This window comes from Arthrobacter globiformis NBRC 12137 (assembly GCF_000238915.1).
In the GTDB taxonomy this organism is placed as follows: domain Bacteria; phylum Actinomycetota; class Actinomycetes; order Actinomycetales; family Micrococcaceae; genus Arthrobacter; species Arthrobacter globiformis.
This window is the reverse complement of sequence record NZ_BAEG01000064.1, coordinates 1-55,602: the sequence shown is the minus strand read 5'-3', so window position 1 is coordinate 55,602 and position 55,602 is coordinate 1. Positions and strand designations below refer to the sequence as shown.

Below are 55,602 nucleotides of genomic sequence, written 5' to 3'. Positions count from 1 at the left end.
ACAGGCGATGACCGGCGGCCGAGTCCCCAGGGGCTGCCGGACCAGTATGGCCGCTGCCATGAAACTGATCTCAGCCAGCACGGCATCGGCCGGCTCCGCCTCTATGGCCGCGGCCAGCGGCAGGTATTGGCCCCGGGCAGGGTCGATCACCAGCGCCCGCATTCCGTGACGGATCGCCTGCAGGCCGGTGGCGTCAGTGGACTTCGGCGGCTCCTCCGCGCCCGGGCCCAGCGGCAGGAACTCGGCCCCGATGGCCTTGACGGCTTTTTCGTAGCCAGGACCGGTGAGGAAGCGGACTCGGTGACCGCGGTCAATCAGTTGCCGGGCCACTCCGAGCATGGGCGAAACGTGGCCGTCGTGGGGGCCGCTGCAAACGATGACTGATGACATGCTCGGAGCTTATGGCCTGCGGGGGTCCGGGGATAGAGCGGGGTCCGTACTGCGACCGTTACAAGTGCTCCAGTACCGGCCGTTCGCCAAGTTCGGCACGAACGCCGTGGGCGTGGTTGGCATCGTAGTTTGTTGTGCCGGCGCGTTCCCCGGAATCCTGGAATCCGTCGCCACGGTCGCCGCCGCCGGGGAGCTGGGCCTGCCCGGACCGGACCAGTCAGACGTCCGCGAGACTGTGGCCCTCCCGTTCCTGCCCTTCGACTGGTCAGTACTGGCCATCGGCATTTTCCTCATCGTGATCGCCGGTGCTTTCCAGATGGGCGCCATCCAACTCGCCGCGCTCAATGCAGGCCCCCTCCGGTCCGGCACGCCGGGAACCGGTATTCCGCCGTCGAACGGTCACCCGCTGCGCTGAAGGTTTGCAGCCTTCGGAGGGGACTCGGGCGCTATCGTAAGTGACGAACGATCATCGAACGGAGTGCGTCCCTATGACATCGCGAGACACGTCCTCGATCGGTGTGCCGTGCCGGGTGGACACTTTCCAGCCGGATCCGCTGGCCGCCACGGAGTTTTACGGACCCCTTTTTGGCTGGAGGTTCGATGACCCAACCCCGATGCCGTCCGGCCTCGCGGGCGAGTACTTCGCCGCGCGCCACCACGGGCGGCTGGTGGCCGGGATCGGCCAGGCACCGCCGCAGTCACCGGCGGTCTGGAACACCTACGTTCGGGTCGACGACGTCGCGCAGACACTCGCCTTTGCCGAGCAAGCGGGCGGAACACTGCTGGCAGGTCCGTATGGGGGCGGCCCGGACGGACGCCTCGCCGTGCTCGCGGACGCCACCGGCGTCCCGTTCTGCCTGTGGCAGGCGGGCGAGAGCGACGGCGCCCGAGTCGCCAATGAGCCCGACTGCTGGGCAATGAGCTCGCTGCATACGACGGACGTAGACCGGGCTCAGGCGTTCTACGGCGGACTTTTCGACTGGGAACTCGGATCGATGCCCGGTGGTGCCTTCTCGCTGTGGCGACGCTCAGGCGAAGTCGTGGCGGCCGTGGCCGCGACCGGCGGAACCGCGGTCCCGCCGCACTGGAGCGTCAACTTTGCTGTCCGCGACGCGGACTCCACCGCCGAGCGCGCCGTGGCCCTGGGCGGCAGCGTCCTGATGGCACCGATGAGCACGCCAGGATTCCGCAACGCCGTCATTGGCGACCCGCAAGGGGGCGTCATCGCGGTCAGCGCAGTTGTTCCTGCCTGAGGCACCTGCCAAACCAAAAACCCGTCCGTGACAGCGCCGGGGCTGCCACTGTTAGTCCCCGGTGAGCTCCGTATAGAGCTTCTGGACCCGGGCCTCGATGTCGTCCCGGACCAGGCGCATGCGTTCCATGCCCTCGATACCGCGTTCGGAGGGTTCGTCCGTTTCCGAGAACTCGAAGCGGGTCCCTCCGCGCGGTTCGAGCTTCGCCTCGGTGCCAAGGACGACGACGGCGTCGACGGAGTCCAAGACCGCATCCGTCACCGGTTTGGGGTGTTCGCCGGTGATGTCGATGCCGAGTTCGGTCAGGGAGTCAACGGCCTGCGGGTTGAGGGACGTGCCGGGTTTGGTGCCGGCAGAGAAGACCTTTACGGCCCCAGCGGCCAGCTGGTTCATCAGGCCGGCGGCGAGCTGGGATTTGCCGCCGTTCTTGCTGCAGACGAACAGCACGGACGGGGTCTTGGGCGTGGCGTCCTGGGTCATGAGTGCGTTGTCTCCTTTGTGAGGTTGCCGCCGGAACGGTTGTGGGTCAGTCCGGTGGGGAAGCCGACCAGCACCGGTTCGGGGATGTCGCAGCTGGTGCCGGCGTCGGTGGAGCAGACGCCGGTTTCGGGGAGTGCCAGGTGCACGGTGTCCGCGGCTTCGCGGTCCCCGGCAAGGGCCGCGGCGACGGAGCGGACCTGCTCGTAGCCGGTGGCCAGCAGGAAGGTCGGTGCCCTGCCGTAGGACTTCATGCCGACAATGTAGAAGTCCTTCTCCGGGTGGGCGAGGAGTTTCGCGCCGTGCGGCGGGACGGTGCCGCAGGAGTGGAATTCGGGGTCGATCAGCGGGCCGAGGTCCACCGGCGCTTCAACGGCGGGGTCCAAGTTGAGCCGCAGTTCGCGCAGGATGTCCAGGTCCGGGCGGAAGCCGGTGCAGGGCACTACGATGTCGGCCTTCAGGGTGCGCCCGTCAACGGCTTCGACGGTCACAGCAGAGTCGAGGGTATTCAGGGCAGCGATACCGAACCGGGTGTGGAGTTCGATGGTGCCTGCCTCGACGAGGCGGCGCAGGCGCGCGCCGAGCTGGCCGCGGGCGGGCAGCCCGTCAGCGTCCCCGCCGCCGTAGACCTTGGCTGCGGAGTCGCCGCGGAGGGCCCACACGATGCGGGTGTCCGGGGCGTCTTTGGCTAGGTCGGCGAGGTTGATCAGGGTGTTGGCCGCGGAGTGTCCGGCGCCGACCACGAGCACACGGCGGCCGGCGAAGCGTGCGCGGTCCCTGCCGATGACGTCGGGCAGCGGAGATGAGATTCGGGCCGCGGCGGCGTCTTCGCCGATGGCTGGCAGGCCGGAGGTGCCCAGCGGGTTCCGGGTGGCCCAGGTGCCGGAGGCGTCGATGACCGCTGCCACGGTGTGGTCGCGGGTTTCGCCGTCCGTGTGTTCCACGCGGACCACAAAGGGGGTGGTGTCGCGGTTCCGGACGTGGGTTTTGTCCAGGCCTGCCCGGGTGACGGCGATGACGCGGGCGCCGGTCTGCAGCCGCGAACTGATGGCCGGGTGCGCGGCCAGGGGTGCGAGGTAGTTGTCGATGAGTTCGCCGCCGTAGGGCAGGGCCGTGGGGCGGGGTGATTCCCAGTCCGAGGCTTCGAGGAGGCGGACGGCGGCGGCGTCGATGTTGAACCGCCACGGTGAGAACAGCCGGATGTGGCGCCACTGCTCGATGGCGGCGCCCGCCGAGGTCCCGGCTTCGAGGATCAGCGGTTCGAGGCCGCGTTCGAGCAGGTGGGCCGCGGCGGCCAGGCCCACAGGGCCTGCACCGATCACGGCGACGGGAAGGTTCTTCGCTGACTCCATGGTGTCCTCTTTCAGCCGTAGTGGTGGTGCAGTTGTTTTCGGTGGGCCCTGCCGGCCGGGTGGGGCCGGCAGGGCCCGGCGCGGGTTAGCAGCAGTCCTGGTCGTCGTCGCAGCAACCGGAGTCGCCGCAGCATCCGTTCTTCATTCAGCTCACCCCCTCCCCTGCTGGGTTTGCTTATGCGGAGGCCGGAGTCAGGGAGGCGATCAGGGCCTCGACCCGGGTCTTGATTTCGTCGCGGATGGGCCGGACGGAGTCCACGCCCTTGCCGGCCGGATCCTCCAGGACCCAGTCCTCGTAGCGCTTGCCGGGGAAGTACGGGCACTCGTCGCCGCAGCCCATGGTGATGACGACGTCGGATTCCTTCACGGCTTCGGTGGTGAGGACCTTCGGAATCTCTGCTGACATGTCGATGCCCACCTCGGCCATGGCGTCTACGGCGGCCGGGTTAACCTTGTCCGCCGGCTGGGACCCGGCGGAGCGGACTTCGATTTCACCCCGGGACAGGGTGGTCAGGAACGCGGCGGCCATCTGGGAGCGGCCGGCGTTGTGGACACAGACGAACAGGACGGAGGGCTTCCCGGTCATGAGAGCACCTTTCGGTTGGCCGCTTCCGCGGCGGACATGGCAGTGGCGGGGACGAGCGTCGGGTAAAGAAGGCGGACGAGGACAAACCCTGCGGCGCCGCCGAGGAGCTGGGCCAGGATGAAGCCGGGTGCGGAGGCCGGCGCGATCCCGGCAAACGTGTCGGTGATGGTCCGGGCGACCGTCACGGCGGGATTGGCGAAGCTGGTGGAACTCGTGAACCAGTACGCGGCAGTGATGTAGCCGCCGACGGCGAACGCCACCCTGTCCGCCCTGCCGGAGCGGACCGTGCCGAACACCACGAGCAGCAGCCCTGCCGTGGCCACGATTTCACCCAGCCAGAGTCCGGCGCCGGCGCGTTCGTGGCCGGAGAAGGTGACGGGGCCGACGTCGAACATCAGGTTTGCCAGCACCGTCCCGGCCAGGCCGCCGAGGAACTGCGCCCCGATCAGGGCCAGGGCAGCCCTCGTGCCGATCATGCCCAGGGCACGCTCAGCCAGGGTCACCACCGGATTGAACGAGGCCGAAACCGGTTGCAGGGCCACGATCAGCGCCACCAGGGCGGCACCCGTGGCGAGGCTGTTCTGCAAAAGCTGCAGGCCGACGTCGTTCGGCGACAGCCGCGAAGCCATCACGCCGGAGCCGACAACGGCCATGACCAGGAACGCCGTGCCCGCGAACTCCGCACCGGCCCGCCTCATCAGTTTGGTCACTTCGCCTGCCCTCCGATCAGGGCAGCGAGGTTCGTCAGAGCCTCGGTGCGCGCCCGGTAATACACCCACACCCCCCGCTTTTCGCGGTCCAGCAGCCCCACCTCATGGAGCAGCTTCAGGTGGTGACTGATGGTCGGCTGCGACAGCTCAAACGCGTCATTCAGATCACAGACGCAGGCCTCGCCGCCCTCATGGGAAGCAACGAGGGACATCAGCCGCAGCCGCACCGGATCAGCCAGCGCTTTCAGCAGCGGAGCGATGCCTTCCGCTTCGGGTGCAGAGAGCGGTTCCCGGGTGAGCGGTGAACAGCACGCCACCGTCTGGACGGGGGTCAGTTCCAGAGACATAGACACATGTAAATATTCACACCTATCTATGTCATGGTCAAGAAGAACCACTGACGCCGGCGCCTTTTGCCCTAGCGCGGAAGCGCGGACATGATGATGGAGCAAACGACGGCGGCAGCAAGGGCAAGCAACGCTGCCGAGGTTGTCTTCATCAGGATTGCTGGAGGCGCCTGGGCGGAGCCTCGTAACTGGAGCGCGCGGCTGAGTATGCAGACTGTGAGCGCGACAGTGGCCAGGGAGGCCACGCCAGCTGCGATGCCAAGGCCTTCAGAGCGTGCCGCTGCTTCGCCCGGGGAAGCCGTCAGCCATGCCCGCCAGATGAGGACGTCCGTGATGATGAGGGTAAGGATGGTGCGCCGCCAGGAGAGGAGCGTCCGTTCCGGCTGCAGGCCGGGGTCCCTGCTTGCGCTCCCTGCCACGTTTCAGCCTGCCAGGAGGATAAGCACGGAGAAGACGGCGGCTGCTGATGCCACGGTGATGGTCATGCCGATGAGCAGCCAGGAATGTGGAAGCTCGCGCTCCTGGCGCATGGCCTGTTCCTGGGCCGACCACCGGGCGTAGGCCTGGCCGGCCAGCACCGCGCCTACGATGGCGAGCATGACACAGAGACCGATGCGCACCGGCGCCGGAGCGATGTCGGGCGTGAGCTGGTCTATTGCCACTGCCCCGGCGAGGATGGCCAGTGATGTCCGGATCCAGGCGAGGAATGTCCGCTCGTTGGCGAGCGAGAACCGGTAATCGGGGGCCGATCCCCGCTGCCGCCACTCCGGTTCCCTCATCGGTGGTGCCGTTCATGCGGGACCGCATCCGCCGCCGTCGGACTTTCCAGCGCCACGGTACGGAAACCAGTGTTTCCGCTGGAGGACTCGGGTGTGTTCGAACTCCGCGCGGCCACGCGGTAGCGGTTGCAGTACGAGTCATGGCAGAGGTAGGAACCTCCCCGCATGACCCGGCCTGAACCGATGGTGGGCCCCTGCGGGGAGCTCGCCGGGGAGTTGCGGTAGTACTTGGGCAGGAACCAGTCCGAGCACCACTCCCAGACATTTCCGCCGACCTCATAGAGGCCGTATCCGTTCGGGGGAAAGGACTTCACAGGCGCCGTCCCCAGGTGGCCGTCGTCCCGGGTGTTCGCCCGAGGGAACGTGCCTTGCCAGATGTTGCACAGGTGCTTACCGCCGTCACCCAGCAGTTCGTTGCCCCAGGGGTAGCGCTGCCCCGCAAGGCCGCCTCTCCCCGCGTATTCCCATTCAGCCTCCGTCGGGAGTCGGCGGCCCGCCCACCTGCAGTACGCCAGGGCATCGTTGTGGGAGACGTGGACGACGGGATGGTCGCTGGAGTCGGACCACCCTGACTTCGGACCTGCGGGGTGCGCCCAGTCAGCGCCGCGGACGTTCAGCCACCACGGAGTGCCCGCGGCCACGCCGAGCACATCTTTCTTGTCGGCCTGCGCCAAGAGGTGGAAGACTGCGGAGGACCCGAACAGTTCCGCTTCGGTGCGGTAGCCGGTCGAGTCAACAAACGCAGCGAACTGTTGATTGGTGACTGCGGTGGTGTCAATGCGAAACCCGCGGAGGGTCACCTGATGAACGGGGGTCTCGCCATCCGCCGGATAGCCCTCATCGAACGCATCTCCCATCAGGAACGTTCCGGCAGGGATAGCCGCTTCGGTCCGGGCCTGCGGGGCGTCGCTTATGCTGACAAGCCCAAGCTCTGGGCGTCCGGAAGCACTGCGGGCGGGAGTACAGCACCCTGCTGCTTCCTGCATCTGCCCTCCCGGAGTAGTTCGCCCCCCGCGTATGGTGGGGACCGAATCTGCGTGGTTTAGTTGAGTTAGATAACTAAACTATACCCACAAGCATTTCAGGAGTGTCCATGGCAAATCTCAAAAGGGCGACCCGTCCGGTCAAGGCGCAGGCGCCGGCGGCCGGCGGGGCGGACGCTCCGCCTAGTCTGGTCGACATCCGTCGCCATAACCTCTCCGCCACCCTGAAATCGGTGCGGGACCACGGGCGGGTAACCCGCGCGGACCTGATTGCGGAATCGGGACTGAACCGGGTGACCGTCCTCCACCTCGTCAGTGAGCTCCAGGAGATGGGCCTGATCCAGGAATCCGGCCTGGCCGCGACCGGAAAGTCCGGCCGGCCCGCCCGCGTCCTCGAGATGAGCGACGGCGGCCTCGCCGTCGGGGCGCTGGAGCTGAACGTGGACCATGTCGCCCTCAAGTGCACCTCCCTGCAGGGGAGGGTGGTGTTCACCGAGCGCCGGGACGTCTCCGCCGGCGACCACCCGCCGGAATACGTCCTGGACCTCGCCGCCGAACTGATCAGGCAGGCAGCGTCCGCCGCTGCAGCAGAGGCAATGCGCATCGTGCGGGTGAGCGTGGGATGCCCGGCCTTTGTGGACAACGCCGATGGGGTAGTTCTGAAATCCCTGAGCCTGGGCTGGGCGGACGTCCGAGTTGTCGACGAACTTGAAAGGCGCTCCGGCGGGGCGGTGGCGTTCACGCTGGACAAGCTGGCAGACCTGGCCATCCACGCGGAGCGGCAGAACGGCGGCTTCGCGGGCGAGGAAGGCATCCTGCTCCTCTACGGCGAAATGGGTGTGGGCGGCTCCTTCCAGAAGCACTCGGAAATTCTTCGGGGGGACGCGGGCATGGGCGGCCAGTTCGGTCACCTGACCGTCAACCACAATGGCCGCCCCTGCTACTGCGGCCGGACCGGGTGCCTGGAAACGTACGTCGGCGTCGCGCCACTGTCCCGCGCCCTTGAGAGCTCGACCGGCCACCACTCCTCCTCCGCCGCGGTCAGGGTCAGTGAAGCCTTGGCAGCCGTTCAGGAAGAGCGGGCCGTTGCCAAGCGGGAACTGGCCGAACAGGGAATGTGGCTTGCCCGCGCCGTGTCCACGCTCACCGCCATCTTCGATCCGAGGGTGATCATCCTGGGCGGCTACCTGACACAGCTGGCCCCGCTCCTGATGCCGGCATTCGAAAAAGAGCTGGGCCTCTACGGGGAGGGTGAATTCACCCACGGAACGGAAATAGTGGTCTCACAGCTCGGCACCGCCGCAGTGCTCGACGGCGGTATTGACACCGCTATCGGCGACCTGGTCCGTGAGCCCTGGACCCTCACGGCCTAGGAACTTTGTATTGACAATGTGATGCGCGTCTCTTACGCTCAATTTAGTTACATCACCTAACCAAACTCTTTTCCCTCCCTCCTGCGGAGGCCGTTCCCCGGAGAGCGATGATCCCCATGAATGACCAGGCCAAGCTTGAAACCAACCGCCGCCGATTCCTCCAGGTCCTGGGGCTCGGCGCCTCGGTGCCGCTCCTGGGCGGCGTCGCGGCATGCAGCCCTGGCGGCGGCGGTGCGCTCGGAGGCGGCGCCGGCGCGGGCGGGAAAGTCACCGAGCTGATCATGCCTACAGCCAAGACCCCCTGGCTTGACGCCTACCGCAAGATGGCGGCCAAGTACCAAGAACAGAGCGGCATCAAGATCACGCTGCGGGAGTTCCCCTACGACGGCCTGTTCACCCAGCAGACCAACGCCGTCCAGGGCAACAGCTTCCCCTTCGACATTTTCCAGATCGACGAATTCGGCGTGGGCCAGTTCTACTCCAACGGCTGGGCGCAGCCCTTTGACGCCATCGACCCAGGCTTCAAGATCGACTCAGAGGTTCTGACCTACGCGAACCTGCCTTACTGGGATGCGGCGAAGAAGAGCTCAGCAGACAGCGGCAAGGTCATGGGCTACCCCATCAACGGCAACATGGACCTCTTCGTCTACCGCAAGGACCTCTACGACGAACTGGGCCTCTCCGTTCCCAAGACATGGGCAGACGCGATCGAGAACGGACGCAAGGCCGTGGACGCCGGAAAGATCCGCTACGGTTACGTGCCGCGCGCCCAGGCTGCACAAAGCGGCCTCTCGGTCACCTATGAATTCATGCCCGTCTTCTACAGCCACGGCGCTTCCTGGTTCAAGGAAGAAGGCAAGGACTGGACGCCGACGATCAACTCCGAGGCCGGCATCGCCGCCGCCACCGCCTACCGCGAACTGGCCAAGATCGGACCGGACCAGCCGCAGACAGTGGGCCAGGCGGAGGTCATCTCCCTCATGCAGGGCGGGCAGGCACTCCAGACCCACGTCGTGGCCGCGGCAGCCAGTCAGTTCCTCAACAAAGACAAATCCCAGATCGCCGACGTGGTCGGCTTCGCCGAAGTCCCCGCAGGACCCGGCGGCATGCCGGCACCCACCAGCGGCACCTGGAGCCTCGCCATCCCCAAGGGGCTGCCCACGGAGCGGGCAAAAGCGGCCCTTGACTTCATCAAGTGGGTCCTCACCGACGAGGCCCAAACCGTCTTCATGAACGCCGGCGGCATCCCCACCCGCCGCAGCGCACTGGCCTCCGGAGCGGAATCCGGCGCGGGGGCGGCCTACCTGAAGCCCCTGCAGGAATCCGTGCAGCACATCAAACCGTCCATCCGGCAGCCCTTCGGCCCGGCCATGGCAGCCCAGACCGAGAAGTTCCTCACCCAGATCGCCTCGGGCCAGGTCAGCCCCGCCAAGGGAATGGACGCCCTGCAGGCCGCGGTGACAAAGGTGGTCAAGGATGCGGGGTACCTGAAGTGACAGCCACCACCACCCTGCCGCCACTGCGGGCGTCCGGCGGAACCGCCACCCGCAGGGGACGGAAGTCCTGGTCCAAATTCGGCCTCGTGGCCCTGACGCCGTTCGCGCTCTTCCTCCTCCTGTTCGGCGTGTACCCGGCCATCGAACTGTTCCGGATGGCCGCCTCCGAGGTCCGGGTGATCCAGGGCGGATTCCAGATGGAGTTTGCAGGGCTCAACAATTTCACCCGCATCCTGTCAGACCCCGACACCCTGCCCGTGCTCTTCGTGACCATCACCTTCATCGTCGGAGCCGTAGCGCTCACGGTCATCCTGGGGACCCTGCTGGCAGTGATGCTCGACCGGGCCCGGTTCATGAAAACCGTGGCGAAGCGGATCCTGATCTGGCCCACAGTGGTGGCTCCCGTCGTCGTGAGCGTTATCTGGCTGCTGCTCCTCAGCCCGACCATCGGCGCGATCAACAAGGTGCTGCTCGCCGCGGGCCTCCCGGAACAGGGCTGGCTGGGGGAACCGGTCGGGGCGATGCTGTCCATCATCGCGGTGGACGTCTGGCACTGGACGCCACTGGTCTTCCTGCTGGTGTACACGTCGCTGCAGTCGATTGACACCGAAGTCCTGGAAGCTGCCCGGGTGGACGGCGCCACCGAATGGCAGACGATCAAGATGGTGGTGCTGCCCATGGTGAAGCCCGTGATCATCACCGCCACGGTGATCCGCCTCATCATGTCGGTCAAGGCCTTCGACGAGATGTTCCTGCTGACCCACGGCGGACCGGGCAATTCCACGAACCTCATCAGCCTCCACATCCGCACCATCTTCTTCGACCGGCTCGAGCTGGGCTACGGCTCAGCACTGGGTGTGGCCATCATCCTCATCTTTGCGCTGCTGGGCGGACTCTACGTCCTTGCCAAGAAAGCAGTGACCGGAAGGCAGGCCACCAATGCCTAAAACCCAGTCCCGATCCAGCCTGGGTGTCATCGGCACCATCGCAGAGCTCGTCCTCGTCGCCGCCATCGCCGCCACGATCGTGCCGATTCTCTGGATGGTCGCACTCAGCTTTCAGCCGCTGAAAAATATCATCGGCGCAGACATCAACCTGGGGTTCTCCCTCAGCAACTACACCGACCTCCTCGCACCCGGCAACCCGCTGCTCGCGCAGCTGGGGAACAGTCTCATGATTGTGGTGGGAACCGTCCTGCTCTGCCTGGTCTTCGGCTCCCTCGCGGGCTACGCCCTGTCGCAGCTGGTCATCCCGCGGATGGTCCTCCTCCCGCTGCTGGCACTGACGGCCTTCATCCCGCTGATCCCCCCGATGGTGCTGGTGCCGGGCCTTTATGCCACCATGTCTTCCTTCGGCCTCATCGGCGGAACGCTCGGCCTGGTCATCCTCAACACTGTGTTCCAGCTCCCCTTCGCGGCCCTGTTGATGAAGGTCTACTTCGACGGGCTGCCCCCGGCCCTGCGCGAGGCAGCGTTGATCGACGGGGCCTCCGAGGCGACCGCCTTCCGGTCCGTGATGCTCCCGCTGGTAAAGCCAGGCCTGGCCTCCGTGGCAACATTCACCGGCATCATGGCCTGGAACGAATTCCTGTTCGGCCTGACAATGACCTCCGGCGGCGTCACGGCACCACTGACAGTAGGCATCGCCTCCCTCGTCCAGCCCTTCGAGGTGGCTTGGGGCCAGATGGCCGCCGCAGGAACGCTGGCAGCCATCCCCATCATCATCATCACGATTATCGCCAACCGCTACATTGTTGCCGGCCTGACCGCAGGCGCAGTGAAGGGCTAGGAACCACTCATGAATGACGTTGCTCTGACTCCGACGCGCCCAAACGTTGTACTCATCCTCGCCGACGACCTCGGGTACTCCGATCTCGGTTCCTATGGCGGGGAGATCGACACACCCAACCTCGACCAGCTTGCCTCCGGCGGCACCAGGCTCACCCAGTTCTACACCACCGCACGCTGCAGCCCCTCCCGTGCGTCGCTCCTGACCGGCCTGCACCCGCACCAGACCGGCATCGGCGTCCTCACCGGGGACGACTCACCCGTCGGGTACAAGGGGAACCTGAACCGCAACTGCGCCACCGCGGCCGAGATCTTCTCCGCCAACGGTTACGCCACCGGCATCACCGGCAAGTGGCACCTGGCCGCCGACGCACACAACCCCAACGACGCCTGGCCCACACGCCGCGGGTTCGATTACTTCTACGGAACCCTCACCGGCTGTGGCAGCTTCTACAACCCCGGAACACTGGTCCGCGGCGAAACAAACATCGAGCACGAAGCCCAGGACCCCGACTTCTACTACACCGACGCAATCACCGATGAAGCCGTCGGGTTCCTCGACCGGGCGACGGCGCAGAACAAACCCTTTTTCCTCTACGTCGCGTACACGGCGCCGCATTGGCCACTCCACGCCCCCGAGAGTGACATCGACAAATACGCGGGGCGCTTCGACGCCGGCTGGGACCACCTGCGGCAGGAACGCTTCGAGCGCCAGTACGAGCTCGGCATCGTGGAACCGGGCACCAGCCTCAGCCCCCGCGATCCCGAAGAACGGGCGTGGGACGACACACCTGATAAGGCCTGGCAGGCCAGGCGCATGCAAACCTACGCCGCCCAGGTGGACAGGATGGACCAAGGAATCGGCCGGATCATCGCCGAACTCAAGGACAGGAACCAGTTCGACAACACCATCATTGTCTTCCTCTCCGACAACGGTGCCTCACCTGAGGAGATCCCACACTTCGAGCGGGACACGTTCGTCAAGCGCACCGATATATACCGGCCCCACACCCGCGCCGGCGAACCCGTGCAACTGGGCAACGAACCACGGATCGTTCCCGGCCCGGAAAACACCTATTCGAGCTACGGCAGGGCCTGGGCCAACCTTTCCAACACCCCGTTCCGGATGTACAAGAAGTGGACCCACGAAGGTGGCATCGCCGCACCTTTCATCATTCACTGGCCTGCAGGTACGGTTCAGGAGGGGCGCCTGCTGCGTCATCCGCTGCAGCTGACCAGTGTCCTGCCCACCCTCCTGGAAGCGGCCGGCATCGACCCGCCAACCGAGATGAACGGGAATCCCGTTCCCGCTCCCGAAGGCACAAGCTTCCTGAACCTGCTGCGACAGGGCGAGGGGAAGGGAACCCGTCCCGCACGGCATGCCGTGGATGCCCAGACCGGCACGCTCTACTGGGAACATGCCGGCAACGGCGCGATCCGCCGCGGCGACTGGAAACTCGTCCGTACCTTCCCCGGACCCTGGGAGCTATACAACCTCTCCAAGGACTCCACGGAGCTGGACGACGTCGTCGCCAACAACCGGGACCTGGCCGAGTCTCTGCTCGCGGACTGGGCCCAATGGGCCGATCGCGTAGGCGTCCTGCCCTTTGGCCGGATCGTTGAGCTCTATGAGCTCAGGGGCCGTCCGGCCATCGAAGCCGCCGGGTAAGGTGATGAAACAGCTCGTTGCTCCGGTGATGGAAAGCGAAACCCGGCAGCGCATCATTTCACTGCTGTACTCGGCACCCCAAGGCCCGACTGAGATCGCATCCATGCTCGGCCTGTCCCAGCCATATATCTCAAACCATCTTGCTGCCCTCAAAAGCCACCACCTGGTGAAATGCCACCGGGAAGGCCGCAAGGCGGTGTACGAGCTCGAGGACGAGGCAAGGGTTGCCATGATGGCAGCCCTTGCCAGCTTCGAACGCAGCCCGTTGGACCCGTGAACCCGGTCCGAGCGCTTGACGGACATACCCCCTAGGGGTATATTTCTGGTGTTGTCAGTGAAGTGGTATGTCCAGGGGACTGCCTCCCCGTCACAGCCGTTCAACCCCAGCGCACCCATCCGTCTTTCGTGGAATGGAACTGACATGCGTGGACCAACCAAACACCATGAACTGCCGCTGACCGCCAATACTGCCGGGCCGCCGTCGGGCCATCTCCGGGCGGACACACACGGTCCGCACGCGGTCCATGACACCCGCGACGACCACGCGGTGCACAGCCACGGCCAGCACGCCGGGCACAGCACGGCGATGTTCAAGGACCGGTTCTGGCTGGCTTTGGCGCTGTCCGTTCCGGTGGTGTACTTCAGCCCGATGTTCGGGGACCTGCTCGGCTACATGCCGCCCGAGTTCCCGGGATCCGCGTGGATCCCGCCTGTCCTGGGTACCGTCATCTTTCTCTACGGCGGCCAGCCGTTCCTTCGGGGCGGCCTGAATGAACTCAGTGCACGCCGCCCGGGCATGATGCTGCTGATCGGCATGGCGATCAGCGTCGCCTTCATTGCCTCCTGGGTCACCACGCTGGGCATCGGCGGGTTCGACCTGGACTTCTGGTGGGAACTGGCGCTGCTGGTCGCGATCATGCTTCTTGGCCACTGGATCGAGATGCGCGCCCTCGGATCCGCACAGGGAGCCCTCGACGCCCTGGCCGCACTGCTGCCGGATGAGGCCGAGCGGATCACCGACGCCGGCACGGAAACCGTCAGCGTCTCCCTGCTCCGGGCCGGGGACCTGGTACTCGTCCGCTCCGGGGCCCGGATGCCCGCGGACGGCACCGTCACCGACGGGCAGGCCGAGTTCGACGAATCCATGACCACCGGCGAATCCAAGACCGTGCTCCGCTCCCCTGGCGACACGGTGGTGGCCGGCACCGTAGCCACAGACAACACGGTCCGCGTCCGGGTCACCGCCGTCGGGGACGACACGGCACTGGCCGGGATCCAGCGGCTGGTCGCCGAGGCCCAGGCTTCATCGACAAGGGCGCAGGCGCTTGCCGACCGGGCCGCGGCGTTCCTGTTCTACTTCGCCGCCGGTGCCGGCGTCATCACCTTCATCGCCTGGACCCTGCTGGGCAGCGTCCCGGAGGCGGTCACCCGCACGGTCACCGTTCTGGTGATCGCCTGCCCGCACGCCCTGGGCCTGGCCATCCCGCTGGTGATCGCCATCTCCACCGAGCAGGCAGCCCGCGCCGGCGTCCTGATCAAGAACCGGATGGCGCTGGAGCGCATGCGCACCGTCGGCGTCGTGCTGTTCGACAAGACCGGCACCCTCACCAAAGGCGAGCCCGAGGTACAGGACATTGCAGCGGCCGGCGGCGTGGGCCGGGAGGAGCTGCTGGCCCTGGCCGCGGCGGTGGAAGCGGACAGCGAGCATCCTGTTGCCCGGGCTATCGTCCGGGCGGCCAGGAACCAGGGCATTCCCGTTCCCCAGGCCACGGATTTCCGCTCCATGACGGGCCGGGGCGTGAGTGCCAGCGTGGACGGCCGGACGGTGCAGGTGGGCGGACCGGCGCTGCTGCGCGAACTCATGGCCACCGAACCCCCTGGGCTGGCCGCGGCCACCGGAGCCTGGATGGAGCGCGGCGCCGCTGTGCTCCACGTCCTGGCCGACGGCAAGGTGCTGGGCGCCATCAGCCTCGAGGACGCCATCCGGCCCGAATCCCTGCAGGCCGTCGCGGCGCTGCAGGACCGCGGCATCAAGGTGGCCATGATCACCGGCGACGCCCGGCAAGTTGCGCAGGCGGTCGCGGACAAGCTGCACATCGATGAGGTCTTCGCCGAGGTCCTGCCGGCCGACAAGGACAAGAAGGTCAGCGAACTGCAGAGCCGGGGCTTCAAGGTGGCGATGGTCGGGGACGGCGTCAACGACTCCCCCGCCCTGGCCCGGGCGGAAGTGGGCATCGCCATCGGTGCCGGAACCGACGTCGCCATGGAATCAGCGGGCGTGGTGCTGGCCGGGAACGACCCGCGGGCCGTGCTCTCCATGGTGGACCTGTCCCGCGCCAGCTACCGCAAGATGTGGCAGAACCTCGTCTGGGCGACGGGCTACAACATCATCTCCGTCCCGCTGGCAGCGGGGGTGCTGGCCTTCGCCGGCGTCATGCTCTCCCCCGCGGCCGGTGCCGTGCTCATGTCAGTGTCCACGATCGTCGTCGCCCTCAACGCCCAGCTGCTGCGCCGGGTCAAACTGAACCCGGCCCAGGTCCGCTGAACCTGGGCCAGTGTTGAACCTGGGCCACCGCTGAACTCGAGCCGGCGCCTGTGGCCCGGTAGCCTTAATACACACACTGATCCGGCACCGAAGGAGGAACCGTCATGCCTGCAGCCCGCAGCATTGCCTTGATGTTCCTGCGCCGTGCCGGACTGTTTTCACTGGTGCTCGCCCTCATCGCCGGCATTTTCGGCATGCACGTCATGAACGGCCACCACATCATGCACGGGCCGGCCAGTGCGCTGACGGTTGCTGGTCACTCGCACCCGGCAGGCGCGGCCGCCCATGGTGTCACTGCAGGTGCTGCCCACGGGCCCTCTGGCGAGCAAATTTCGGCTGGGCCCGGCTGCCCGGACGGGGACTGCAGCGGCACCCAGGCGATGACCGTCTCCTGCACTCCCTCCGGCAAGACAAGCACACTCACCGTGCCGGTCCCGGAAACGGCCGCGGTGGGAGCGTCGCCCGTCCGTGCCGGGCCGGCGGGACAGGTGAGCGGGCGCAGTGCCTACACGCCAGACACGCCATCACCATGTGAACTGTCCATCAGCCGGACGTAAAACAGGGCTGCCGGAACCATCCTGCATCAGCACAGCCGCGGCTATCGCCCGCGTCTTCGCGCGCCCGACTATGGCGCGCCATCCCCCTTTTCCGGCGCCCGGCGCCGATTGAACGTGTGAAGGACCTGATTTACATGAACAAGAAGTTTCTGACCCTTTCCACTGCCGCCATCGCCATGGCCATCGCGTTGGCCGGCTGCGGCAGCGGTCCCGGCAGCGGCACCACCACAACCGGCACGGACAGCGGCTCCGCGTCGGCCACCGCATCCGCGCCCTCCGGCAGCGCAACAGCGGCAGCCGAACACAACGCCGCCGACACGATGTTCGCGCAGATGATGATTCCGCACCACACCCAGGCTGTGGAGATGAGCGACATGATGCTCGCCAAGAAGGACATCCCGGCGAAGGTCACGGCCCTGGCCCAGAAGATCAAGGCCGCGCAGGCCCCGGAAATCGAAACGATGAGCGGCTGGCTCAGGAGCTGGAACGAACCCTCTGAAGCGGCCAGCGGCCACGACATGTCCACCCACGGGCCCGCAATGGGCGGCATGATGAGCGACGACGACATGAAGAAACTCGGCGCCGCCCAGGGCACCGAAGCTGCAAAGCTGTTCCTGACCCAGATGACCGCCCACCACCAGGGCGCCATCATGATGGCCAAGGGCGAGAAAACCGGCGGACAGAACGCCGACGCCGTTGCCCTGGCCAAGGCCATCGCCGCGGCACAGCAGAAGGAAATCCAGGAGATGAAGGACCTGCTGGCCACGCTCTAGCTGGCACCCCTTTCCGTACCCGCCCCGCCCGTGTGGCGGGGCGGTATCGTCCGTGGTACCTGAGCAGTCGCAAAGGACATGCGACTGAGCGTCGGTGAGGCTGAGTTAGGCTCACAATATGAAGCCTCGGGGGACACTCTTGCATGCCGGTTCACTTAGCCAACCTGTGGAGGCTTCCGGGCCGACGGCGGGCGTGACATTCAAGCAAGCCGCCTGGGCGCTTATGTTTGTAGCTCTGTATATTGCGGTTCTGGCAGCGGGAATTCTGGCAGCGGGGCTGTCAGGCCTCGTTGATTTCACTCCCGAGTCCGTCATTCTCCTGATCCTCTGCGGCGCAACTGTAGCGGCCATGCTGGCCCTGCACATCCACCTGATCCGGAGAAACGGCCTTAGTCTGGGCGGTCTCGGGTTCCGACGACTCAGGCCCAGGATGCTTCATCTGCTGTGGCAAATCCCGTCTGCCATTTGGTTTTGCTCACCTTTGCATACCTCTTCGCCCTGGGCATCGCGTTGGCGCTCGTCCGACGGTTCCATCAGAACCTATGGGCTCCGGTGCTACTCCACGCCGTGAACAATGCGCTGGTGGTGCTCATCGTGTTGGCTGCGGCGTGAGGTAGCGCAGCCCTTGATGGAGGCGCCGGCGGCTGGTGCCGGTGCCCTCAGTGGGGCAGGCTTTCCTGGTCGCGGTGGGCGGCGGGTTCAATCTGGAAGGTGGAGTGCTCAATACTGACGTCGAAGTGCTCGGCGACGCAGCGCTGCAGGTCCGCCAGGATGGTCGCGGAGTGGCCGTCCCGCATGCAGTGGTCCTTGACGGTGACGTGGGCGGAGAGGATCGGGGTTCCGGAGGCGACGAGCGAGGCGTGCAGGTCGTGGACGTCGATGACGTGCGGCAGGGCCAGGATGTGCTCGCGGACCTCGGCCAGGTCCAGGCCGCGCGGCACGTTTTCCATCAGCACGTCAGTGGTGTCACGCAGGAGTTTCAGGGTGCGGGGGATGATCAGCGCGCCGATCAGCAGGGACACGACGGCGTCGGCCCGGGTCCAGCCGGTGAGGGCGATGATGACGGCGGCCGCGATGACGGCAACCGAGCCGAGCGCGTCGTTGAGAACCTCGAGGAACGCAGCCTTCATGTTGAAGTTGTGGTGCCGGCCCGAGGCGAGCACCAGCAGGCCGATGGCGTTGCCGGCCAGGCCGATGATGCCGAACCACAGCATGGTGGATCCCACGACCTCAGGGGGTTCGAAGAGCCGGCGGATGCCTTCGATGATGACGAACCCGCCCACGCCCAGCAGCAGGGCCGCCTGTCCGGCGGCGGCGACGATTTCGGCGCGCTTGTATCCCCAGGTGCGCTTCAGTGTGGCCGGTTTCAGCGCCAGTGACGCGGCGATCAGCGCGATCAGCAGCCCGGCCGAGTCGGTGAACATGTGCCCGGCGTCCGCCAGCAGCGCCAGGCTGCCCGTGAGCACGGAGCCGACGATTTCGGCGACCATCACCATAAACGTGATGGCGAAAACGATGACGAGTTTGCCGCGGTTGCCGGCCGCGTCTTCGGCCCCGTGGGAATGGTCGTGTCCGTTGCCCATAGATCAGTCCTTCGGGCGGAGATTCAGTGAGAGGGCCTGCGGCTGGGCCTCTGGCGCGCACCCGGGGCAGGAGAGGGCGATGATCCGCAGTGTCAGGTGCTCGCGGCGTTCCGGGCTTGCGGCATGCAGCAGCGCGGTCATCCGAAGCACTCCCCGTCGGGTGCGCAGCAGGCAGGGTCCACCGCCAGGACAACGCCGATCAGGTCCTTGATCGCGTGACCCAGCCGGGCGTCGGCGAGTTCATACCGGGTCCGCCGCCCGTCGGGGACAGCGACCACCAGGCCGCAGCCGCGCAGGCAGGTCAGGTGGTTGGACATGCTCTGCCGGGACACCCCGATGGAGTCAGCCAGATCCGACGGATAGGACGGTGCGTCCGAGAGGGCGAGAAGGATCCGGGCTCGGGTGGGATCCGAGACCGCATAACCAAACCTGGCCAGCACTGGTGCTTGCGTCAGCGTCTCCATGCCATCAAAGTACATGCGCAGATGTACTCACGCAATTCTGTAGTTTGGCCGCTTACGACGCCGGCCGGCCGGCCGCCGTCGAACGGTCACCGTCCTACTGGCACGCCAGTTTGGTGTTGTTTCCGGTGAGCTGCAGCCCCAGGAGCTCCGCCGTTCCCGTCCCGCCGGTGTAGGTGGCACTGACGCGGAGGTCTACTTTGCCGTTCTTGGTGCTTCCCACACTTTCGGGAATGCCGTAGGTAGTTGCGCCGACAACGATGGTGGCCGATGTCGGCGAGACGGTGACGCTTGACCCGTAGGTCCCTCCGGATGTCCTCGACGCAATGGTCACCGCCGTTGGAGCGGGGATGTTCTGGATTGTCAGGGTCACCGAGTCGCCCGGACCGGCTGTGCAGTGGAGGCTCATGGCTGCCGCCGGCCAGTCGGCAGCGGCGGAGACCGCCAGGGTGGCAGTGGCCGATTGCTGCCACAGGGCGGCAGCGGAGGTGGCGCCGGCACCCAGCAGCACCGTCAGGACGAAGGCTACCAAGGCGGCCTTCGCGCCCGGGAGGTTCTGCTGGGCCTTCATGCGCTTTCCTCTCTGTTTGTTCTATGCCCGGATTCGGGTGCCTGCTCAGTCCCTGATCTGAAAGTGCGGCGTGCGGCCCCAGGCCGCACGCCGCACGCCGCACTTACCAGACTAGGACAGGCCGGACTGGGTGACCTGGTTCAGGGCGAAGGCGACGTTGCCGAAGTTGTAGGTCTTGGTCACGTCGGTACGGCCCGTGGTGGTGGACTTGAATTCGAAGGTGATCGTGGCCGTGACCGTGCCGCTGGTGGTCAGCGGGCCGCTGACCGGACTGCCGCCGATCGTCAGGACAGGGTCGGTGACAACCACATTCCCTGCGGTGAACCCGTCCACCGCACCGGTGCCCGTCGCGGTGATGTTGGCGGCCATCTTGTTGCCCGTCAGGGTGACGTTCAGGACCTGCGTGTAGGTCAGCTTGTCGCCGGGGACAACCCTGTAGGTGGAGATGGTGACCGGGTTGCCCGTCCGGTCCGTCCAGACGCCGGCCGCGGCCTGTACGTTCAGGTCACCGGCGATGACGGTGCCCGGTGCCCCAGTGTCAGAAGCGTTCCAGGAGGCCAGCGTGCCGCCGCCGCCCAGCAGCAGTGCAGCGCCAACGGCGATGGCGGCAGTTCCCTTGATCAGTGCGCTGTTCTTCATGATGAGACCCTTCAAATCTTGTGAGTGGATTTCCTGCTGAAAAGAACGATGCACGGGCAAACTCAGGACTCGATGTGGGAAATGGTCAAGAATCAGTCAAGAAAAAACTGCCGCTTTCGGGTGGTATCTTGAGTCACCGTCCCATTAGGGCGGTGACTTATTTTCTGGCGCCTGCCGCGTACTCCGACGTGCGCTGCCGGCTGCCCGTGCGACTGGAAGCTGGGGCTTGTATGCGCTTTTTGAAGAAATTGCGCGCCGGAAGCGGTGCGCTGGCCGTTGCGGCAACGCTGGCGGTGACGACGGCCGTTCCGGCCGGTGCGATTACCGGTGACTACGTCAAGGACAACGAGCATCCGTTCGTTGGGCTCATCGTCTTCTACGGTCCCGACGGCGGGTTCCACCACAGGTGCTCAGGCTCGCTGCTCACCCCGACGGTGTTCCTCACCGCCGGGCACTGCACCGCAGGCGTATCCTCGGCCCGGGTCTACTTCCAGCAGGACGCCGGCGCTGACTGGAGCCCGGATACCGGCACGGATCCGGACACCGGCTACCCCAGCGCCTGCGCGGACGGAACCCTGGGAACCCAGTGCGCCACGTCCCACGAGATCTACAACTACGGCTACACCGGCATGGACGCGGTTCCCGAAACCAAGGACGCCGGGCTGGTGATCCTGGACCAGCCGATCATGCTCGACGAGTACGCCCGGCTTGCCGCGCCGGGGACCCTGGACGCACTGGCCACCCAGCGCGGCCGGCAGGACACCACATTCACCTCCAGCGGCTACGGAATCTCCGCGGCCGGCCCCGCAGCGGGCGAGACCTCCTTCCGGGAACGGCTCATGGCCCAGTCCAAGCTGACCAATCTCACCAGCGCCAGCGCCGACGGCTACAACGTCCAGACCAACGGCAACGGCAAGGGCCTGGGCGGCACCTGCACCGCTGACTCCGGCGGACCGCTGTTCTACGGCGCCGCCGGGTCCAACACCATCGCCGGCATCACCTCGTTCAACCACAACCGCTACTGCAACGGGACGAACTTCTCGTACCGCACCGACCGGCAGGACGTGATCGACTGGATCCGAGCCACCACCGGAGGCGAGTTCTCAAACATCGCCTTTGCGCCCGCCGTCGGCTAGCCCTTCCCCGAAGCGGGGCGCGGTGCCAGGACGTGGTGGTGTCATTAACGGATGTCGGCCAGACCCGGGCACACGCAGACCACCCGCCGTCGTACTTTCCCTCACGAGACGCCCGGCGTACGGGCGCCTACGCCAGGAACTCAGCCACGGCCTTCACGGCCACGGTCCGTACGGCATAAACCGGGGCGAACACCGGCCGCTTCGGCAGCAGGGGCTCCGGGGCCGGATGGTCGTGGACGAGAGGCAGCGGAATACGCTGCGGCGCGATGCGCTGCCACGCCCACGGCAGGAAGTAATTCCGCGCCCAGGCGATGTCCCCGGCCCGGGCGTCGCGCCAGTTGCTGCGCGGCAGGGGCTTCGGCTCCAGCGGCTGCAGCGAGTGCGCTACCTGCAGGGCGTCCAGCACGTGCATGGCAATGGTGTGGTGGCCCAAGGGCGAGAAGTGCAGCCGGTCCGGGTCCCACATCTGCGGATCCCTGAGTCCGGGCAGCGTCCACAGGTCCACCAGCAGGCAGTTGTGCGCGGCGGCGACAATCCGGATGTTCTCGTTGAAGATGGCTATCCGTGAGCGGCTCCGCCCCAGGATAGGCGTGCGCCGCCAGTCCGGCCCGGCGAACAGCATGATGGTGGCACCGGTGGCACTGAGCCGTTCGACGCCGGCCTCCAGCCGGGCAGCCAGCTTGTCGGGGTCGGTCCGGTGGAACACCATGTCATTGCCGCCGGCCGACAGCGTTATCAGGTCCGGCTTCAGCTCCAGCGCCGGCTCCGTCTGCTGGTCAAGAATCTGGCCCAGGAGCAGGCCCCGGATCGCCAGGTTGGCGTAGGCAAAGTCCGTCCGCCCCGCGCTGAGCTCCTCTGCCACCCGGTCCGCCCAGCCCCGGAGCCCTCCGGCGCAGCGTTCCTCGGGGTCGCCGACACCCTCGGTAAACGAATCTCCCATTGCCACATACCGGCTCCAGGGGTGTGGGGCCGTTGCATCCGCAGCGGAGTTTCGGGGTCCAAATCGGCCGATGTTTTTCATCGCCTCGTCCTCTCCCTTACGCCCCCGGCGCGGTACGCCTGTGGCGTTATCCAAGAAACGTCCGAACCCTCCCGGAAATTCCTAAAAAGTTTCCCCGCCGTGAAAAATTTTCTGCACAACTGCAGTTAATCCATTCGGTGTATTATTAGCTGCCCGCTCTTTTGCGCGCCCCCCACCGCCCATGCACGCAAGGAGCCGCCCGTGAGCCCGCCGGAACAGACCCTCCCCCTTCAGCCAACGAAGCGAACACCGGCCGCGGATGCCGGCCTGGGGTGGCTGCTCGGAATCATGGCCGGACTGCTCGGCCTGGCACCGTGGCTGATCACCGGGGCGCAGCTGCCGCTGCAGAACTCGTGGGGCAGCCAGGTCCTGCCCGAACAGATGCCGGTGTCCCTGCTGCCGCTGAGCCAGTATGAACTCACCACGCTGGTGGCCCTCCTCAGCTCGGGCGGTGCGATGGCGGGGCTCGCCGTTCGCATCTGGCAGCCGGCCCGACGGCGGCTGGTGGCCTGGTGCACGGCGTCCGGCGTTCTGGCGGTACAGTTTTCCGCCGCCGTCCAGTCGTTCACGGTGCTCGACGACGGCCTGACGGACGGGACGCTGGCCAGGGTCTACTTCGCCGGCCTGCTGGCCGGCGTCATCGCATGCATCGCCGCGGGCGTCGTGGCGCTCCTGCTTCTCGCTGCGAGGTCACGGGCCCTGGTTGCGCTGGGCGCCGGACTGATGGCGGTGCCGTTCACATCATGGGCCGGGGAGTGGGTTGTCGGCCTTGTCGGGCAGACGAACGTCCCCGCTGCCGTGCCGACGGTGGCGCGCTGGATCCCGGCGCTCATCGTTGGCTGCGCCCTCGCGTGGTGCGGCCTCCGTCCTGCGCGGCAGGCAGTCGTGTGGCTCGCCGACCTGGCCCTGCTGTGGGTGGTGCCGGCCCTGTTCATCTCTGTCGGCTACGTCCTCGGGACACGGGCGATCACGGGCGACCTGCAGGAGATGCTGCTGATGAGCCGGCAAATCCTGGCGGCAACGCTTGGCCCCGCCGGCGGAGCTCTCCCCACGGTCCTGCTGGCGCTGGCGACCGCACTGGCGGGACTGGGCCTCCGGTCTGCTGGCGCCCGACGGCGGGCCGGTAGCGGGGCCGGCGCCGAAGCCGGCGCCGATGCCGACAAAGGGGCCGGCGACACCCCATAGGTCATCGGCTCCCCCGGTGTTAGATACGACGTGCCCGCGCCTCTCTGACCTGCAAGGAGATTCCCGTGTTGCTGATCGGCGGCCTTCCGGCCCACATTCTCTTGGTCCACGCCGTCGTCGTCTTTGGGCCACTGGCCGGGCTGAGCGCCGTCACCTATGGACTGGCCGGCCGGACCCGACGGTACCTCGCCTGGCCGCTGGGTGCCCTGGCGCTGATCCTCGCCCCGCTGGCGCTGGTCACCGCGTCCGCCGGGGAGCAGCTGCAGTCAACCCGCGGCGCCACGGACGCCATCCAGGCCCACGCCCGGCAGGGGGACATCCTGAAGGTGACCGCCGTCGTCTTCTTCTTCCTGGTTCTGCTGATGCTCGCGGCCACCTTCACACCGCTGGCCAGCCGCATTCCGGCACTGGCCTCCCTCCAGCGTTCCCGTCCCGCCCGTACCGCGGCACTGGCCTTGGGCGTGCTCGCCGGCCTCTTCGTGATCTACCAAAGCGTGATCACCGGGCACTCGGGCTCGTTCTCCGTGTGGGGCGGGTAGCTCCGCAGCGCTTTGCCCCCCACGGCGTCCGGTCCTGTCCGGGGCCGGCCGTGGCCGGACGTTGCCGTGGCCGGGACCGACGGCGGGCTGGGTGAGCCTCCAGTCACGGGGACCATCGGACTCGTCCGCCGCCGGCCTCCTTCAGATTACGCCCCCGGGTTCGACGCAGGCGGCGAATGCTTGAGGCCCCCAAGGTGCCTCCACCTTTTCCCAAGGCCTGAGAGACACGCTTGTCCTACTCAGAACAGGCCAGCTGTCAGGGCAAGATGGCTGGTCCGGTCGCCGGACCCGGAACGTACCCCATGCTTTCCGGGCCCGGCGGAAAGGCTTCCCGAACGTACGCCAGGGTACCGCCGGGACTTTGGCACGCCAAAGGTTTTCCCAAGGTCGGTCCGCCAGTATTGTGCTTGCCGGACACTCGACTGCCGCGCGACAACCGGCATGACACCGGGAACGGCGGAGCCCTCCCCGGACCCGGTGTCTTAACAGCCTCCCGCTTCGGCAGGCCAGGGTTTCAGACCCCGGCCCAGCGGCGCAGCGTGCTGTTGATCAGGCCAATGAGGACGGCCGTCCACCAGCACGCCTGCGAAATGCTGAGTGCGACCATCAGCCTGAGCCGCAGTCTGCGGCCCAGTTCCCCGAACCGGGTGCATGCGGGCAGGGCCAGCAGCTGGTGCATGGCCGGCGCGATACTAAGCCCGTTGAGCATGAGCACCAGGACACAGGCGAGCTTGATGACCGTGACCGGATTGGTCAGGTCAGGGTCGATCAGGGCACCCGAAAACAGCAGCAGGGCAAGCCCGCCCCAGATCAGCGGCTTCGCGGCGGCCTCCAGCTTCCCGGACTCGTGCATCTGCACCTTGCCCAGCAGCCACAGCAGACCCAGCCAGTCGACAACCAGGATGGTGCCGAAGGAAAGCACGAGGGCAAGGATGTGCACGGCGAGCCCAATCCGGTGCAGTTCCGGACCGCAGTCAACGAAGTGACCCACGAGCAGCGAAGCCGTCCACCCGGCCGTGCACAAAGATCCGAGCAGAACCAACCGGAGCCGCTGGCTTTTCCGGCCAGCCGGGGCATGGCTGGACTGCGGTCCGTCAACGGGAGGTTCGTGAATGGGCGGCTCGTGAATCGACTGCCGCGCGCCGGACGGCGCCGGGGCCGGTACTACTGGGGACATGCTGCTGCCTTTCAGGGTCGCCGGCGGAGCCGCCGGCGGGTGCGGCCGTGCTGCGATACACGGCGCCATGCGAGGGGAGAGTGATGGTGCTTAGTTAGGTAAACCTAAATCGGGAGATTACAGCCCACCATCGGAATTAGGCAAACAAAATGTTCGCTAATTTCTCCACCGCTTGTTCTAAGTCGCGCCCCGCCGCCAGCCAAAGTGAGCACCGGAATGAACAGCAGCGGCTGAGACCCCTTCCTCACTCCGGGTTTTTGTACAGACATTCGCCGCTGAAGGCCCCGGCGAGGACGCAGTCGAACTGGCCAACTCCCGCACGGACTGCGTGCAGGACTGCCAGCGCCCGGACCCGGAACCGCCCCACGGGGTGCACAACCCGGGTCCGGCTGATCAGCATCGTGGCAGCTCACGCGGGTCCAGGACCTCCCGCAGGTGAGCAAGCAAAGCCACCTCCGGACGCCCCGGGTGAACGGACAGGTGCCTGAACAGGGACGCGTGCACGCCCGGATCAAGACCAGGGTCAGCGAGAATTTCCCCGACCAGCAGCCGCAGCTGAAACAGCAGAAGGTTCCCGACCTCGGGCCGGGCAGAACTGGCCCCTGCCACGTGCGGCTGCCCGCCAGGCGACCCGTTATGCCGGTCCTGGTGGCTGACCGATGGAGACAGCACAAGATGCGCCATGGAATTTCCCTTCGCCTGCGCCGAGCCGTCCGGCCCGCGCCAGTTATTCATCAGTAGTCCCCGGTCTGCAAGAGGATCACACCATTTCGTGCCCCAGCCTCCCGGTTCCCGGTCGTGGATTCCCGGAAGACCTTGGAACCCTAAAGGGCTCCCACCCCCTAACCCGCGCACCGCTGCCCCCCTCCGGGAATTGCGCACAACCTTTGACAATTCTTGGATTACCCCTGCACCTATCCTCGACGGGTTATCCCTAGCGTTGAGCCATGCAGCCACGAACAGACCCCACGGCGCCCATCAGGGGCATAGTCCCGACGAAAACCCCGCCCTAGTGCTTCACGGGCGACGCGCAAAATTCCTCGCGCGACGCAAACTCCGTGCGCGCTGAGAAATATGCGTGTCGCCGGGCGGTCTCCGCATCGGCCCGGCACGGCCCAGAGCCCCCCAAACCGGCCCTGACCTCGTGTTTTGCTGGGGGACCCGCGAGGGGGTGGGGGGCCGCGGCCCCACCCGTCAGCGGCAACCAGGGCACAGGTTTTTCTAAATGGCGCACTTCAATACTTCATTCCGAAGCGTCAGACAGGGCGCCGCGCAGGCGGAGGGTTCCTAGTTTTCGCTGCTGGTTTTTCAGGGCGCCAGGTCTTAATCTGGCCGCCCGGTGACAATTTTCGGACGGCATTATCGGCAGGCTGTGGGGCCCATAAATGAAGCACTTAAGAATTGTCCTGTATTCGCATGACTCGCTCGGCTTAGGCCATGTGCGGCGGAACCTCGCCCTGGCCGGCGCCCTGAGCCGCCAGCTGCCCGGCCTGACCGGCAGGCAGGTCACCGGTGTCCTGGTGGCCGGGACCGCCCTCGCGCCAGGGTTCCAGATCCCCAAAGGGTGGGACTGGGTGATACTGCCCGGTGTCATGAAAAGCGCGGCGGGCTACGAGCCCCGGGACCTGTCCGTCCCCCTGCAGGACCTCGTGTCGCTGCGCGGAAAGCTGCTGGATTCGCTGCTGCAGGGCTTCAGCCCCGACCTGGTGATCGTGGACCGGCACGCCACCGGCATCCAGCTGGAACTCGAGGGGGCCCTGCGCCGGCTCCGGGCACGCGGTTCAGCCCGCGTGGTGCTGGGGCTGCGGGAAGTGCTTGACTCCCCCGAAGCGGCAATCGCCGAATGGGACGGCATCGGCGGTCCCCGCCGGGTCCAGGAGCTCTTTGACGCCGTCTGGATCTACGGCGACCGCTCTGTGCACGATCCCGTGGCCGCAGGCGAAATCCCCTTCTCGCTGCGGCGGATGGTCAGCTACACCGGATACCTGGCCGCGGGCCGGCCGAAGGGTTCCGGAAAGCTGAAGATGCCCGGCAGGTACGTCATGACCACGGTCGGCGGCGGCGCCGACGGCTACGCGCTGGCCAGGCTGGCCGCCGCCACCCCGCTTCCTGCCGGTCTCGGGCACCTTATTGTGGCCGGACCCCAGATGCCCAAAGCGCAAAGGCGCGATTTGCGGCGGCAGGCGGGTCCCGGCGTCGTAATTGTGAAGGCCTTGGAGGACATGCTGGCGCACATCGGCAACGCCGATGCGCTGGTTTCCATGGGCGGCTACAACTCCGTCTGCGAAATCCTCAGCACGGCGGTTCCGGCGCTGATCGTTCCGCGGGACCATTCCCGCAGCGAGCAGCGGATCCGGGCCGCGTCCCTGGCCGCCGCCGGGTACCTCGAACAGCAGGAACTGGCCACACTCACTCCCGGCATTCTGGCCGGCTGGATCGCAGACCGGGCAGGCACCAGGGTGGACCGCCGGGGAGCACAGCTCAACGGGCTGTCCAGGGTTCCGGGGCTGGCCGCGGACCTGCTCCAGGCGCGTGAGCCGCGGGCACAGGATCTGCTCCGGCCCCTCAGCCAGCAGATCATCAGCGAACCGGTCATCACCGCCCAGATCAGCAGCGTGGCCCAGAGCCTGCGGGGAGGTGCGGCACATGCAGCCGTCTGAGCCGGTGACCGCCTACGTCCTGAAGATGTACCCCCGCTTCTCCGAGACGTTCATTGTCTCGGAAATCCTCGCCCGGGAGGCCGCCGGCGAACGGATCGAAATCTTCGCGCTCCGCCCCACCACCGACGCCAGGTTCCACCCCGAACTGGCGCGCGTCAAAGCCCCCGTCACCTATGTTGGCCGGCCGCAGTCCACCAGCGGGGTGTGGGAAAGCCTCCGGGCGGCTGCGTCGGCCGGCCTGACTGACGGCGTGTCACAGGCCCTGGGGGAGCTCGCCGCCGCCGACCCGGACGATGCCGTCCAGGCCATCAACCTGGCTGCCGAACTGCAGCGCCGGAACGTCCGGCACCTGCATGCGCACTTTGCCTCCGCAGCAACCGCCGTCGCCCGGCTCGCCTCCCTGATCACCGGCATCCCGTATTCGTTCACAGCGCACGCAGCGGACATCTTCCGCGACACCGTCAACCGGGAAGACCTGCGGACAAAGCTGGCCGACGCCCATCACGTGGTCACCATCAGCGACTACAACCTGCAGTACCTGCGCCACCACTTTCCGCAGCAGGCAGAGAGGCTCCGCCTGGTGCGCAACGGCCTGGAACTGGCCCGGTTCCCTTACCGCGACCCCAGACCGGTCGGCACCACGGTGCGGGTGGCCGCCGTCGGACGGCTCGTGGAGAAAAAGGGCTTCCAGCACCTGCTCCCGGCGCTGGCTTCGCTTATCGGCTCGGGTGTCCGGGCGGACGTCCGCATCGCCGGCACCGGGATGATGGCCAACGAGTTGCAGTCCGCTCTCGAGCAACTCGGGCTCAGCCGCCATGTCCGGATGCTCGGCCCGCAGACCCAGGACCAGATCCACGAACTGCTGGACTGGGCGGACGTCTTCGTCGCACCGTGCATCGTGGGTTCGGACGGCAACGCCGACGGCATCCCCACCGTCCTGCTCGAGGCCATGGCCACCGGCACACCGTGCGTTTCCACGGCTGTTACGGGCATCCCGGAGGTCATCCGCGACGGCAGCACCGGCCTCCTCGTCGAACCCGGCGACCCCGCGCTGCTGGTCCAGGCGATTCTGCGGATCACCTCACCCGCAACGGACAGGACGCTGCTGGCCCGCAACGCCCGGACCCTCATCGAACGCGAGTACGACGCCGGACGGCAGGCCGCTGCCCTGCGTCGCCTCTCGCTCCAGACAGTTGCGCAACGGCCGCTTTCGCCGGCGCCGGAGGCGGTGGCCTGATGCGCGTCGCCTACATCTGCGCGGACCCCGGCGTCCCCGTCTTCGGCACCAAGGGTTCCTCGGTCCACGTCCAGGAGATCGTCCGGGCCTGGCGCCGTGCCGGGGCCGAGGTCACCGTCTACTGCACCCGCGCCGGGACCGACCGGCCCGCCGACCTGTCCGGGCTGCCGGTCGTCGAAATCCGGCCTCATTCTGCCGCCGGGGCGGGACGGGAGTACGCCATCCGGGAGGCGGCCGCTGCCCTGGCCCAGGCCGTCATCCGGGACGGCTGCGACGTGCTCTACGAGCGCTATTCGCTGTTCAGCCCGGCCTTGGCCATGGCCGCGGGAGCCCTCCGGGTGCCGGCCGTGCTGGAGGTCAACGCCCCGCTGATCGAGGAACAGCAGCAGTACCGCGAGCTCCACGACGCCGGACTGGCGGAGAGAATGCTGCACGCCAACGCCGCCGCGGCCAGCGTGGTGGCCTGCGTCTCGGAGCCCGTGGTGCGGTGGGTGGAGGGCCGCGTTCCCGGGGCCAGGACCCTACTGGCCCCCAACGGCGTCAACACCGAACGCATCACGCCGCGCCTCCCTGTCAGGGATCATTCCGGCTGCCTGACCGTGGCTTTCGTCGGCACGCTGAAGCCCTGGCACGGTGTGGGCTACCTGCTTGACGCCGTGGCCCGGGCCAACATCCGCAAGGCCGCGCCCACGTGGCGGGCGAAGATCATCGGTGACGGGCCATGCCGGCAGGAGCTCGAGCGGACCGCCGCGCAGCTGGGCGTGGACGCCGAATTCACCGGCGCCGTGGCCCCGGACTCCGTGCCCGGCCTGTTGCACGGATGCGACGCCGCAGCCGCACCCTACCCGGCAGCGGAACCCGGCCGGGACGACTACTTTTCCCCGCTGAAGGTCTACGAATACCTGGCGGCGGGCCTGCCGGTGGTCGCGTCCGGCGTGGGGCAGATTCCGTCCATCCTGCAGCACGAGCGCACCGGTCTGCTGGTGAAGCCGGCCGACCCCGGTGCGATTGCCGCTGCCCTGGGGCGTCTCGGTGCGGACGCCGCGCTGCGGGGGCGCCTGGGCACCCAAGCCAGGGCAGCCGCCGTCGGGCTCTACAGCTGGGACGGCGTCCTGGCAACCATCCGCCTAGCACTGACGTCCGAATGGAGCGTGGCCTGACATGGGCATAAGAGCGGTACCGGAAAGCGCCCCGCAGCCCAGGCCGGAGTCCGGGCTGCGCCGCACACTGCGCTGCGTGCGCCCGCACCTGCAGGGCCACCGGTGGCTGATGGCGGGCGGATTCTCCGCCCTGGCCTTCGACGTCGTCTTCCGCCTCATCGAGCCATGGCCCGTGAAGATGGTGGTGGACGCCGTCTCCCGCGCCCTGGGCGCGACGCTGCACAAGCCGGGACCTTCAATGGACGCCAGCCTCCAGACGCTGCTGCTGTGCGGCGCCTTCGTGGTGGCGATAGCGCTGGGCCGGGCGGTGTCCAACTACTGGTCCGCGATCTGTTTCGCGCTGGTGGGGTCCCGGGTGGCGTCGGACCTGCGGGCCCGCGCCTTCCGCCACGTCCAGAGCCTCTCCATGCGGCACCACACCCGGGCGTCCACCGGGGACACGGTCCAGCGGCTGGTGGGTGACGTGTCCCGGCTGCAGGAGGTGGCGGTCACCGCCGGCCTGCCGCTGCTGGGCAACATGGTCACCCTGGTCCTGATGACCGGCGTCCTGCTGTGGCTCGACCCGCTGCTCGCCCTGGTGGTTTTCCTGGCCGGCGGAGTGTTCGCGCTCCTCTCCCGCTCGAGCTCCGGCCGGATCACCGCCGCCGCAGGCAACTCCCGGAAGGGCGAAGGAAACCTGGCCACCACCGCGGCCCAGACGCTCGGTGCCATCCGCGAAGTCCAGGCCTACGGCCTGGAGGACACCATCAGCACCGGTTTCCGGAAGAGCAACCAGGCCACCCTCGGCACCGGCGTCGCGGCGCTCCGGCTGGCGGCCGGGCTCGAGCGGCGCACCGATGTGCTGATCGGCGTCGCGACGGCGGTTGTCCTGGCCGGCGGCGGCTGGCGCGTCCTGGAGCACGCGATCACCCCCGGCGACCTCGTGGTGTTCCTGATGTACCTCAAGACCGGGATGAAGCCCCTGAAGGACCTGGCCAAGCAGACCGGCCGGATCGCCCGCGCCACCGCCTCCGGCGAGCGGGTCGCGGACCTGCTCGAGGCCCAGACCGACCTGCCCGAGGCTCCCCACGCCCGGCGCCTGCACAGCGCCCGCCCGGACATCGTGCTGGACAACGTCTCCGCCGGCCACGGGGAAGGGACCGTGCTGCACGGGATCAGCCTCACCATCCCCGCCGGCGAGCACATCGCCATCCTCGGCCCGTCCGGCGCCGGCAAGTCCACGCTCGCCAGCCTGATCCTGCGCATGATCGACCCCAGCACCGGTTCCGTCCGCGTGGGCGGCGAGGACCTGCGCGACCTCAGGATCGCCTCCGTCCGCTCGCACGTGTCCATCCTGCTGCAGGACTCGGTGCTCTTCGGCACCTCCGTTCGGGACAACATCCGCTTCGGCCGGCTGGACGCCACGGACCAGGACATCGAGGAAGCAGCCGTCCTCGCGCAGGCCGACGGTTTCGTCCGTGCCCTGCCCAACGGCTACGACACCGTGCTGGGCGAAGCAGCGAAGGACCTCTCGGGCGGCCAGCGGCAACGGATTGCCATTGCCCGCGCCATCCTCCGGCAGGCGCCCATCGTCATCCTGGACGAGGCCACCGCCGGGCTGGACCCCGTCTCCCGGAACTCCGTCCTGCAGGCCCTCGCCGCCCTGACCCGCGAGCGCACCTCCATCACCATCACCCATGACGCCCACTCGGCGCGCTCCTGCGACCGCATCATCTGGCTGGAACACGGCCGCATCATCGAAGCCGGGCGCCCCGACCAACTGCTCCGGGACCCGGGCTCGCGGTTCGCCCGGTGGATGGCGGAGCAGGGACGTGGACCTGCCGCTCTTGGCGCTTCGGGCGCGGTCAGGGTGGAGGTGCCATGATCACCCTGGTGCCCGGCTCCTCGCAGGCCGAGCATGCCCTCGCCCGCCGCGACGCCGCGCTTCCCGGCCTCCCCTGGCTGCTGGACAACGGCCGCCTCTCCGAACTGCTCGGCGAAACCGTCCGCGTCACCCGCGTCCGCTACAAGCCGGGCACGTCCCTGCTGGTGTCGTTCCGCCGCCGGCGCAACGGCAGCTTCGACTACGGCTGGGCCATGACCCGCACCCCGGCCAGCAGCGGCAAACTCCTCGAACGCGAACACACCGTCCGCAGCCACGGCGGGGACATGAGCATCCTCCGGCCGGACCCCAGCAATCCAGAGACCCTGGTGGCAGTGGGCGGCGTCGAGGACGACTGGGCCCTGCACAGGAACCTCACCTGGCTGAGGAAGAAAGGCATCGAGCGGCTGGGCCTCCACCACCGGCCGGGCGCGGCCCTGCTGGCCGGCAGCACCGTGCTGCGCTACAAGCCCGAGCGGCGGCTGGTCCTCCTCAGCCACAAGGCGAGCACCGCCGTCGTGATTAAAGCGGCAGCCAAGCCCGCCGGCCCCGGACAGCAAACCCAGTTCCTGAACCGGCTCCGCCACCACGGTGTCCCTCTCCTGCCGCAGCTCGCCGACGCCGAATGCCTCGCCCACGGCGTCACCGCCAGCACCGCATGGGGCACCGGCGACCTCGCGGCGGGCGACAACAGCACCGGCACACGCACCGCCGCCTACACGGCCGGCCAGGCCCTCGCCGCACTCCACTGCGTCCCCGATGTGGTCGAGGCTGGGCGCCTTCCTACCGCGGGCAACCGGCCCGAAGACCTCGCGGCGCAGCTGAAGGCCACGCGCACCATGGTTTCCGCGCTGCTGCCGGAGCTGGAACCGCTGGCCCGGGACCTCGAAACCAGGCTCACTGCCCTGCTGCTTGCCCGGCCCCGGACAGCACCGGTCCTGGTCCACGGGGACTTTTCCGCCGACCAGGTGCTGGTGGGAGATTCAGAGGTGCGCCTGATCGACTTCGACCGGGCGGCCAGCGGATTGGCCGAGGCCGATCTTGGATCGTTCGCCGCCGCAGAAGAGGCAGTACTTCCTGCTGCGGGCGGCTCGCCTTCCAGGGAGGCTCTTCCCGACGGCGGCGCTCCCGCCGGCGCTCCTGCCGGGGTTCCCGTCAGTGGTGATTCGGCCGGGGGACCCAAGACGGCGCTGCTCGCCGAAGGCTATCTCGACGCCGGGGGACGGTTTTCCCAGGCCGCCGTGGACGCCTGGGCAGCCTACCGGCTCTTCAACAGCAGCGTTGACCCCTTCCGTGACCGGTCCCCGGAGTGGGCCGCAGACATGTCCTGGCACCTGGCCCGGGCAAAGGAGCTGATCCAATGACCTGGCATCCGCCCGTCCCCCGCCGGGTAACCGACGCCGCCGGCACCGCCTGGACAGTCCAGCGGGCCTGGCCCGGAACAACGCCGGGCTCGTACGTCCTGGAGGTCCGGTGCCCGGACCGTTCGGGCGTCATGGCGGGACACTTCAGTGGCGGCGTGTTCGAGGCCATCACCGTGGACGACCCCCGTCTCCCCGCCCTCGCGGCCGAGTCAGCCAGGGGTGAGGTCGTGGTGCACCGCGCCCACAAACGGGCCGTCCTCCGCGCCCCCGAAGCCTTCATCAAGGTCTTTCGGCCCGGCCGTGCCCTCGCCGCAGCTGCCAGCCACAGCATCTCCGCCGCCGCACTGACCGAGGGCGGCTTCAACACGCCGCGGCTGGTCAGCGCCGGACCCGACGTTCTGGTCTTCAGCCGCCTGGCGGGCCGGTCCTTCCACGACCTCGGCCACAGCCAGGCCGGAAGCACCGACGCAGCCTACGCCGCCATGTGGGCGCGGTGGTCCCGCGCCTGGGCCGGAACCGTGACCGCCGCCGGCAGTTCAGCGTTTCAGGACAGCCTGCAGCAGCTACCGCTCCGCGATGCCGCGAAGGAGGCCGCGAGCCTGCAGCGCTGGGTGGATCACTGGCTCCGGCACAGCGAGGGCATCGCCGACGCCGCTCCCGCCCGCGCCGTGCTCCTCTCCCGTGTCCAAGTGGTCACCGAGACCCTGCTCGGCACACCCCCGGACCGTGTGGGCTGGGCCCACGGCGACCTGCACGACAAGCAGATACTCGGGGGCCAGCTGGCCGGAGGCCGAGGTTCCGCCAGCAAAACCGCAGCGACGTCCGCGGCTCCCGGGCTGCTGGACTTTGACGAGTCCTGCCAAGCTGAGACCGCCTTGGACCTGGCCAACCTCGACGTTCACCTGGAACTAAGGTGGCGGCAAAACCTGCTCACCACCCGCCGGTACGCCATCGCCCACGCGGCGGTCATGTCCGCGGCCAAATGCCTGCACGTAAGCCCGCACCGCTTCTCCGCCTACGCCGCGTCCACGCGGCTCCGGCTGGCGTGCCTCTACTCTTTCCGGCCGCCATGGGGCGCCGACGCCGCCACCTACCTCGTCTCCGGTTACCTTCCCGCCCAGAGCCCGGCCCTGCCCGAACGAACGCCGATAGGAGCCTGACATGAACAACCCGCTAACCGCGGCCACGAACGCCCCGTCCGATACCTCCGACTCCTCCGATCCGGCGGGACCACCGGCCCCGGGGCTTTCCCTGTCCGTCATCGGGACCGGGTACCTTGGCGCCACGCACGCCGTCTGCATGGCACTGCTGGGCCACAGCGTGGTGGGGATCGACGTCGACGAGAACAAGATCCGTTCACTGGCCAGCGGAACACTGCCGTTCTACGAACCGGGACTGCAGGAACTGCTCCGCCGGATGCTGGCGTGCGGCAGGCTAAGCTTCAGCACCGACTTCTCCGCCGCGGCGGGCGCAGACATTCATTTCCTGTGCGTCGGAACCCCGCAGAAGCCCGACTCGCCGGCCGCCGACCTCCGCTTCCTGGACGCCGCCCTCGCCCGGCTGGCACCGCACCTGGACAGGGCCTGCCTCGTCGCCGGCAAGTCCACGGTTCCGGTGGGCACCGCCGAGCGGCTCGCAGCATTCCTCCGGTCGAGCTCGCCCGCGGGTGATCAAGCCGAACTCGCCTGGAACCCGGAGTTCCTCCGGGAAGGGCACGCCGTCGAGGACACCCTGCACCCGGACCGGCTCGTGTTCGGCGTGGCCTCCAGGCAGGCCCGCGCACTCCTCGACGCCTGCTACGCGCCCGTCATCGCCGACGGCACCCCAGTGGTGGAGACAGACCCCGCCACCGCCGAACTGGTCAAGGCCGCCGCCAACTCCTTCCTGGCCACCAAAATCTCCTACATCAACGCGATGGCCGAAATCTGCGAAGCCACCGGCGCCGACGTCAACCAGCTCGCCACGGCCCTCTCCTACGACAACCGCATCGGCGGCCGGTTCCTCACACCCGGCCTCGGCTTCGGCGGCGGCTGCCTGCCCAAGGACATCCGCGCCTTCACCCACCGCGCCAAAGAACTCGGCGTCGGGCAGGCCGTGGGCTTCCTGCAGGAGGTCGACGCCATCAACCAGCGCCGCCGCCAGCGCACCGTGGACCTCATCACCGAAATGGCCTGCGGGGACCCCGCCGGCGTGCACGTCACCGTCCTCGGCGCAGCCTTCAAACCCGACTCCGACGACATCCGCGACGCCCCCGCCCTCGACGTGGCCCGCATGCTCCACCAGGCCGGAGCCAAGGTCACGGTATTCGACCCCAAAGCCATGAACAACGCCCGGCGCGCCTACCCGGACCTCGCCTACGCCGACACCCTCGAAGCCGCCGTCACCGGCGCCGAGATCGTGGCCCTCCTCACCGAATGGGACGTTTTCCGCCGGGCGGACCCCGCCGCGCTCGGTACCCTGGTGCAGCGGCGGAACATCGTCGACGGCCGGCACGCACTCGACGCCGAGGCCTACCGCGCCGCCGGCTGGGACTACCGAGCCCTCGGCGCCCCGAGCAAACTGCCGGCCCCGGTTCACGACCAAGCTGTACCGACGGCGGAACCCCTGGTGATGCTGTAATACCGCCCTCGGCTACCCACCCCTGCCCGTGGATCACGACGGAGGCAGCGGACGTGTTCCAGAGAGGACGTGTTCCAGAGCGGGTGTGGAACAATCGAAGAGCCCTTTGAAAGGAGCCCTTCACCCATGCGGCAGCCGGACCAGGGACGACGGGTACCCTCCGGCTACCGGACACCCGCGGGCTGGGCCCGGGTGCTGCGCGGCTCCCCTGCCACCCTCATCTTCGTCGTTCTCTTCTGGGCCGCGGGCGCACTGTCTGGCAGCCTCCGCTCCGGCCCGACGTCTTTTCTGCTGCTCCACGTCGCGGCCACCTCACGCTCGGTTCCGGACCACTGGTACGCCCTGCTGCTTTCCGCGTTCTGGGAGCGGGACCTGGCGGGATACGTGGTGGGCACGCTCGTGGTGCTTCTGGCCGGGCTCCCGCTGGAACGCCGGGTCGGACCCCTGAAGTTCGCTGCGGCGGCGCTGGCCGGGCACGTGCTGGGGATCGTGGCGACGCTCGGGTTCCTCGCCGCGGCCCGGGGCCTGATGGGGAGCTGGATCCGGGACCTGAGCGGGCACTTCTTCCTGGGGCCGAGCGCCCTGGCCTGCGCGGCCGCGATGGCGGCGACCGCTGCCCTGTCCACCCTGTGGCGGCGCCGGATCCGCGTTGTCCTGCTCGCCGTGCTGCTGCTGTTTGCGATGTATGCCGGAGGCTTCGAGGACCTCGTCCGGCTCGGGGCGGCCGCGGCAGGAGGGCTGCTGGGTCCGGTGCTGCTGGGCCGGCGCCCGCGCTTCGGCAGGCCCGCCGTCTCCCGGCACGAGGCCCGGATTCTGGTGGCGCTGCTCCTGACGGTCGCGGCGATCGGTCCCGTGATCGCGGGACTGGCGCCGCACGCCGTCGGACCTCTTTCTGTACTGAAGTTCCTGTTCACCAATATCCAGCCGGTGGACCCTGCGGCGCTGCAGGTGTCCTGTTCCCGCCCGGCTGACTTCAGGGGCTGTGCGGCAGCGCAGCTGCAGCTGCGCGCCGGGGCGGGTGGAATCTTCATGGCCATCCTGCCGTCGTTCCTGCTGCTCCTGTTCGCGGACGGCCTGCGGCGCGGGCGGCGGTTCGCCTGGGCGGGTGCCCTCCTGATCCAGGCCTCGCTGTCCCTGCTGGCCGCCGTCACCATTGCCGGCGTCCTGCTGCCGCCGCCCGGTCCGGGTGTGCCCGCCCGCGAGGGCGTGGGCGGGATCGAGCTGTCGGGTTATTCGCACCCGCTCAGCCTGGTGCTGCCGATGCTCCTGCCTGTCTTCCTGGCGGGGCTCCTGCTGGCAGGCCGGAACCTGTTCCCCGTGCGTGCGCCCCGCGGAACGTACCTGCGGCTGGCGCGCCGGGTGGTGGTTGCCCTGGTTTTGCTGGGCCTGCTGTATGTGGGCCTGGGACTGGCCCTGGCCGACGGATTCACTCCTGCGCCTGGCCTGCTTCAGCTTCTGGCCGACGTCCCGGACAGGTTCCTGCCTCTCGGATTCCTGGTGGACCGCTCACCGGCGTTCTTCCCCGAAAGCACCGCCGCCGTCGTCCTTTACGAAAGTATCGGCGTCGTGTTCTGGGCGTGGACCGGGTTCCTGCTGCTCCGGACGTTCCTGCGTCCGGCCCATGGCCGGCACAGCGCGGACGAGGAGCGGGCCCGGCGCATCCTGAAGTCGCACGGCGGCGGTTCGCTCTCCTGGATGACCACGTGGAGCGGGAACAGCTACTGGTTCTCAGGAACGAGCTTCATCGCGTACCGGGTGCTCAGCGGGGTGGCCGTGGCGCTCGGGCCACCCGTGGGTCCGCGGGCCGAGCGGGAAGCCGCGTTCACGGAGTTCGCCCGGCACTGCCGGTTCAGCGGATGGACGCCGTGCTTCTACTTCGTGTCCGAGGAACTCCGCGGCCTGGCCGGATCACTGGGATGGGGCTCGGTCCAGGTGGCGCAGGAAACCGTGCTGCGGCTGGACGAGGTGTCCTTCCGCGGCAAGAAATTCCAGGACATCCGCACCGCACTGAACCGCGCGGCCAAGGCCGGGATCCGCGCCGAATGGACCACGTTTGCCCAGGCGCCGATCGCCGTCCAGGCCCAGATCGAAGCGATTTCCGAGGAATGGGTGGCGGACAAGAAAGTCCCGGAGATGGGCTTCACGCTCGGCAGCCTGGATGAGCTGGACGACCCCGAGGTCCGCTGCCTGCTGGCCATCGATGCCGACCACACCGTCCACGCGGTGGCGTCGTGGCTGCCGGTGTACCGGAACGGATACGTGGTGGGCTGGACGCTCGACTTCATGCGGCGGCGCGGCGACGGCTTCCGCGCGAGCATCGACTTCCTCATCGCCTCCGCCGCGCTGAGCCTGCAGGACGAGGGGTGCGAGTTCATGAGCCTCTCCGGGGCACCGCTGGCCCGGGTGCCGTCTTCTTCGCCTGCGGGCGGGGTACCGGCCGGTTCCGTCTCTGGTTCCTCCGCCGGTTCTGGCGCGCCTGCCGGTTCTGGCGCGCCTGCCGGCCACGACGCGAACGGCGGCCTGGACCGGCTGCTCGACTGGCTCGGCGCAGCCTTGGAACCCGTCTACGGCTTCCGTTCCCTGCTGGCATTCAAGGCGAAATTCAAACCGGACTACGAACCCATGTACCTGCTTTACCCCGACGTGGCTGCCCTGCCCGCGATCGCCAACGCCATCACCCGGGCTTACCTGCCTTCGATCAACCTGGGGCAGGGCCTGACGCTGGTGCGGGGCCTCCTCACCCGCCGCTGACCCAACTGGGTACCAGCTCAGGGCGTTCCCAGCGCTGGGAAGGCCCTGAGCTGCGACCTAGTTGGGTCCGAGGGCGAAACCGGTGTGCCGTTCGAGCGCTTGGAGCAGCTCAGTCTGGAACGCGGCGTCGTTCACGGCCGGGTGGGGCTGCCTGCGCTGCTGGTGGAACCAATAGCCTCCGGACACGCGGCTGTCCGCGGCCTCCCGGGTGGCCAGCCACACCTGCGTGACGTGCCCCAGCTCCAGGTCATCGGGCGCACTGCTTCCGCCCATGCGGGTGGGGACCCAGCCTGGATCCACCGCGTTGCTTTCGACGTCCGGCCAGCGGGTTGCCACCGCGGCCGAGAGCGTGGTGACGTACAGCTTGCTGTCCGAGTAGGCGGCCGGCCGCCCGACCGCGTTCGTCCAGTCGATTCCCTGGAGGTCAGGCGTGCCGGACCGGTGCATGCCGCTGCTGATGTACACAACCCGGCGCGGCCGGGTCATGAGCGCGGTCAGGATGTAGGGCACAACGGTGTTCACCGCAAAGATCTGGCTGCCGCTGTACACCCCGGCGTTATGGATGACGGCATCGAACGAGCCGTACTGGTCTGCCTGCTCCGCCACGCGCACCGTCCCGGCGATGCCAGCCAGATCCCCGACGACGGTCCCCAGGGCCTGGTCCCGGACCTCGCCGCCGTCCGCGAACCGTGACTCATCCCTCGCGTGCAGCACGACTTCATGGCCCTGCTGCATCAGCGCCCTCGCAGCATTCAGCCCGAGTCCGCCCGCAGAACCTGTGATGAATATTCTCGCCACTCTGCATGCTCCGTTCCCGCCGCTGTTCGGCTGTCACAGGGGCAATCCCCCTGATTCACAGTAATTGAGGCTGCCCCGCGGCAGGCAGGCCCTGACAGGGACTCCCACGTCGTTCACAGCGTCCGTAACGTGGAGGATATGAACAACCGGAATGAGATACGGGAGTTCCTTGCCTCCCGGCGAGCGAAGCTCACTCCCGAACAGGCGGGGTTGCCGGACTTCGGCGGCGTGCGGCGCGTGCCCGGCCTGCGCCGTGGAGAAGTGGCGCTGCTGGCCGGCATGAGCGTTGAGTACTACACACGCGTCGAGCGTGGAAGCCTGGCCGGCGTGTCAGACTCCGTCCTGGATGCCATCGCCCGCGCCCTGCAGCTGAACGAGGCGGAGAACGAGCACCTGTTCAACCTTGCCCGGGCCGCCGGGCCCGCCGCCCGGCGGCGGAGGCAGCCGGCGCAGGCGATCCACCCCAGCGTCCAGCTCATCCTCGACGGCATGGCCGGCATACCGGCTTTCGTCCAGAACGGCCGCCTGGACATCGTTGCGGCCAACGACCTTGCTCGCGCCCTGTACTCACCTGCCTACGAAGACCCGGCACGGCCCGTGAATTTCGCCCGGTTCGCGTTCCTCAACCGTCGTTCCGAAAGCCTGTACGCGGACTGGAACCTGGCGGCCGACACAAGTGTGGCACTGCTGCACGCGGAAGCCGGCCGCGACCCGTTCGACAAAGGCCTCTCGGACCTCATCGGGGAATTGTCGACCCGCAGCGAGGAATTCCGCAGGCGGTGGGCGCAACGGAATGTCCGGCTCCACCGCACCGGTGCCAAGACGTTCCAGCACCCGGCCGTCGGCCGGCTCGACCTGCACTTCAACGGGCTGGAGCTGACGGCCACGCCCGGCCTCACCATGTTCACCTACACTGCCGAGCCGGGTTCGCCGTCCGCGGACGGCCTGCGGTTGCTGGCCAGCTGGGCGGCAACTGCCGCGGAAACCTCCGAAAGACCTCCCGAAAACGCGGTGCCGGACGAACGCACCGCGCCGGACGGCACGACCGCCGTCGACCTCCACCAAGGGCAGGTCCGTCAACCTGGCCGCGGCCACCAGGCCTGAGCCGAGCAAGCCCTCGACACCCCACTCCCCCTAAAAAGCCCGTCCCATCAAAAGCCGCTACCGTGCTGTCCGCCACAAACGGGAAGAGTCTTGGGGGTCCCTGTCGTTACCCCTTTCAGCAGGGTCTGCCTCACGCCGCGGCGCTGGGGTTAAGTAGATGAAAGAAACGGATCTCTTTCACTTACGGCCCGTTCCCACACCCACCTATAAACAGGAGAACCATGCCTACCGTCAACGCTTACGCAGCGCCCTCCGCCACTGAGGACCTGGTCCCCACCACCATCGAGCGCCGCGCCGTCGGCCCGCGCGATGTCCTCATCGAAATCAAGTACGCCGGCATCTGCCACTCCGACATCCACACCGTCCGCGGCGACTGGGGCCCGCAGCAGTACCCGCTCGCACCCGGCCACGAGATCGCCGGCATCGTCACCGAGGTGGGCGCCGAAGTGACCCGTCACAAGGTTGGCGACCGCGTGGGCGTCGGCTGCATGGTCAACTCCTGCAAGGAGTGCGCCAACTGCCTGGCCGGTGAGGAACAGTACTGCCTGAAGGGAATGGTCGGCACGTACGGCGCCGTCGACCGCGACGGCACCATCACCCAGGGCGGCTACTCCACCCACATTGTGGTGACCGAGGACTTCGTCGTCACCATCCCCGAGGGCATTGATCTGGACGTCGCCGCTCCCCTGCTGTGCGCGGGCATCACCACCTACTCCCCGCTGCGGCACCGGGGCGCCGGCCCCGGCAAGAAGGTCGCCGTCGTCGGCCTCGGCGGACTTGGCCACATGGCCGTCAAACTCGCCCACGCCATGGGCGCAGAGGTCACCGTCCTGTCCCAGTCCCTCAAGAAGCAGGAAGACGGCCTTCGCCTCGGCGCGGACCACTACTACGCCACGAGCGACGCCGGCACGTTCGAAGCGCTCGCCGGCAGCTTCGACCTGATCATCAACACGGTCAGCGCGTCGATCGACATCAGCTCCTACCTGCAGCTGCTGTCCCTCGACGGCACCCTGGTCAACGTCGGTGCCCCGGCAGAGCCGCTCCCGGTGAACGCGTTTGCGCTCATCGGCGGACGCCGCGCCTTCGCCGGTTCCATGATCGGCGGCATCCGCGAAACCCAGGAGATGCTCAACTTCTGCGCCGAGCACGGCATCGGCGCCGAGATCGAGGTCATCCCGGCCGACAAGATCAACGAAGCCTACGAGCGCGTCCTCGCTTCGGACGTGCGCTACCGCTTCGTGATTGACACCGCCACCCTCTAAGGCGATAAACGCCCGACGGCGGGCCGGTCCCCTGAGGGGCCGGCCCGCCGTCGGCCGTTCCACCGCCCCGGGGCAACGGGCAGGCGACACCAATTACGAAACCTTCAGGAAAATACGTGACCCAAGAACTCTCCGGATCCGGAACCCCGATGCCGGCCCCATCAGGCCGGTCCGCCATCACCCCCGCTCAGCCGGCCCGCCCTTCCAGGATCCCGCGGGCCGGTCTGCTCATCCTGGCCATGGCCGGGTTCACCGCCGTCACCACCGAACTCCTGCCGTCGGGGCTGCTTCCGCAGATCAGCCGTGACCTGGGCGTGGAAGAATCGGCCGTCGGCTCACTGACGGCTGCCTACGCCGCCGTCATCGTCATCACGGCGCTTCCTCTGTCCAGGCTGCTCGGCGGGCGGATGCCCCGCAAGACCCTGCTGATCGTGACCGTGCTGGCCTTCGCGCTGAGCAACGTGCTGCTGGCCTTCAGCCCCGACCTGCCCCTCGCCATCGCCGCCAGGCTCCTCGGCGGCGTGGCCCACGGCCTGCTCTGGTCCAGCATGGCCCCGTACGTTGCGAGGATCGTGCCGGCGCATTCTGTGGGCAAGGCGATGGCCATAGTGTTCAGCGGCAACAGCATCGCCCTGGCCGTCGGCGCCCCGCTCGGCACGATGATGGGGTCCGTGCTCTCCTGGCGCTCGTCCTTCCTTGTCCTGGCCGGGATCGCTGCGCTCCTCGCTCTGCTCGCCGTCCGGTTGCTGCCTCCGGCTTCCGACGCCGACCGGGACTCAGCACCGTCGCTGCGCGCGGCCATGGCACTGCCCGGGGTCATCGCCGTCGCCACGGCCTGGCCGCTGCTGCTCCTGGGCCACTTCGCCCTGTTCACCTACATCGCCCCGTTCCTGCTGGCCGCTGGCCTGCCAGATAACGCCACCGGCATCTCCCTGTCCGTCATAGGCGTCGCCAGCCTGGTGGGCATCTGGATTGCCGGCCTCACGGCGGACGCCCGTCCCCGGGGCTCGGTCCTGACCGGCGTGGCACTGCTCCTGGCCAGCTTCGCCCTCCTGCCAGCACTCGGCGGCACGTGGGCCGGCAGCCTCGCGCTCCTGACCCTCTGGGGCATCACCTTCGGAGCCGCCGGCATCTACAACCAGGCGGCGATCCTCCGCGCGGGCGGGGAGCACAAGGACGCCGCCAACGGACTGGCCGTGGTGACGATCCAGCTCGGCATCGCCGTCGGGGCCGCGTACGGTGCGCTTGCCCTCAACACCGTCGGCGCTCTTTTCGTGCCGCTCGCGGCGGCGGTTCCCCTGGCTGTGGCGCTGGTGATCATCTTCGCCAGCCGTCACCGCGGGTACCCGGCCGGTCCCCGCGACGTCCGCCCGTCCCGTTCGCCCAAGTAGCTCGCAGTTGTTGTTTTGACGGCTGAAAACGACAACGACCGCCAGCCAGTTGGGCCGCCGTTCTGACTCTTGCGCGAAACTTGTGGTTACGGTGCCCCCGTCTTGAGTGGCGTCCCGCATGATCCTGAACAGGATTTGATGGCGCGAACACCGGCACGACGAGGAGGTCCGATGGAGTTGGTGCGGCGGAACAGCGCGGCGGAGACGGAAGCCGTGGGCGCCTTTTGGCGGTGGTGGTCAGTGGCGGGAACCGGCCTTGCCACGGCGGCCGTCATGACCGGCATGTACGCCGACCTCCCGGAAATCATCGGTGCCATGGTGATGGCCATTCACCCCAAGTTGCGCTGGGAGACCGGACCGGGCGCCCGCTCCCGGCACCGGCTCTGCGTCTCCGGCGGCGGGGACCCCCGGCTGCGGGTCCTGGCCGAACGATGGCGGAGGGCGGCTCCCCCGCCCACTGAAACCTGGGAATTCGCAGCGGCACGGGAGCCCCGGCCCGGCATGCTGGCCGGCACCCTCGAAGGTCTGGAGCAACCGGTGGACCTGGGGCTGGCCCGGGTAGCGGTGGACTGGGACGAACGTCGTGCCCTGGCTGAACTGACGGTTTTCCATCCGGCTTTCACGGGCATGGGCACTCACGACTGCCGCCAGGCCGGCCGCCTGCTGGTGGACTGGCTGCTCGGCGAGGACGATGTCCAGCGGTGGGTTGGCGCCATCAACGTGACCCGGGCCGATCCCCGCGACAGCCAGCCCGCCGCCGTCGTCCCCGAGTTCTTCCAGGCCGTGGCAACCCGGAACCTAGACCCCAGATGGACGATGCGCGAGGCCACAACTTCCTCGGGGCACAGGGTGATCGTCTGCGCCCTGCGGCCATTGCGGTGGGTTGATCACCCGCTGCTGGACCTGCACACTGCCGTCCGGATCAGTTACCGGCGGACCGGGGATGACGGGCTGCCGAACGGGGAGGCACTGATCCGGCTCCTCCATCTCGAACAGGGCCTGGATTCGCTGGTCGGGCCCCGCGGCAGGGTGCTGGCCTCGGAAACCTCAAACGGGCTTCGCGTCCTGCACTATTACAGCGACTCTGAGGACCAGAACGGACGTGGCAGCTTCGACCGCTTTGCCCGCTCCCGCCAGGACGTCCAGGTCACCCATGCCTATGATCCCGGATGGAGCCGCGTGCAGAAATTTATCTAGCACATCAGCGCCAATTCCCACTTCTCTTTGGGTCGAGTGAAGACGATAATTAAGGCGACCACCGGGGCTGGGCCGGCGGCGGTGTCGCCTGTCTGAGACCAGGGCGGCCCCCCCAGCCGCCGCCGTCCCTTAAAATTTCAGCCGCGCATAAATTCAAGCCGCGCCTCCCCCATCCTCGGGCCTCCCCCATCCATACGCCCGTTCCACCCGCGCCTCGCCCATGTAGGTAGCAGCACAGGGCCCTCCCAGGCCTGGGAACGCCCTGTGCTGCTACCTAGTTGGGTTCGCCGGACGGAACTCGACGGCGGCTCAGGCGTGGGTGGGCTCCTCGACCAGTGCCGTGGCGATGCTGTCCGCATCCTCCAACGCGGCGAGGTACCGCTCGGCGTCGAGGGCAGCCGCGCACCCGGTGCCGGCGGCGGTGATCGCCTGGCGGTAGCGGTGGTCCACGGCGTCACCACACGCGAACACGCCACTCAGGTTGGTGCAGGTGGTGGGCGAATCGACCCTGATGTAGCCCTCGGCGTCGAGCTCCACCTGCCCTGCCACCAGTTCTGTGCGCGGCACATGCCCGATCGCCACAAAGAGCCCGGTGGCGGACTGCTTCCGGGTTTCACCGCTGCGGGTGTCGGTCAGGGTGACGCCGCTGACCTTGCCGTTGCCGTGGATCGCCGTCACGGCCGAGTTCCACGCGAACGTGATCTTCGGGTTGTCCTTAGCCCGTTGCGCCATGATGCGGGAGGCGCGCAGCTCACCCTTGCGGACGACGACGGTCACGGACTTGCCGAAGCGGGTCAGGAACGTGGCCTCCTCCATCGCCGAATCCCCGCCGCCGACCACGATGATGTCCTGGTCGCGGAAGAAGAACCCGTCGCAGGTGGCGCACCACGAGACACCGTGGCCGCTGAATTTCTTCTCCTCGGACAGCCCCAGTTCCTTGTACGCCGAGCCGGTGGCCAGGATGACCGCCGGAGCCTCATAGGTCTCACCGCCGCCGGTGACCACACGCTTAAGGTGGCCCTTGAGCTGGACCTGGGTGGCGTCGTCGAACACCACCTGCGCGCCAAACTTTTCCGCCTGCTGCTGCAGGCCGTCCATCAGCTCCGGACCCTGGATGCCGCCCGGGAAGCCGGGGAAGTTCTCCACCTCTGTGGTGTTCATCAGCGCGCCGCCCGCAGTGACCGAGCCGGCAAGGACCAGGGGTTTCAGGCCGGCCCGGGCGGCGTAGATCGCGGCGGTGTAGCCGGCAGGCCCGGAACCGATAATGATCAACTGCTCACTGGTGGCCTTCGCGGCACCGGTCTTTTCGGCGCTGGTCTTTTCGGTGCTGGCGTCCTCGGGCTTGGCGTTCTTGCTCACTGCTGGCTCCTTCTCTTCAGGCTCATTCACGGAAACTGTTACTGGGCGTCGGTATGCCGGGCGGGCATCAACTCGGTGACCAGGGCCTCGACGCGCGTCCGGATCTCGTCGCGGACCGGGCGGACCGACTCAATGCCCCTGCCCCGGGCGTCGGCCACCTCCCAGTCCTCGTAGCGCTTGCCGGGAAACACCGGACACTCGTCGCCGCACCCCATGGTGATCACGACGTCGGCCTCCCGGAGTGCGCCGGTGGTGAGGGCTTTGGGGACCGCGCCGGTAATGTCAACGCCGACGTCGGCCATGGCCTCGACCACGGACGGGCTCACCTCGTGCGACGGCTGGATGCCGGCGGAACGCACCTCGACCGCTCCCCGGGACAGGCTGGTGAGGAACCCGGCAGCCATCTGTGAGCGGCCGGCATTGTGCTCGCAGACGAACAGGACGGAAGGCTTCTTGGCTGGGTCGGCGGTCATGGCGGTCTCCTGGGGTTGGCGGTCGGAGCGTGGAACCGCCGGAGGAAGCGGTTCAAGCCCACAGACGTGCGTACTCAAGTGCAACAAGAGCGGGCAGTTCAATCAAGAGGCCGACGGAGCCGTGGAACGCCGGACCACCAGTTGGGGCGTGATGCACCTGTCCGCGATGGGGGCGCCGGGGTCATTGAGCCGCTCCAGCGCGACGCTTCCGGCAATTTTCCCGAGCTCCACAGCATGGAGGTCCACGGAGGTCAGGTCGATGCCGTGGAGCCGGGCCGTCGGCGAATCGTCATAGCCCACGAGCGACAGGTCCCCGGGAATGGTCAGGCCCATCGCGTACGCGGCTTCGCGGACACCCAGCGCGAACTGGTCGTTATGGGTGAAGACCGCCGTCGGCCGGTCCGGTCCGGCCAGCAGCTCCGCCGCCGCACGCTCCCCGGCCTCATGCGTGAAATCGCTGGCCGCTACGGTCTGAGGGGTCAGGCCGGCGGACCGCATGATCTGCTCGTAGGCTTCCCGGCGCACCGTGTGTCCGTCAAACTGCGGCCCGGCCAGGTGGGCGATCCTCGTATGTCCAAGTCCGAGAAGATGCTCGACGGCGGCCCGGGCGCCGGCATGGTCGTCCGGGTACACGCTGTCCACGCCCTCCACCCGGCGCGTGACACTCACCACCGGGACCATCTGCGCCAGTTCCCGCACCCGCTCGTCGGGGTCCAGCAAAGTCGCGGCGATGATGATCCCCACACGTGCCTCGATGAGCGAGTCAAGGGCCCCTTGGTCCTCGCCGCCGATCGAGCGGGAAACGCTGAGGATGAGCCGGTTGCGCGCCTGCGGGAGCGCCAGCCGTACGCCGTTGAGGACATCCGAAAAGACCTCGTTCCGGAGGTCCAGGAGGTAAAGCCCGACGGCGGTGCGCTGCTTGCTTGCCAGGGCGGCGGCTGCCGCATTGTGCCGGTACCCCAGACGCTTGGCGGCGTCGAAGATGGCCAGCCTGGTCTCGTCGCTAACCCCTGAGGTACCGCGGAAGGCAAAGGACACCAGCGTCCGGGAAACCCCGACTTCGCGCGCAACGTCAGCCTGGGTGGCCGGCCGCTGCTGCCGCTGAAACGTCATACCGCCATCCTCCCACGAGGGGACCAGCGGAAAATTAAGTCATTTGTAAGTTTGACCTTACATTTAAGACTTTCGCGCGTTAGTCTGTATGTGACAGCGGGCACACGTCCCGCAAACTTGAGACAAAGGAGTCCTTATGTCTGCAACCCAAGCCCAGCGCGACGGCGCGCATACGCCCTCGCTGCCGCCGCTCACGAACGGACCGCACCGCAAGCGCCTCGGAATGGTCGCCATGGTGGCAACCTTCGGCGGACTGCTGTTCGGCTACGACACGGGTGTCATCAACGGCGCACTCCGGCCGATGACCGCCGATCTAGGCCTCACCCCGATCACCGAGGGCATCGTGACCAGCTCCCTGCTGTTCGGCGCCGCGGCCGGCGCCGTGGGCGGCGGCCGGCTCGCCGACACCTGGGGCCGCCGGAAGACCATCATCCTGCTGGCAGTCCTGTTCCTGGTCGGCGCCCTGTCCTGTGTGTTCGCGCCGAACTTCGAGGTCATGGTCGTCGGCCGTGTCATCCTCGGCCTTGCCGTCGGCGGCGCCTCGTCCGTGGTCCCCGTGTACCTCGCCGAGCTCGCCCCCTACGAAATCCGCGGCTCGCTTGCCGGCCGCAACGAACTCATGATCGTCATCGGCCAGCTCGCAGCGTTCGTCGTCAACGCCATCATCGGCAACCTCTGGGGCGAATTCGGCGGCGTCTGGCGCATCATGCTCGCTGTCGCCGCGGTACCGGCCGTCGCCCTGTTCCTCGGCATGCTCCGGATGCCGGAATCCCCGCGCTGGCTCATCTCCCGCGGCCGAACCCAGGAAGCCCTGGCCGTACTCAAGACCATCCGCTCATCCGACCGCGCCGAAGCGGAGATGGCAGACGTCAAGCACCTGGCCGACGAGGAAGAGGAAATGAACCTCTCCGGCTGGGGCGCACTGAAGAACAAGTGGATCCTGCGCATCCTGCTCGTCGGCATCGGGCTGGGCGTGGCGCAGCAGCTGACCGGCATCAACTCGATCATGTACTACGGCCAGTCCGTGCTGGTTGAGGCCGGCTTCAGCTCCAGCGGCGCCCTCATTGCCAACATCGCTCCCGGCGTCATCGCCGTCGTCGGCGGCGTCATCGCACTGAGCATGATGCAGCGGGTCAACCGCCGCACCACCCTGCTCCTCGGCTTCACGCTGACCACCATTTGCCACTTCCTGATCGGCATTGCCTCCATCGCGCTGCCCGTCGGCAACCCGGCGCGGCCCTTCGTGATCCTCTTCCTTGTGGTTGCCTTCGTCGGCTCCATGCAGACCTTCCTCAACATCGCCGTCTGGGTGATGCTCTCGGAGATCTTCCCCCTGCACATCCGCGGCTTCGCGATCGGCGTCTCCATCTTCTGCCTGTGGATCGCCAACGCCTTCCTGGGCCTGTTTTTCCCGACCCTGGTGGCATCGGTCGGCATCACCGGAACGTTCTTCATGTTCGGCATCGTGGGCATCCTGGCCCTCATCTTCATCTACACCCAGGTCCCGGAAACCCGCGGCCGCACCCTCGAAGCACTCGAGGAGGACGTCACCACCGGCGCCATCTACCTGGTCCACAAGACCCCTGCGACGGCAGCCCACTAACCGGACAGTCACCCTGGCCGCGCAGCCCCGCGCGCCGCACAGGCCCCGTTCGCTGGATTCACCCGAATCCGGCGGGCGGGGCTCCTGCATTTTCGGCGTCTACTGGCCGGCGGGCTGGAACAGCTCGACGACGTTGCCGGCCGGATCCTCCAGCAGGATCTGCTGGCCGCCCGGCCCCTTAACAATGTCGTTCCGGAACGGAACCCCCGCGGCCCGCAGACGGTCCACCTCGGCGGCGATATCGCTCACGATGAGATGGATCCGGTTCCATCCGCCCGGCGCCGGGACCGCGCCGTCGGGCATTGGCCGGCCCGCCGAGCTGGTGGGCCCGCTCAGCAGCAGGCGCAACTGACCGCGCACGACGTCGGCAAACGCCGGTGCCGCGTTCATCCTTTCGGTGAAGCCGAGGTGCTTCGTGTAGAAGCCGACGGCGGCTTCGACGTCGTCCACCATGTACCGGACGCTGACCAGATCCTCAGGGTTGTTAGGCATTTTCTGGCTCCTCTTGGTCGGAGGCTACGGATCAGACGTGCTGATCCACGATGACCGGGTTGCCGTCGGGGTCCACCACGATAAAGCTGCCCGGCCCCGTACCGTCTCCGGCTTCCGCAACGAAGGGAATGCCCTGGTCCTTCAGCTGGCGTTGGAGATCGCGCACGTCGGTGAATGAGTCGAGCCGCTGCGCGTCCTGGTTCCAGCCCGGGTTGAAGGTCAGGGAGTTCTTCTCAAACATGCCCTGGAAGAGGCCGATCACCGTCTGTCCGTTCCGCAGGATCAGCCAGTTCTGGTCGATTTCGCCGCCGGACCTGGTGAATCCCAGCTTCTCGTAGAACGCTGCCGAGGCCGCGATGTCCTTGACGGCGAGGCTGAGTGAGAAAGCGCCGAGTTGCATGTGCTGCTCCAGTCTCCGGAACCCTCCGGGCCGTGAATGTTTTCGATACTACTCGCGGGCCGTCCGATGCGCCCCGGACAGCACTCTTCCAGAACCCTCTGACAAAAACCCGCCCACGGCACAAATTCACCGGCACCAGCTCGGGGCAGCGCTAAAACGCCTCCGTGTGCTCCAGCTCCGGCAGGACAACCAGCGGATCTCCGGCAAGATGCAGCCTGCGGGAGGACAGCCCGTCGACCCAGGCGAAAACGACGGAGCCGTCAACGGGCACGCTGCCGGCAACGCCGGCCCGGGCGGGGCCGCCCGGTCTCCGGATCGCCGCCTCCGCCCCGGGGGTCAACGTGCCCCGCACCGGCGGAACAATAGCGGCGTCGTGATCATTGCCAGCATTCGAGTCCATGCACCAATGGAACCAGCTCGGAGTGAACAACCTGTGAACGTGGCCTGTGCAACACGCCTCTGAGTTGGTGCCCGCCTTCTGGCGGCGGCGCGTGCCCGTGGGGTTCATGCGGGAGGGAGGGTGTTGCCGGGTCCGGTGCGCGAGGGGGAGTGCGGCCGGACCCGGCTGTTCCGAGGGTTCGGGGCGCGGACTCCGTCTCCTTCAGGACGCTGGCAGTATTGCCTGCTGACATGGGGAAATAACTGGGACACCTTGGGGCTTCCACCGGCAGACCCCCCGTTTCACCGTGACGGCCCAAGGGAACTCCAAAGTTCTTCCAAGAACGAAGGCGGACACTGTACCCAGGGCCGGCGGCGGTGGCCCTGGTCCACCCTCCGGGACCTGGCTGCCTAACCCAGCCCGCCGCCGGACCCACAACAATCGGGCCTGTCCGACCTGCGGTACGTTATGGCGGCCCTCGACCGCGCCCGCATGGCCGACTCTGGCAGCACGCGCTTCCGCTGATGCGGGTGCAGCTTCCAGACGGAGCTGCCCGACCAAACGAGAACGTACATTTGAAGGATAAACCTACGCGCGGGTAACTTTGGGTGGGGCCCCACCCTATTCCCCCATGCGGGTGGTCGCCCACGGAAAGCCCCGCACCGCCTTCACAATGGTGCGGGGTTTTTTCGCGCCAAGGCCATGCACTTCTTGAGGTTCGGGCCCTACACTATGCACACCTACTACAGGCCGGGGGGCAGGTTGGGTTCACGGGGGCTTTGCCTGGTCATCGAGGATGACCAGGATATTCGCGATCTGCTCACACTGATCCTGGCGCGGATCGGGTTCGACGTTCATGCAGTCGGCAACGGCGTTGAGGGTGTGGCCGCGGCGTGGGAACACAACCCAGCCCTGGTGACCGTCGACCTGAACCTGCCGGACATGGACGGCCTGGACGTCGCCCGGCACATCCGTGCGCGCTCTGACGCGCCGATGCTGTTCATCACCGCAAGGGCGGAGCTCGACGACGAAATGGCCGGCATGGCGTCGGGAGCAGCTGCTTATCTGATCAAGCCATTCCGCCCACGCCAGCTCACTGAGACAGTCAACAAACTCTGCCCTGTGGGCCCGCTGACGGCCCACGGCCTGGGGCCCCGCCCCTGACTTCTGGCCCCGCACCTGACCGCTGGCCGCGCACCCAACTGGCCGGCCCACATCAGCGGCGGCCGCCGGGCCGACGTCGTTCTTTCCTGATCCCGTGTCCTATATCCGCAGGTGGCACTTCGGTTCCATAATGTCCCCATAAACTTCGGGGACCCGCGGCGCCCGGCAGTGCTGCCGGGCGCCAGGGTCCCAGGTGGCCGCCCCGGCTCTCGGCGAAACGGGCGGCGACGCGGCCCGGGCACGGACGGCCAGTCCGTTCCCGGCACCGAACAGGGGGACCATCGCCATCAACTCAACGAGGAGTGAACTGTCATGCTCAGAGACACAGAAGTCGCGGCTGTCCTTCCGGCGAAGGACATGAACAGGGCGAAGGATTTTTACCGGGACAAGCTGGGACTGGAGCCCATGGAACCCGGGGACGACAACCTGATGTTCCAGTGCGGCAACGGGACGAGGTTCCTGCTGTACCAGACTGACAACGCGGGCACCGCAAGAAACACCCAGATGGGCTGGGTGACGGACGACGTCGAGCGGGACGTTCAGGACTTGCGCAGCCGCGGCGTCGTGTTCGAAGAATACGATTTTCCGGGACTGAAGACTGAGAACGGCATTGCGACCTCGGACGCGGGCAAAGCCGCCTGGTTCCTGGACAGCGAGGGCAATATTCTGAGCCTCTTCGAACGGCCGTAGCTCCGGAGCAGTATTAACCGGAATGGGGTCGGAACCACGCTGTTCCGGCCCCTTTCCGACTATTCCGCGGCCCCCAGGCCGATGGGAGGGTCCCACTGCCCCGCGGCGCTCCGGCCCCTCTGCGCACCAGAGCAGAGGGCCCCCAATGGAGAGGATTGAAGAAACTATGAATTCATCAATTCCTCAATCACGAGTCTGACCCAGCGCTGCAGGCCCGTCAAGCACTAATCCTTAGGGCGCGAAGTGTGGGCGGCCGCTGCTCGCCCGTAACCGACCGTCACAAAGCTGCCTCCGCTCCGGCCGTAACGGCCTGCAGACGAGGGGGTGCCGGCCTCGTCCATTTCCTCACTCCGCGTGCCCGGGACTGGCACGATCCGGTTCCGGCTACACCAATCGCCTTCCCCGCGCAACTTTGGCACGCGCAACGTTTCCAAGGAAAATAGCGAGTCAGCACACAATGCACCGCCCCGCTCACCTCAGGAGACAAAGAACCATGACTAACACCATCGCCCCGGGCGCCGGGTTGAACGCCGCCCCGATTGCAGCCATGACCGCTTTGGACGACCTGGACCTTACGCCCCAGGGGCTGTCCGACGCGCCGGCGAGCGAGCTGGATCCGGACACGCTGGTGCACCCCGGCGCCAGCTAACCCACTCAGGTTCCGCAGAAGGTCCTGTAGGGGCCAAAGCTTTCCGGCGCAGCAGCTGCATAACGTTCGACGCCGGGACGCTCGTTATACGGGTCCGTCACCACTTCGAGCAATCGCCGGAGCGGCTCAAGGTCACCGTCGGTCGCAGCATCGAGTGCCTCCTCAACAAGGTGGTTGCGGGGCACATACGCCGGGTTGACCCGGTCCATCATGTCAGCGTCCGGATGCAGGGCCTGCCAGCGCTCCGCCCAGGCCGGGAATGCGTCCGGTTCGGGGAACATGTTCCGTGCGGGCTCATCCTTGCCGCGGGCTGCCGCCCCGAGACGGCGGAAGAACGACGTGTAGTCGACGCGACCCTCCTGCAATAGCGCCAGCAGTTCGTCAATCAACGGCGAAGCCACATCATTGGCAAGGCTGCTGTCCAGCCCGAGCTTCGCCTTCATGCCGGCCAGCCAGGCAGCACTGTACTGCTGGCGGAAAGCGCCGAGCGCATCCTGCGCCAGCGCGACCGCGCGCTCCTCGTCGTCGTCGAACAGCGGAAGGAGCGCCTCCGCCAGCCGGGTCAGGTTCCACTCCGCCACCACCGGCTGGTTCGCGTAGGCGTAGCGGCCGTTCTCGTCGATCGAACTGTAGACGGTGGCGGGGTCGAACTCGTCCATGAAGGCGCAGGGGCCGTAGTCGATGGTCTCTCCCGAGATGGCCATGTTGTCCGTGTTCATGACGCCGTGGATGAAGCCCACCAGCATCCACTGGGCAACCAGGGAGGCTTGGGCAGCGGTCACGGCCTCGAACATGGCGAGGTAGGGATTGTCCGCCTCCGCCGCAGCGGGATAGTGGCGGGCGATCGCGTGGTCGGCCAGGCGGCGCAGGAGTCCGCTGTCGCCGGCGACCCGGGCATATTGGAAACTCCCCACGCGCAGATGGCTGCTCGCGACACGCGTCAGCACCGCCCCCGGCAGCGCCGTCTCCCGTTGGACGGAGCGCTCGGTGGCCACGACTGCGAGGGACCGCGTGGTCGGGATGCCCAGGGCGTGCATGGCCTCGCTCACCACATACTCACGCAGCATCGGCCCCACGACGGCAAAGCCGTCGCCTCCCCGCGCGAACGGTGTGCGGCCGGAGCCTTTCAGGTGGACGTCGCAGAGGCGGCCGTCGGCGTTGAGAATCTCACCGAGCAGGAGCGCACGGCCGTCGCCCAGCCTCGGCGCAAACCAGCCAAACTGGTGACCGGAGTATGCCTGCGCAACGGGTGTGGCGCCGTCGGGCACTGCATTGCCGATCAGCAGAGGGAGTCCTTCCGGGCCCTCCAGGAATTCCGGATCAAAGCCCAGCTCGGCAGCAAGCGGTTCGTTCAGGACCAGCAGCCGCGGGTCAGGAACCACCTCCGCCTTCCAGGGAATAGCCATCTCGGGGAGCTCCATGGCGAAGCGGCTTCCAAAGGCGACGGTTGATGCGGCTGTAGCGCTCATCTTTCAAGCATACGTTCGGCCCCGTTCTCCGCCGATCCTGCCGCCTCAAACCCAACGCTCCCCACCTTTTTGCCACCCATGTAGGAAGTGTACTTACTATCCGATGGTAATCATGCTTACTATTGCTGAGTGCTGGTTCATCAGCAGCAGCTAACCCTCAAAGGAAAGAGAGCAATGATGACCGAGAACCCATTCGGCACCGAAGCGGAAACCACGCGTCTGGGCACGACCGGCTCGGGCACCACGGGCTACGGCACCACCGGAACGGGCACCGGCTATGACACCACCGCCACGGGAACCCCTGACTATGCGGGCACCACCGGCTACCGGGATGATGCGTCTTCGAAGAAGGACGTGGCGAAAGACGAGGCCGCGAACGTGGCCGGCCAGGCCGCCGGCGCCGCCCAGAACGTGGCCGAGACAGCCAAGACCGAGGCAGCGAACGTCGCGTCTGAAGCCAAGAACAGTGCCCGGGACCTGCTGCACCAGGCAAAATCGGACCTGACCAGCCAGGCCGGCACCCAGCAGGCCAAGGCCGCCGAAGGCATCCGCAGCATCTCCTCGCAGCTGCGCACCATGGCCGACGCGCCGGACCAGCAGGGCGTGGCCGCGGACCTGATCCGACAGGCCGCCGACCGCTCCGCATCGGTCGCGTCCTGGCTGGACAACCGGGATCCGGGCTCACTGCTGAACGAGGCCAAGTCCTTCGCCCGGCAGCGCCCCGGCACCTTCCTGCTCCTCGCAGCAGGCGCCGGCCTGCTCGCCGGACGACTCGGCCGCAGCCTGCAGGCCGGCGCCCCCGCAGTTGGAACCGGCGCCGGATCCACCAGCGGGACGCTCCCCCAATACCCCGTCCAGCCGCCAGTGACGGAAAGCAGTATCACGGCCGCCCCGCTCTACGACGCACCGCAGGCGACCCCGACCACCTACGCAGAAACCGTGTACGGCGAGCCGGCCCGCCCCGGCTTTGACGCGCCGGGTTCGGCAGGCGTTCCGCTGCGTGACCCCGAGGATCCGT

General features: G+C 67.6%; 56 protein-coding genes (1 of these 56 only partly in view). 32 read left to right on the top strand and 24 right to left on the bottom strand.

The features are described from left to right. Window positions 1–390: the 5' end (the start) of a glycosyltransferase gene (locus tag ARGLB_RS11610; RefSeq protein WP_003802580.1), read on the bottom strand. Its footprint begins 882 nt before the window's first position; only the first 390 of its 1,272 coding nucleotides appear in the window; its start codon is at window positions 388–390; its stop codon lies beyond the left edge, outside the window. A 64-nt stretch (window positions 391–454) separates the two neighbouring features. Here ARGLB_RS11610 and ARGLB_RS11605 point away from each other — a divergent pair, with 64 nt between their 5' ends. Both ARGLB_RS11605 and ARGLB_RS11600 read left to right on the top strand, forming a co-directional pair. Next, window positions 455–805 (top strand): hypothetical protein, encoded by a 351-nt coding sequence (locus ARGLB_RS11605; RefSeq protein WP_003802578.1) that lies wholly within the window; start codon window positions 455–457, stop codon window positions 803–805. Between the two features lie 73 nt (window positions 806–878). Continuing rightward, complete coding sequence (locus ARGLB_RS11600) at window positions 879–1,643, top strand: VOC family protein (protein ID WP_003802577.1); 765 nt, start codon at window positions 879–881, stop codon at window positions 1,641–1,643. Window positions 1,644–1,694: 51 nt separating this feature from the next. Here the strand turns inward: ARGLB_RS11600 and ARGLB_RS11595 are convergent, their stop codons facing one another. The 8 genes from ARGLB_RS11595 to ARGLB_RS11560 form a co-directional block, all read right to left on the bottom strand. Further along, window positions 1,695–2,123, bottom strand: a complete 429-nt coding sequence (locus ARGLB_RS11595) for an arsenate-mycothiol transferase ArsC (protein WP_003802576.1) — start codon at window positions 2,121–2,123, stop codon at window positions 1,695–1,697. Continuing rightward, a complete protein-coding gene (locus ARGLB_RS11590; protein WP_003802574.1) occupies window positions 2,120–3,472 on the bottom strand; it encodes an FAD-dependent oxidoreductase in 1,353 nt (450 codons plus the stop codon). Before ARGLB_RS11590 ends, ARGLB_RS11595 begins: the two co-directional genes overlap by 4 nt. A 175-nt stretch (window positions 3,473–3,647) precedes the next feature. Continuing rightward, complete coding sequence (locus ARGLB_RS11585) at window positions 3,648–4,058, bottom strand: arsenate reductase ArsC (protein WP_003802573.1); 411 nt, start codon at window positions 4,056–4,058, stop codon at window positions 3,648–3,650. Further along, window positions 4,055–4,768: an aquaporin gene (locus ARGLB_RS11580; protein WP_003802572.1), complete on the bottom strand. Its 714-nt coding sequence runs from the start codon at window positions 4,766–4,768 to the stop codon at window positions 4,055–4,057. The genes ARGLB_RS11585 and ARGLB_RS11580 overlap by 4 nt, the downstream gene beginning before the upstream one ends. Next, a complete protein-coding gene (locus ARGLB_RS11575; protein WP_003802569.1) occupies window positions 4,765–5,115 on the bottom strand; it encodes an ArsR/SmtB family transcription factor in 351 nt (116 codons plus the stop codon). Before ARGLB_RS11575 ends, ARGLB_RS11580 begins: the two co-directional genes overlap by 4 nt. A 71-nt stretch (window positions 5,116–5,186) precedes the next feature. After that, window positions 5,187–5,534 (bottom strand): DUF202 domain-containing protein, encoded by a 348-nt coding sequence (locus ARGLB_RS23255; protein WP_003802568.1) that lies wholly within the window; start codon window positions 5,532–5,534, stop codon window positions 5,187–5,189. A 3-nt stretch (window positions 5,535–5,537) separates the two neighbouring features. Continuing rightward, window positions 5,538–5,894 carry a YidH family protein gene (locus ARGLB_RS11565; RefSeq protein ID WP_003802566.1) on the bottom strand — a complete coding sequence of 119 codons (357 nt, stop codon included), beginning with the start codon at window positions 5,892–5,894 and terminating at the stop codon, window positions 5,538–5,540. Next, the gene (locus ARGLB_RS11560) at window positions 5,891–6,880 is read right to left on the bottom strand and encodes a formylglycine-generating enzyme family protein (protein ID WP_003802563.1); all 990 of its coding nucleotides are present in this window, start codon (window positions 6,878–6,880) and stop codon (window positions 5,891–5,893) included. Before ARGLB_RS11560 ends, ARGLB_RS11565 begins: the two co-directional genes overlap by 4 nt. A gap of 107 nt (window positions 6,881–6,987) precedes the next feature. Between ARGLB_RS11560 and ARGLB_RS11555 the strand changes: the two genes are divergently transcribed. The 10 genes from ARGLB_RS11555 to ARGLB_RS24090 all read left to right on the top strand — a co-directional run bounded on the left by ARGLB_RS11555 (window position 6,988) and on the right by ARGLB_RS24090 (window position 17,689). Beyond that, the gene (locus ARGLB_RS11555; RefSeq protein ID WP_003802562.1) at window positions 6,988–8,250 is read left to right on the top strand and encodes an ROK family protein; all 1,263 of its coding nucleotides are present in this window, start codon (window positions 6,988–6,990) and stop codon (window positions 8,248–8,250) included. Window positions 8,251–8,357: 107 nt separating this feature from the next. Beyond that, the gene (locus ARGLB_RS11550) at window positions 8,358–9,746 is read left to right on the top strand and encodes an extracellular solute-binding protein (RefSeq protein ID WP_003802560.1); all 1,389 of its coding nucleotides are present in this window, start codon (window positions 8,358–8,360) and stop codon (window positions 9,744–9,746) included. Next, window positions 9,743–10,693 (top strand): carbohydrate ABC transporter permease, encoded by a 951-nt coding sequence (locus ARGLB_RS11545; RefSeq protein WP_003802559.1) that lies wholly within the window; start codon window positions 9,743–9,745, stop codon window positions 10,691–10,693. Before ARGLB_RS11550 ends, ARGLB_RS11545 begins: the two co-directional genes overlap by 4 nt. Next, window positions 10,686–11,534, top strand: a complete 849-nt coding sequence (locus ARGLB_RS11540; RefSeq protein WP_003802557.1) for a carbohydrate ABC transporter permease — start codon at window positions 10,686–10,688, stop codon at window positions 11,532–11,534. Before ARGLB_RS11545 ends, ARGLB_RS11540 begins: the two co-directional genes overlap by 8 nt. Window positions 11,535–11,543: 9 nt before the next feature. Then, window positions 11,544–13,202, top strand: coding sequence for an arylsulfatase (locus ARGLB_RS11535; RefSeq protein ID WP_003802556.1), 1,659 nt, complete (start codon window positions 11,544–11,546; stop codon window positions 13,200–13,202). A 4-nt stretch (window positions 13,203–13,206) separates the two neighbouring features. After that, window positions 13,207–13,479: an ArsR/SmtB family transcription factor gene (locus ARGLB_RS11530; RefSeq protein WP_003802553.1), complete on the top strand. Its 273-nt coding sequence runs from the start codon at window positions 13,207–13,209 to the stop codon at window positions 13,477–13,479. Window positions 13,480–13,623: 144 nt separating this feature from the next. After that, entirely contained in the window at window positions 13,624–15,747 is a 2,124-nt protein-coding gene (locus ARGLB_RS11525; protein ID WP_003802552.1) for a heavy metal translocating P-type ATPase, read from the top strand. A gap of 104 nt (window positions 15,748–15,851) precedes the next feature. Then, window positions 15,852–16,304, top strand: a complete 453-nt coding sequence (locus ARGLB_RS22425; RefSeq protein WP_003802549.1) for a DUF6153 family protein — start codon at window positions 15,852–15,854, stop codon at window positions 16,302–16,304. Window positions 16,305–16,438: 134 nt separating this feature from the next. Continuing rightward, window positions 16,439–17,077, top strand: a complete 639-nt coding sequence (locus ARGLB_RS11515; protein ID WP_043418908.1) for a DUF305 domain-containing protein — start codon at window positions 16,439–16,441, stop codon at window positions 17,075–17,077. A gap of 471 nt (window positions 17,078–17,548) precedes the next feature. Beyond that, entirely contained in the window at window positions 17,549–17,689 is a 141-nt protein-coding gene (locus ARGLB_RS24090; RefSeq protein ID WP_245531519.1) for a CPBP family glutamic-type intramembrane protease, read from the top strand. Between the two features lie 47 nt (window positions 17,690–17,736). Here ARGLB_RS24090 and ARGLB_RS11510 read toward each other — a convergent pair whose 3' ends face one another. The 5 genes from ARGLB_RS11510 to ARGLB_RS11495 form a co-directional block, all read right to left on the bottom strand. Next, window positions 17,737–18,660, bottom strand: coding sequence for a cation diffusion facilitator family transporter (locus ARGLB_RS11510; RefSeq protein ID WP_003802541.1), 924 nt, complete (start codon window positions 18,658–18,660; stop codon window positions 17,737–17,739). A 3-nt stretch (window positions 18,661–18,663) separates the two neighbouring features. Then, the gene (locus ARGLB_RS23605) at window positions 18,664–18,801 is read right to left on the bottom strand and encodes a hypothetical protein (RefSeq protein WP_175304985.1); all 138 of its coding nucleotides are present in this window, start codon (window positions 18,799–18,801) and stop codon (window positions 18,664–18,666) included. Continuing rightward, complete coding sequence (locus ARGLB_RS11505; protein WP_043418906.1) at window positions 18,798–19,124, bottom strand: ArsR/SmtB family transcription factor; 327 nt, start codon at window positions 19,122–19,124, stop codon at window positions 18,798–18,800. The genes ARGLB_RS23605 and ARGLB_RS11505 overlap by 4 nt, the downstream gene beginning before the upstream one ends. A 94-nt stretch (window positions 19,125–19,218) precedes the next feature. After that, window positions 19,219–19,692, bottom strand: coding sequence for a hypothetical protein (locus ARGLB_RS22420; RefSeq protein WP_003802536.1), 474 nt, complete (start codon window positions 19,690–19,692; stop codon window positions 19,219–19,221). Between the two features lie 111 nt (window positions 19,693–19,803). Beyond that, window positions 19,804–20,331 (bottom strand): alternate-type signal peptide domain-containing protein, encoded by a 528-nt coding sequence (locus tag ARGLB_RS11495; RefSeq protein ID WP_003802534.1) that lies wholly within the window; start codon window positions 20,329–20,331, stop codon window positions 19,804–19,806. Window positions 20,332–20,570: 239 nt separating this feature from the next. Here ARGLB_RS11495 and ARGLB_RS11490 point away from each other — a divergent pair, with 239 nt between their 5' ends. Further along, a complete protein-coding gene (locus tag ARGLB_RS11490; RefSeq protein ID WP_175304984.1) occupies window positions 20,571–21,467 on the top strand; it encodes a trypsin-like serine protease in 897 nt (298 codons plus the stop codon). Between the two features lie 127 nt (window positions 21,468–21,594). Here ARGLB_RS11490 and ARGLB_RS11485 read toward each other — a convergent pair whose 3' ends face one another. After that, on the bottom strand, window positions 21,595–22,407 hold the full coding sequence (locus tag ARGLB_RS11485) for an SGNH/GDSL hydrolase family protein (RefSeq protein ID WP_003802532.1): 813 nt from the start codon (window positions 22,405–22,407) through the stop codon (window positions 21,595–21,597). A 282-nt stretch (window positions 22,408–22,689) separates the two neighbouring features. Between ARGLB_RS11485 and ARGLB_RS11480 the strand changes: the two genes are divergently transcribed. Continuing rightward, window positions 22,690–23,673, top strand: a complete 984-nt coding sequence (locus ARGLB_RS11480) for a hypothetical protein (protein WP_003802529.1) — start codon at window positions 22,690–22,692, stop codon at window positions 23,671–23,673. A gap of 65 nt (window positions 23,674–23,738) precedes the next feature. After that, on the top strand, window positions 23,739–24,212 hold the full coding sequence (locus ARGLB_RS11475) for a hypothetical protein (protein WP_003802527.1): 474 nt from the start codon (window positions 23,739–23,741) through the stop codon (window positions 24,210–24,212). Window positions 24,213–24,726: 514 nt separating this feature from the next. Here ARGLB_RS11475 and ARGLB_RS11470 read toward each other — a convergent pair. Beyond that, window positions 24,727–25,389: a hypothetical protein gene (locus ARGLB_RS11470; RefSeq protein WP_245531518.1), complete on the bottom strand. Its 663-nt coding sequence runs from the start codon at window positions 25,387–25,389 to the stop codon at window positions 24,727–24,729. Window positions 25,390–26,774: 1,385 nt separating this feature from the next. Here ARGLB_RS11470 and ARGLB_RS11460 point away from each other — a divergent pair. From ARGLB_RS11460 to ARGLB_RS11425, 8 genes are all read left to right on the top strand, one after another. Then, complete coding sequence (locus tag ARGLB_RS11460) at window positions 26,775–28,049, top strand: glycosyltransferase family protein (protein ID WP_003802520.1); 1,275 nt, start codon at window positions 26,775–26,777, stop codon at window positions 28,047–28,049. Then, window positions 28,036–29,286 (top strand): glycosyltransferase family 4 protein, encoded by a 1,251-nt coding sequence (locus tag ARGLB_RS11455; protein ID WP_003802518.1) that lies wholly within the window; start codon window positions 28,036–28,038, stop codon window positions 29,284–29,286. The genes ARGLB_RS11460 and ARGLB_RS11455 overlap by 14 nt, the downstream gene beginning before the upstream one ends. Next, window positions 29,286–30,446 (top strand): glycosyltransferase family 4 protein, encoded by a 1,161-nt coding sequence (locus ARGLB_RS11450; RefSeq protein ID WP_003802516.1) that lies wholly within the window; start codon window positions 29,286–29,288, stop codon window positions 30,444–30,446. Before ARGLB_RS11455 ends, ARGLB_RS11450 begins: the two co-directional genes overlap by 1 nt. A 1-nt stretch (window position 30,447) precedes the next feature. After that, window positions 30,448–32,310 carry an ABC transporter ATP-binding protein gene (locus ARGLB_RS11445; protein ID WP_003802514.1) on the top strand — a complete coding sequence of 621 codons (1,863 nt, stop codon included), beginning with the start codon at window positions 30,448–30,450 and terminating at the stop codon, window positions 32,308–32,310. Next, on the top strand, window positions 32,307–33,671 hold the full coding sequence (locus ARGLB_RS11440; protein ID WP_003802512.1) for an aminoglycoside phosphotransferase family protein: 1,365 nt from the start codon (window positions 32,307–32,309) through the stop codon (window positions 33,669–33,671). Before ARGLB_RS11445 ends, ARGLB_RS11440 begins: the two co-directional genes overlap by 4 nt. Then, window positions 33,668–34,831: a hypothetical protein gene (locus tag ARGLB_RS11435; protein WP_003802511.1), complete on the top strand. Its 1,164-nt coding sequence runs from the start codon at window positions 33,668–33,670 to the stop codon at window positions 34,829–34,831. The genes ARGLB_RS11440 and ARGLB_RS11435 overlap by 4 nt, the downstream gene beginning before the upstream one ends. A 1-nt stretch (window position 34,832) precedes the next feature. Next, the gene (locus tag ARGLB_RS11430; protein ID WP_003802509.1) at window positions 34,833–36,290 is read left to right on the top strand and encodes a UDP-glucose dehydrogenase family protein; all 1,458 of its coding nucleotides are present in this window, start codon (window positions 34,833–34,835) and stop codon (window positions 36,288–36,290) included. Between the two features lie 126 nt (window positions 36,291–36,416). Next, the gene (locus ARGLB_RS11425; protein ID WP_003802507.1) at window positions 36,417–39,041 is read left to right on the top strand and encodes an MprF family protein; all 2,625 of its coding nucleotides are present in this window, start codon (window positions 36,417–36,419) and stop codon (window positions 39,039–39,041) included. Between the two features lie 57 nt (window positions 39,042–39,098). On the opposite strand, the gene ARGLB_RS11420 is transcribed toward ARGLB_RS11425, so the two are convergent. Further along, the gene (locus ARGLB_RS11420) at window positions 39,099–39,839 is read right to left on the bottom strand and encodes an SDR family NAD(P)-dependent oxidoreductase (RefSeq protein WP_003802505.1); all 741 of its coding nucleotides are present in this window, start codon (window positions 39,837–39,839) and stop codon (window positions 39,099–39,101) included. A gap of 138 nt (window positions 39,840–39,977) precedes the next feature. On the opposite strand from ARGLB_RS11420, the gene ARGLB_RS11415 reads away from it, so the two are divergent. The 4 genes from ARGLB_RS11415 (at window position 39,978) to ARGLB_RS11400 (ending at window position 44,793) form a co-directional block, all read left to right on the top strand. After that, window positions 39,978–40,943, top strand: a complete 966-nt coding sequence (locus ARGLB_RS11415) for a helix-turn-helix transcriptional regulator (protein WP_003802504.1) — start codon at window positions 39,978–39,980, stop codon at window positions 40,941–40,943. A 221-nt stretch (window positions 40,944–41,164) separates the two neighbouring features. Continuing rightward, entirely contained in the window at window positions 41,165–42,205 is a 1,041-nt protein-coding gene (locus ARGLB_RS11410; RefSeq protein ID WP_003802501.1) for an NAD(P)-dependent alcohol dehydrogenase, read from the top strand. A 149-nt stretch (window positions 42,206–42,354) separates the two neighbouring features. Next, entirely contained in the window at window positions 42,355–43,596 is a 1,242-nt protein-coding gene (locus ARGLB_RS11405) for an MFS transporter (RefSeq protein WP_050934346.1), read from the top strand. A 171-nt stretch (window positions 43,597–43,767) separates the two neighbouring features. After that, complete coding sequence (locus ARGLB_RS11400; RefSeq protein WP_003802497.1) at window positions 43,768–44,793, top strand: hypothetical protein; 1,026 nt, start codon at window positions 43,768–43,770, stop codon at window positions 44,791–44,793. 309 nt (window positions 44,794–45,102) lie between these two features. On the opposite strand, the gene trxB is transcribed toward ARGLB_RS11400, so the two are convergent. From trxB to ARGLB_RS11385, 3 genes are all read right to left on the bottom strand, one after another. After that, entirely contained in the window at window positions 45,103–46,065 is a 963-nt protein-coding gene (gene trxB, locus ARGLB_RS11395) for a thioredoxin-disulfide reductase (RefSeq protein ID WP_043418888.1), read from the bottom strand. A gap of 125 nt (window positions 46,066–46,190) precedes the next feature. Then, entirely contained in the window at window positions 46,191–46,625 is a 435-nt protein-coding gene (locus ARGLB_RS11390; protein ID WP_003802494.1) for an arsenate reductase ArsC, read from the bottom strand. Between the two features lie 102 nt (window positions 46,626–46,727). Further along, complete coding sequence (locus ARGLB_RS11385; RefSeq protein WP_003802491.1) at window positions 46,728–47,738, bottom strand: LacI family DNA-binding transcriptional regulator; 1,011 nt, start codon at window positions 47,736–47,738, stop codon at window positions 46,728–46,730. A 136-nt stretch (window positions 47,739–47,874) separates the two neighbouring features. Between ARGLB_RS11385 and ARGLB_RS11380 the strand changes: the two genes are divergently transcribed. Further along, window positions 47,875–49,341, top strand: a complete 1,467-nt coding sequence (locus ARGLB_RS11380; RefSeq protein WP_003802489.1) for a sugar porter family MFS transporter — start codon at window positions 47,875–47,877, stop codon at window positions 49,339–49,341. A 99-nt stretch (window positions 49,342–49,440) separates the two neighbouring features. On the opposite strand, the gene ARGLB_RS11375 is transcribed toward ARGLB_RS11380, so the two are convergent. The 3 genes from ARGLB_RS11375 to ARGLB_RS11365 all read right to left on the bottom strand — a co-directional run bounded on the left by ARGLB_RS11375 (window position 49,441) and on the right by ARGLB_RS11365 (window position 50,633). Further along, window positions 49,441–49,833 carry a VOC family protein gene (locus ARGLB_RS11375; protein WP_003802487.1) on the bottom strand — a complete coding sequence of 131 codons (393 nt, stop codon included), beginning with the start codon at window positions 49,831–49,833 and terminating at the stop codon, window positions 49,441–49,443. A gap of 31 nt (window positions 49,834–49,864) precedes the next feature. Continuing rightward, window positions 49,865–50,233, bottom strand: a complete 369-nt coding sequence (locus tag ARGLB_RS11370; RefSeq protein WP_003802485.1) for a VOC family protein — start codon at window positions 50,231–50,233, stop codon at window positions 49,865–49,867. Between the two features lie 151 nt (window positions 50,234–50,384). Continuing rightward, entirely contained in the window at window positions 50,385–50,633 is a 249-nt protein-coding gene (locus tag ARGLB_RS11365) for a hypothetical protein (RefSeq protein WP_139023321.1), read from the bottom strand. Window positions 50,634–51,374: 741 nt separating this feature from the next. On the opposite strand from ARGLB_RS11365, the gene ARGLB_RS11360 reads away from it, so the two are divergent. The 3 genes from ARGLB_RS11360 to ARGLB_RS23600 all read left to right on the top strand — a co-directional run bounded on the left by ARGLB_RS11360 (window position 51,375) and on the right by ARGLB_RS23600 (window position 53,115). Beyond that, complete coding sequence (locus ARGLB_RS11360; RefSeq protein WP_043418887.1) at window positions 51,375–51,776, top strand: response regulator transcription factor; 402 nt, start codon at window positions 51,375–51,377, stop codon at window positions 51,774–51,776. Between the two features lie 312 nt (window positions 51,777–52,088). Further along, a complete protein-coding gene (locus ARGLB_RS11355; protein WP_003802481.1) occupies window positions 52,089–52,466 on the top strand; it encodes a VOC family protein in 378 nt (125 codons plus the stop codon). A 493-nt stretch (window positions 52,467–52,959) separates the two neighbouring features. Further along, window positions 52,960–53,115: a hypothetical protein gene (locus ARGLB_RS23600; protein ID WP_003802478.1), complete on the top strand. Its 156-nt coding sequence runs from the start codon at window positions 52,960–52,962 to the stop codon at window positions 53,113–53,115. Window positions 53,116–53,120: 5 nt separating this feature from the next. Here ARGLB_RS23600 and ARGLB_RS11350 read toward each other — a convergent pair whose 3' ends face one another. After that, window positions 53,121–54,584 (bottom strand): protein adenylyltransferase SelO, encoded by a 1,464-nt coding sequence (locus ARGLB_RS11350; protein WP_043418855.1) that lies wholly within the window; start codon window positions 54,582–54,584, stop codon window positions 53,121–53,123. A gap of 174 nt (window positions 54,585–54,758) precedes the next feature. Here ARGLB_RS11350 and ARGLB_RS24085 point away from each other — a divergent pair. Next, window positions 54,759–55,602, top strand: an 844-nt coding sequence (locus tag ARGLB_RS24085) for a hypothetical protein (protein ID WP_003802473.1), incomplete at its 3' end; no start/stop codon positions are given.

What these genes read in the sequence shown, in the direction of transcription:
- ARGLB_RS11600 (WP_003802577.1), top strand. Translation starts at nt 879, where the DNA reads ATGACATCGCGAGACACGTCCTCGATCGGTGTGCCGTGCCGGGTGGAC.
- ARGLB_RS11595 (WP_003802576.1), bottom strand. Translation starts at nt 2,123, where the DNA reads ATGACCCAGGACGCCACGCCCAAGACCCCGTCCGTGCTGTTCGTCTGC.
- ARGLB_RS11590 (WP_003802574.1), bottom strand. Translation starts at nt 3,472, where the DNA reads ATGGAGTCAGCGAAGAACCTTCCCGTCGCCGTGATCGGTGCAGGCCCT.
- ARGLB_RS11585 (WP_003802573.1), bottom strand. Translation starts at nt 4,058, where the DNA reads ATGACCGGGAAGCCCTCCGTCCTGTTCGTCTGTGTCCACAACGCCGGC.
- ARGLB_RS11575 (WP_003802569.1), bottom strand. Translation starts at nt 5,115, where the DNA reads ATGTCTCTGGAACTGACCCCCGTCCAGACGGTGGCGTGCTGTTCACCG.
- ARGLB_RS11565 (WP_003802566.1), bottom strand. Translation starts at nt 5,894, where the DNA reads ATGAGGGAACCGGAGTGGCGGCAGCGGGGATCGGCCCCCGATTACCGG.
- ARGLB_RS11560 (WP_003802563.1), bottom strand. Translation starts at nt 6,880, where the DNA reads ATGCAGGAAGCAGCAGGGTGCTGTACTCCCGCCCGCAGTGCTTCCGGA.
- ARGLB_RS11555 (WP_003802562.1), top strand. Translation starts at nt 6,988, where the DNA reads ATGGCAAATCTCAAAAGGGCGACCCGTCCGGTCAAGGCGCAGGCGCCG.
- ARGLB_RS11550 (WP_003802560.1), top strand. Translation starts at nt 8,358, where the DNA reads ATGATCCCCATGAATGACCAGGCCAAGCTTGAAACCAACCGCCGCCGA.
- ARGLB_RS11540 (WP_003802557.1), top strand. Translation starts at nt 10,686, where the DNA reads ATGCCTAAAACCCAGTCCCGATCCAGCCTGGGTGTCATCGGCACCATC.
- ARGLB_RS11535 (WP_003802556.1), top strand. Translation starts at nt 11,544, where the DNA reads ATGAATGACGTTGCTCTGACTCCGACGCGCCCAAACGTTGTACTCATC.
- ARGLB_RS11530 (WP_003802553.1), top strand. Translation starts at nt 13,207, where the DNA reads ATGAAACAGCTCGTTGCTCCGGTGATGGAAAGCGAAACCCGGCAGCGC.
- ARGLB_RS11525 (WP_003802552.1), top strand. Translation starts at nt 13,624, where the DNA reads ATGCGTGGACCAACCAAACACCATGAACTGCCGCTGACCGCCAATACT.
- ARGLB_RS22425 (WP_003802549.1), top strand. Translation starts at nt 15,852, where the DNA reads ATGCCTGCAGCCCGCAGCATTGCCTTGATGTTCCTGCGCCGTGCCGGA.
- ARGLB_RS11515 (WP_043418908.1), top strand. Translation starts at nt 16,439, where the DNA reads ATGAACAAGAAGTTTCTGACCCTTTCCACTGCCGCCATCGCCATGGCC.
- ARGLB_RS11510 (WP_003802541.1), bottom strand. Translation starts at nt 18,660, where the DNA reads ATGGGCAACGGACACGACCATTCCCACGGGGCCGAAGACGCGGCCGGC.
- ARGLB_RS23605 (WP_175304985.1), bottom strand. Translation starts at nt 18,801, where the DNA reads ATGACCGCGCTGCTGCATGCCGCAAGCCCGGAACGCCGCGAGCACCTG.
- ARGLB_RS11505 (WP_043418906.1), bottom strand. Translation starts at nt 19,124, where the DNA reads ATGGAGACGCTGACGCAAGCACCAGTGCTGGCCAGGTTTGGTTATGCG.
- ARGLB_RS22420 (WP_003802536.1), bottom strand. Translation starts at nt 19,692, where the DNA reads ATGAAGGCCCAGCAGAACCTCCCGGGCGCGAAGGCCGCCTTGGTAGCC.
- ARGLB_RS11495 (WP_003802534.1), bottom strand. Translation starts at nt 20,331, where the DNA reads ATGAAGAACAGCGCACTGATCAAGGGAACTGCCGCCATCGCCGTTGGC.
- ARGLB_RS11485 (WP_003802532.1), bottom strand. Translation starts at nt 22,407, where the DNA reads ATGGGAGATTCGTTTACCGAGGGTGTCGGCGACCCCGAGGAACGCTGC.
- ARGLB_RS11470 (WP_245531518.1), bottom strand. Translation starts at nt 25,389, where the DNA reads ATGTCCCCAGTAGTACCGGCCCCGGCGCCGTCCGGCGCGCGGCAGTCG.
- ARGLB_RS11460 (WP_003802520.1), top strand. Translation starts at nt 26,775, where the DNA reads ATGAAGCACTTAAGAATTGTCCTGTATTCGCATGACTCGCTCGGCTTA.
- ARGLB_RS11455 (WP_003802518.1), top strand. Translation starts at nt 28,036, where the DNA reads ATGCAGCCGTCTGAGCCGGTGACCGCCTACGTCCTGAAGATGTACCCC.
- ARGLB_RS11450 (WP_003802516.1), top strand. Translation starts at nt 29,286, where the DNA reads ATGCGCGTCGCCTACATCTGCGCGGACCCCGGCGTCCCCGTCTTCGGC.
- ARGLB_RS11445 (WP_003802514.1), top strand. Translation starts at nt 30,448, where the DNA reads ATGGGCATAAGAGCGGTACCGGAAAGCGCCCCGCAGCCCAGGCCGGAG.
- ARGLB_RS11440 (WP_003802512.1), top strand. Translation starts at nt 32,307, where the DNA reads ATGATCACCCTGGTGCCCGGCTCCTCGCAGGCCGAGCATGCCCTCGCC.
- ARGLB_RS11435 (WP_003802511.1), top strand. Translation starts at nt 33,668, where the DNA reads ATGACCTGGCATCCGCCCGTCCCCCGCCGGGTAACCGACGCCGCCGGC.
- ARGLB_RS11430 (WP_003802509.1), top strand. Translation starts at nt 34,833, where the DNA reads ATGAACAACCCGCTAACCGCGGCCACGAACGCCCCGTCCGATACCTCC.
- ARGLB_RS11425 (WP_003802507.1), top strand. Translation starts at nt 36,417, where the DNA reads ATGCGGCAGCCGGACCAGGGACGACGGGTACCCTCCGGCTACCGGACA.
- ARGLB_RS11415 (WP_003802504.1), top strand. Translation starts at nt 39,978, where the DNA reads ATGAACAACCGGAATGAGATACGGGAGTTCCTTGCCTCCCGGCGAGCG.
- ARGLB_RS11410 (WP_003802501.1), top strand. Translation starts at nt 41,165, where the DNA reads ATGCCTACCGTCAACGCTTACGCAGCGCCCTCCGCCACTGAGGACCTG.
- ARGLB_RS11405 (WP_050934346.1), top strand. Translation starts at nt 42,355, where the DNA reads ATGCCGGCCCCATCAGGCCGGTCCGCCATCACCCCCGCTCAGCCGGCC.
- ARGLB_RS11400 (WP_003802497.1), top strand. Translation starts at nt 43,768, where the DNA reads ATGGAGTTGGTGCGGCGGAACAGCGCGGCGGAGACGGAAGCCGTGGGC.
- ARGLB_RS11390 (WP_003802494.1), bottom strand. Translation starts at nt 46,625, where the DNA reads ATGACCGCCGACCCAGCCAAGAAGCCTTCCGTCCTGTTCGTCTGCGAG.
- ARGLB_RS11385 (WP_003802491.1), bottom strand. Translation starts at nt 47,738, where the DNA reads ATGACGTTTCAGCGGCAGCAGCGGCCGGCCACCCAGGCTGACGTTGCG.
- ARGLB_RS11380 (WP_003802489.1), top strand. Translation starts at nt 47,875, where the DNA reads ATGTCTGCAACCCAAGCCCAGCGCGACGGCGCGCATACGCCCTCGCTG.
- ARGLB_RS11375 (WP_003802487.1), bottom strand. Translation starts at nt 49,833, where the DNA reads ATGCCTAACAACCCTGAGGATCTGGTCAGCGTCCGGTACATGGTGGAC.
- ARGLB_RS11370 (WP_003802485.1), bottom strand. Translation starts at nt 50,233, where the DNA reads ATGCAACTCGGCGCTTTCTCACTCAGCCTCGCCGTCAAGGACATCGCG.
- ARGLB_RS11365 (WP_139023321.1), bottom strand. Translation starts at nt 50,633, where the DNA reads ATGGACTCGAATGCTGGCAATGATCACGACGCCGCTATTGTTCCGCCG.
- ARGLB_RS11355 (WP_003802481.1), top strand. Translation starts at nt 52,089, where the DNA reads ATGCTCAGAGACACAGAAGTCGCGGCTGTCCTTCCGGCGAAGGACATG.
- ARGLB_RS23600 (WP_003802478.1), top strand. Translation starts at nt 52,960, where the DNA reads ATGACTAACACCATCGCCCCGGGCGCCGGGTTGAACGCCGCCCCGATT.
- ARGLB_RS11350 (WP_043418855.1), bottom strand. Translation starts at nt 54,584, where the DNA reads ATGAGCGCTACAGCCGCATCAACCGTCGCCTTTGGAAGCCGCTTCGCC.